This is a genomic window from Aliihoeflea sp., assembly GCF_052435475.1.
Taxonomy (GTDB): Bacteria; Pseudomonadota; Alphaproteobacteria; order Rhizobiales; family Rhizobiaceae; genus Aliihoeflea.
Genome location: NZ_JBQVMV010000020.1, coordinates 1 through 42,521, shown reverse-complemented (window position 1 = coordinate 42,521; position 42,521 = coordinate 1). Strand labels below are relative to the sequence as shown.

At 65.6% G+C, this 42,521-nt stretch carries 34 protein-coding genes; 25 read left to right on the top strand and 9 right to left on the bottom strand.

Features of this window, described 5'->3' with window-relative positions; all coding sequences use genetic code 11:
* Window positions 1–253 precede the first annotated feature (253 nt).
* Window positions 254–970 (bottom strand): sulfate transporter family protein, encoded by a 717-nt coding sequence (locus ACT6QU_RS17510; RefSeq protein ID WP_444565542.1) that lies wholly within the window; start codon window positions 968–970, stop codon window positions 254–256.
* 140 nt (window positions 971–1,110) lie between these two features.
* Here ACT6QU_RS17510 and ACT6QU_RS17505 point away from each other — a divergent pair, with 140 nt between their 5' ends.
* The gene (locus tag ACT6QU_RS17505) at window positions 1,111–2,103 is read left to right on the top strand and encodes an adenosine kinase (protein ID WP_444565541.1); all 993 of its coding nucleotides are present in this window, start codon (window positions 1,111–1,113) and stop codon (window positions 2,101–2,103) included.
* Window positions 2,104–2,133: 30 nt separating this feature from the next.
* Here ACT6QU_RS17505 and ACT6QU_RS17500 read toward each other — a convergent pair whose 3' ends face one another.
* Window positions 2,134–3,207, bottom strand: coding sequence for an endonuclease/exonuclease/phosphatase family protein (locus ACT6QU_RS17500; protein WP_444565544.1), 1,074 nt, complete (start codon window positions 3,205–3,207; stop codon window positions 2,134–2,136).
* A 79-nt stretch (window positions 3,208–3,286) separates the two neighbouring features.
* Window positions 3,287–5,569 (bottom strand): NADP-dependent malic enzyme, encoded by a 2,283-nt coding sequence (locus ACT6QU_RS17495; protein WP_444565540.1) that lies wholly within the window; start codon window positions 5,567–5,569, stop codon window positions 3,287–3,289.
* A gap of 282 nt (window positions 5,570–5,851) precedes the next feature.
* Between ACT6QU_RS17495 and mutS the strand changes: the two genes are divergently transcribed.
* From mutS to ACT6QU_RS17465, 6 genes are all read left to right on the top strand, one after another.
* Window positions 5,852–8,500, top strand: a complete 2,649-nt coding sequence (gene mutS, locus ACT6QU_RS17490) for a DNA mismatch repair protein MutS (protein ID WP_444565543.1) — start codon at window positions 5,852–5,854, stop codon at window positions 8,498–8,500.
* A 54-nt stretch (window positions 8,501–8,554) separates the two neighbouring features.
* The gene (locus tag ACT6QU_RS17485; protein ID WP_444565539.1) at window positions 8,555–11,329 is read left to right on the top strand and encodes a [protein-PII] uridylyltransferase; all 2,775 of its coding nucleotides are present in this window, start codon (window positions 8,555–8,557) and stop codon (window positions 11,327–11,329) included.
* A gap of 214 nt (window positions 11,330–11,543) precedes the next feature.
* The gene (gene murJ, locus ACT6QU_RS17480) at window positions 11,544–13,142 is read left to right on the top strand and encodes a murein biosynthesis integral membrane protein MurJ (RefSeq protein WP_444565538.1); all 1,599 of its coding nucleotides are present in this window, start codon (window positions 11,544–11,546) and stop codon (window positions 13,140–13,142) included.
* A 210-nt stretch (window positions 13,143–13,352) separates the two neighbouring features.
* Window positions 13,353–14,420: a tryptophan--tRNA ligase gene (gene trpS / locus ACT6QU_RS17475; RefSeq protein WP_444565537.1), complete on the top strand. Its 1,068-nt coding sequence runs from the start codon at window positions 13,353–13,355 to the stop codon at window positions 14,418–14,420.
* A 66-nt stretch (window positions 14,421–14,486) separates the two neighbouring features.
* The gene (locus ACT6QU_RS17470; protein WP_444565536.1) at window positions 14,487–14,978 is read left to right on the top strand and encodes a universal stress protein; all 492 of its coding nucleotides are present in this window, start codon (window positions 14,487–14,489) and stop codon (window positions 14,976–14,978) included.
* Between the two features lie 229 nt (window positions 14,979–15,207).
* Complete coding sequence (locus tag ACT6QU_RS17465; RefSeq protein WP_444565535.1) at window positions 15,208–15,783, top strand: NifU family protein; 576 nt, start codon at window positions 15,208–15,210, stop codon at window positions 15,781–15,783.
* 78 nt (window positions 15,784–15,861) lie between these two features.
* Here ACT6QU_RS17465 and ACT6QU_RS17460 read toward each other — a convergent pair whose 3' ends face one another.
* Entirely contained in the window at window positions 15,862–16,311 is a 450-nt protein-coding gene (locus ACT6QU_RS17460; protein WP_444565534.1) for a baeRF12 domain-containing protein, read from the bottom strand.
* Window positions 16,312–16,493: 182 nt separating this feature from the next.
* On the opposite strand from ACT6QU_RS17460, the gene cysG reads away from it, so the two are divergent.
* The 4 genes from cysG to ACT6QU_RS17440 are packed head-to-tail and all read left to right on the top strand — an operon-like array spanning window position 16,494 to window position 20,454.
* Window positions 16,494–17,942: a siroheme synthase CysG gene (gene cysG, locus ACT6QU_RS17455; protein ID WP_444565533.1), complete on the top strand. Its 1,449-nt coding sequence runs from the start codon at window positions 16,494–16,496 to the stop codon at window positions 17,940–17,942.
* Entirely contained in the window at window positions 17,939–18,247 is a 309-nt protein-coding gene (locus ACT6QU_RS17450) for a DUF2849 domain-containing protein (RefSeq protein ID WP_444565532.1), read from the top strand. Before cysG ends, ACT6QU_RS17450 begins: the two co-directional genes overlap by 4 nt.
* A 15-nt stretch (window positions 18,248–18,262) precedes the next feature.
* Window positions 18,263–19,933 (top strand): nitrite/sulfite reductase, encoded by a 1,671-nt coding sequence (locus ACT6QU_RS17445; protein WP_444565531.1) that lies wholly within the window; start codon window positions 18,263–18,265, stop codon window positions 19,931–19,933.
* Entirely contained in the window at window positions 19,933–20,454 is a 522-nt protein-coding gene (locus ACT6QU_RS17440; protein ID WP_444565530.1) for a DUF934 domain-containing protein, read from the top strand. Before ACT6QU_RS17445 ends, ACT6QU_RS17440 begins: the two co-directional genes overlap by 1 nt.
* Here the strand turns inward: ACT6QU_RS17440 and ACT6QU_RS17435 are convergent.
* Both ACT6QU_RS17435 and ACT6QU_RS17430 read right to left on the bottom strand, forming a co-directional pair.
* Window positions 20,451–21,146, bottom strand: a complete 696-nt coding sequence (locus tag ACT6QU_RS17435) for a GntR family transcriptional regulator (RefSeq protein WP_444565529.1) — start codon at window positions 21,144–21,146, stop codon at window positions 20,451–20,453. The two genes, ACT6QU_RS17440 and ACT6QU_RS17435, sit on opposite strands and share 4 nt — an antisense overlap.
* Window positions 21,143–22,513 (bottom strand): formimidoylglutamate deiminase, encoded by a 1,371-nt coding sequence (locus tag ACT6QU_RS17430; RefSeq protein WP_444565528.1) that lies wholly within the window; start codon window positions 22,511–22,513, stop codon window positions 21,143–21,145. Before ACT6QU_RS17430 ends, ACT6QU_RS17435 begins: the two co-directional genes overlap by 4 nt.
* A gap of 76 nt (window positions 22,514–22,589) precedes the next feature.
* Between ACT6QU_RS17430 and hutI the strand changes: the two genes are divergently transcribed.
* From hutI to hutU, 4 genes are all read left to right on the top strand, one after another.
* Entirely contained in the window at window positions 22,590–23,786 is a 1,197-nt protein-coding gene (gene hutI / locus ACT6QU_RS17425) for an imidazolonepropionase (protein ID WP_444565527.1), read from the top strand.
* A 175-nt stretch (window positions 23,787–23,961) separates the two neighbouring features.
* Entirely contained in the window at window positions 23,962–25,494 is a 1,533-nt protein-coding gene (gene hutH, locus ACT6QU_RS17420) for a histidine ammonia-lyase (protein WP_444565526.1), read from the top strand.
* Window positions 25,495–25,612: 118 nt separating this feature from the next.
* Window positions 25,613–26,404: an N-formylglutamate deformylase gene (gene hutG, locus ACT6QU_RS17415; RefSeq protein ID WP_444565525.1), complete on the top strand. Its 792-nt coding sequence runs from the start codon at window positions 25,613–25,615 to the stop codon at window positions 26,402–26,404.
* Complete coding sequence (gene hutU, locus ACT6QU_RS17410) at window positions 26,401–28,074, top strand: urocanate hydratase (RefSeq protein WP_444565524.1); 1,674 nt, start codon at window positions 26,401–26,403, stop codon at window positions 28,072–28,074. The genes hutG and hutU overlap by 4 nt, the downstream gene beginning before the upstream one ends.
* 49 nt (window positions 28,075–28,123) lie before the next feature.
* On the opposite strand, the gene ACT6QU_RS17405 is transcribed toward hutU, so the two are convergent.
* Together ACT6QU_RS17405 and gndA are read right to left on the bottom strand one after the other, a co-directional pair.
* Window positions 28,124–29,695, bottom strand: coding sequence for a pilus assembly protein TadG-related protein (locus ACT6QU_RS17405; RefSeq protein ID WP_444565523.1), 1,572 nt, complete (start codon window positions 29,693–29,695; stop codon window positions 28,124–28,126).
* Window positions 29,696–29,821: 126 nt separating this feature from the next.
* Window positions 29,822–31,237 (bottom strand): NADP-dependent phosphogluconate dehydrogenase, encoded by a 1,416-nt coding sequence (gene gndA, locus ACT6QU_RS17400; RefSeq protein ID WP_444565522.1) that lies wholly within the window; start codon window positions 31,235–31,237, stop codon window positions 29,822–29,824.
* Window positions 31,238–31,441: 204 nt separating this feature from the next.
* Here gndA and ACT6QU_RS17395 point away from each other — a divergent pair, with 204 nt between their 5' ends.
* From ACT6QU_RS17395 to ACT6QU_RS17380, 4 genes are all read left to right on the top strand, one after another.
* Complete coding sequence (locus ACT6QU_RS17395) at window positions 31,442–32,416, top strand: complex I NDUFA9 subunit family protein (RefSeq protein WP_444565521.1); 975 nt, start codon at window positions 31,442–31,444, stop codon at window positions 32,414–32,416.
* Window positions 32,417–32,420: 4 nt separating this feature from the next.
* Entirely contained in the window at window positions 32,421–33,188 is a 768-nt protein-coding gene (locus tag ACT6QU_RS17390; RefSeq protein WP_444836713.1) for a sulfite exporter TauE/SafE family protein, read from the top strand.
* A 128-nt stretch (window positions 33,189–33,316) separates the two neighbouring features.
* The gene (locus ACT6QU_RS17385; RefSeq protein WP_444565519.1) at window positions 33,317–34,561 is read left to right on the top strand and encodes an MFS transporter; all 1,245 of its coding nucleotides are present in this window, start codon (window positions 33,317–33,319) and stop codon (window positions 34,559–34,561) included.
* Between the two features lie 113 nt (window positions 34,562–34,674).
* A complete protein-coding gene (locus ACT6QU_RS17380) occupies window positions 34,675–35,409 on the top strand; it encodes an SDR family NAD(P)-dependent oxidoreductase (protein WP_444565518.1) in 735 nt (244 codons plus the stop codon).
* A 3-nt stretch (window positions 35,410–35,412) separates the two neighbouring features.
* Here the strand turns inward: ACT6QU_RS17380 and ACT6QU_RS17375 are convergent, their stop codons facing one another.
* Entirely contained in the window at window positions 35,413–35,973 is a 561-nt protein-coding gene (locus ACT6QU_RS17375; protein WP_029660538.1) for a PAS and helix-turn-helix domain-containing protein, read from the bottom strand.
* A 203-nt stretch (window positions 35,974–36,176) separates the two neighbouring features.
* Between ACT6QU_RS17375 and ACT6QU_RS17370 the strand changes: the two genes are divergently transcribed.
* The 6 genes from ACT6QU_RS17370 (at window position 36,177) to ACT6QU_RS17345 (ending at window position 42,382) form a co-directional block, all read left to right on the top strand.
* The gene (locus ACT6QU_RS17370) at window positions 36,177–37,370 is read left to right on the top strand and encodes a substrate-binding domain-containing protein (protein ID WP_444565517.1); all 1,194 of its coding nucleotides are present in this window, start codon (window positions 36,177–36,179) and stop codon (window positions 37,368–37,370) included.
* Window positions 37,371–37,562: 192 nt separating this feature from the next.
* A complete protein-coding gene (locus tag ACT6QU_RS17365) occupies window positions 37,563–38,339 on the top strand; it encodes an ABC transporter ATP-binding protein (RefSeq protein ID WP_444565516.1) in 777 nt (258 codons plus the stop codon).
* Complete coding sequence (locus ACT6QU_RS17360) at window positions 38,336–39,055, top strand: ABC transporter ATP-binding protein (RefSeq protein ID WP_444565515.1); 720 nt, start codon at window positions 38,336–38,338, stop codon at window positions 39,053–39,055. The genes ACT6QU_RS17365 and ACT6QU_RS17360 overlap by 4 nt, the downstream gene beginning before the upstream one ends.
* Window positions 39,056–39,239: 184 nt before the next feature.
* Window positions 39,240–40,235 (top strand): branched-chain amino acid ABC transporter permease, encoded by a 996-nt coding sequence (locus tag ACT6QU_RS17355; RefSeq protein ID WP_444565514.1) that lies wholly within the window; start codon window positions 39,240–39,242, stop codon window positions 40,233–40,235.
* 201 nt (window positions 40,236–40,436) lie between these two features.
* Window positions 40,437–41,549: a branched-chain amino acid ABC transporter permease gene (locus ACT6QU_RS17350; RefSeq protein WP_444565513.1), complete on the top strand. Its 1,113-nt coding sequence runs from the start codon at window positions 40,437–40,439 to the stop codon at window positions 41,547–41,549.
* Window positions 41,546–42,382 (top strand): alpha/beta fold hydrolase, encoded by an 837-nt coding sequence (locus ACT6QU_RS17345; RefSeq protein ID WP_444565512.1) that lies wholly within the window; start codon window positions 41,546–41,548, stop codon window positions 42,380–42,382. Before ACT6QU_RS17350 ends, ACT6QU_RS17345 begins: the two co-directional genes overlap by 4 nt.
* Window positions 42,383–42,521 lie beyond the last annotated feature (139 nt).

The following is a 42,521-nucleotide window of genomic DNA, read 5'->3' as shown; positions in this document are numbered from 1 at the left end:
CCACCGCCTACAACATGAAGCGCGCGCTCAAGCTCGCCTGAGGGCGCCGAAGCGCCAAAAGCAGGGCGCCGCGCCCCAGGCCACAGGCCAACCGGGTCGGGCCAAGCTGCGAAAACCGCAGACAAAACGCCTTCGTGCAGCATCAAAATGCTCGCTACACCGATTTTGCAACGATCCCCACAAGGGGGAGGGAGGGCATCCACGTAGCGCTCGACGTTCAGGCCTGGAGCCTGGTTCCCCCCTTCGCGAAAAGCTACATCTGCTCCCTCACCGAAACTGCCTTGTGCAGATGGATCATCAGTGCCGCGGCGAAGAGCGGCGTCGCCAGGTTCACGACCGGGATCGCCAAGAAGGCGGCGATCACGAGGCCGGCCATCAGCACTGTGCCGGAATGGCGGCGGCGGAGGGCTTTTGCGTCTTCCTCGGAGCGGAACCGCATGGCGGCGAATTCGAAGAATTCGCGGCCGAGCAGATAGCCGTTGACGGCGAAGAAGGCGATCAGGTTGACGCCCGGCACCAGGAGCAGCATCAGCGCCAAAAGGTTGCCGAGGATGACGATGCCGAAGAATTTCAGCGACAGGACGGCCGCGCGCACCAGCGGTACGGCGGTTCCGGGCCGGTCCTGCGGATAGTCGCGGGTCTCGACGATCTCGGCGACATCGTCGAGGAACATGCCGGCGATGATCGCCGTGATAGGGGCGATCAGCAGGGCCAAGCCGGCCGCAAGCCCGATGCCGGCGGCAACCCCTGCGAATATGCCGAACCACGACGCCCAGGCGTCGGCCCAGCCCGGCAGGTCCGGCGCCATCATCACCAGCCACGGCCAGAACAGCCATTCGAACAGGTAGCGCAGGGCGAACCAGAGCCCGATCAGGAACAGGACCGTGAGGCCGATCGATTTCCAGAAGGTCGAGCGGAATTCCGGCTCGGTCAGATTTGCGGCGGCGCGCCGCGCGGCGGTGAAGATCATGATGGCGGCGCCCCTATGCTGTTATCCGCCAAGTAGGTGGCGGACGGGCCGGCGGCAAGGCGGCAAGGCGTTTGCACTTTGGCGGCGATGCCGCTAAACGGAGCCCGTTCCCCCGACATGACGAGCGACCGGAGACCTCGATGACGCAGTATGACGTGCTTTGCATCGGCAACGCGATCGTTGACATCATTGCCCGCTGCGACGACGCCTTCCTGCGCGACAACGAGATCATCAAAGGCGCGATGAACCTGATCGACGCCGAGCGCGCCGAGCATCTTTATGCGCGCATGGGGCCGGCCATCGAGGCGTCAGGCGGCAGCGCCGGCAACACGGCGGCGGGCATCGCCAGCTTCGGCGGGCGCGCGGCCTTTTTCGGCAAGGTTTCGGCCGATCATCTCGGCACGATCTACACACACGACATTCGTGCGCAGGGCGTTGCCTTCGACACCGCGCCGCTGGCCGGCACGCCGCCGACCGCGCGGTCGATGATCTTCGTGACGCCGGATGGCGAGCGCTCGATGAACACCTATCTGGGCGCCTGCGTCGAGCTTGGGCCTGAAGACGTCGAGGCCGACAAGGCGGCGGGCGCCAAGGTCACCTATTTCGAAGGCTATCTGTGGGACCCGCCGCGCGCCAAGGAGGCAATCCGCCTGACCGCCGAGCACGCGCACAAGGCGGGCCGCGAGGTCGCGATGACGCTGTCGGATTCCTTCTGCGTCGACCGCTACCGCGACGAGTTCCTCGACCTGATGCGCTCGGGCACGGTCGACATCGTCTTTTCGAACGAGAGCGAACTGAAATCGCTCTATCAGACATCGTCCTTCGAGGCGGGGCTCGAGGCCATCGCGCAGGATTGCAAGCTTGCCATCGTCACCCGGTCGGAAAAGGGCTCGGTGGTGCTGCGCGGCGGCGAGCGGGAGATGGTCGAGGCGATCGAGATCGCCGAACTGGTGGACACGACGGGCGCCGGCGATCTCTATGCCGCCGGTTTCCTGCACGGCTACACGACGGGGCGTTCGCTTGCCGATTGCGGCAAGCTCGGCTCGCTCGCAGCGGGGCTCGTCATCCAGCAGATCGGGCCGCGGCCGATGCTGAGCCTGAAGCAGGCCGCCACAGAACGCGGACTGGCCTGACGCGCCTTGCCGGCGCGAACGGGCCGCCGGTCACTTTTCCCAATCCGTGCCGATCGCCTCCTCGTCGCGCGCACGCGCTTCCTCGACCACTTCGCGCGCCTCGGCGATGTCGTCGCCATCGGCCGCGTCCGGCTCCGATTCGGCCTTTTCCGAGCGGCAGAAGAGAAGTTCGAAACAGACTGGAAAATGGTCCGAGCCGCAGGGCTTCAGCCGCTTCATGTCGATCAGCCGGAATTCGGCCGAGTGGAACAGATGGTCGAGCGGCCAGCGAAGGAGCGGGAAGCGGGCGTCGAAGGTGGAGAAGATGCGCCGTCCGATGCGCGGGTCGAGGAGGCCCGAGATCTTGCGGAAGCGCTCGGTCGTCACCGACCAGGCGACGTCGTTGAGATCGCCGGTCACCATCACCGGCAGCTTCTCGTCCTTGACCTTGAGCGCGACCAGCGCCGTCTCGCCATCACGCCCCTCGGTGCCGCGATGGGGAACCGGCGGCTCGGGATGGATGAAATAGGCCCGAAAGCGATTGCCCTTCGGCGTGCGGATCGTCGCGATGACGGACGGCACGCCTTCGGTCAGGAGTTCGTCGATCTCGTGGCTTTCGAACGGGAATTTCGAGGCGACGATCATGCCGTAGGAATTGTCTCGGGCGGCGTCCGCGACATGGTCGTAGCGGGCGAGGAGATCGGCGACGCCCGCGCGCCAATTGTCATCGACCTCCATCAGGACGAGGATGTCCGGATCGACCGACGCGATCTCGTCGGAGAGTTCGCGATAATGCGTGTTCGACATCTTGACGTTGGAGGAGACCAAGCGAACGCGCTCGCCCTCGTCCGAGGATTGCGCGTCGGCCGTCTGCCTGCGCCAGAGGGGGGTGAAGCGGAGGATGTGCGGCGCCTGGATCGCGACGACGGCGGCGAGCGCCATCTGGATGACGCGCCAGCCCGTCTCGTCGCCGCCTACGAAGACCGAGGCGAGAAGCAGCGCTGCCGCCAGCGCCAGGAATTGCTGGCGCGGAAAATCCCCGACCCGCACGATGCCGTGCGAGAAGGGGAAAAACGGCAGGACGCTCGCCACGACGAGGAAGAGCGTCAGCGCGGCGAAGATCACGAACAAGGCGGGTCTCCCGGTCGGCGGCGTGAATTAGCAAACGACAATGCACGCCCGTCCGCCATGTTCCGCGACGCAGTCAACTTTGCGACGAATAGGCGGCGATGGCCGCCATGTTGACGATGTCGGAATCCTTGGCGTTGAGCGAGACGATCTGGACCGGCTTGTTAAGCCCGACAAGCAACGGTCCGATGACGGTGCAGCCGCCCAGCTCCTGCAGCATCTTGGTGGAGATGGAGGCGGAGTGGAAGGCCGGCATGACGAGAACGTTGGCCGGGCCCGACAGGCGGCAGAACGGATACTGCGCCATTAGCTTGGGATTGAGCGCCACGTCTGCGGCCATCTCGCCGTCATATTCAAAATCAACGCGGCGCTTGTCGAGGATCTTGACCGCCTCCTGGACGCGCTCCGAGCGCTCGCCGGGCGGATGGCCGAAGGTGGAGTAGGCCAGCATGGCGACGCGCGGCTCATAGCCCATGCGCCGCGCGAAACCGGCCGCTTCCTCGGCGATGTCGGCAAGCTCGATGGCGTTCGGCATGTCGTGGACGGCGGTGTCGGCGACGATGACGGTGCGGCCGCGGCAAAGGGCGATGGAGACGCCGATGACCCGGTGGCCCGGCCGCGCATCCATGGTCTTCTTGACGTCGTCGAGCACGGTGGAATAGTTGCGCGTGACGCCCGTCACCATGCCGTCGGCATCGCCCAGCGCGACCATGGCGGCGGCGAAATGGTTGCGGTCGTTGTTGATCATGCGCTGCGCGTCGCGGAAGAGGTAGCCCTTCCGCTGCAGGCGCTCGTAGAGATAATCGGCGTAGATGCCGTTGCGGCGCGACAGGCGCGCATTGATGATCTCGATGCCGGGCCGGTTCAGATCGACGCCGGCATTGCGCGCGGTCTCCTGCATCCGCTCCTCGCGGCCAAGCAGGATCGCGGTGCCGAGCTTCTGGTTGGCGTAGGAGACGGCGGCGCGCATGACCTGCTCCTCCTCGCCCTCGGCGAAGACGATGCGCTTGGGCTGGCGGCGCACGCGGTCGTAGATGCGCTGAAGCGTCGAGGCAATGGGGTCGCGCCGGGCGGAAAGCTCCTGCTGGTATTTTTCGAGGTTGAGGATCGGCTTGCGGGCGACGCCCGAATCCATCGCCGCGCGGGCGACGGCGGCGGGGATGGCCGAGATCAGGCGTGGGTCGAACGGCACCGGGATGATGTAGTTCGGGCCGAATTTCGGCCGCATGCCCTGATAGGCGGCGGCGACGTCGTCGGGTACGTCCTGGCGGGCGAGGTCGGCGAGCGCCTGCGCGGCTGCGACCTTCATGTCGTCATTGATGGTGGTCGCGCGGACATCCAATGCACCCCGGAAAATATAGGGGAAGCCGAGGACGTTGTTGACCTGGTTCGGATAGTCCGACCGCCCGGTCGCCATGATCGCGTCGGTGCGAATTTCGGCGACCTCCTCCGGCGTGATCTCCGGATCGGGATTGGCCATCGCGAAGATGATCGGGTTCTTCGCCATCGACTGGACCATGGCCGGCGTCAGCGCGCCCTTGGCCGAAAGGCCGAAAAAGACGTCGGCGCCATCGAGCGCCTGGGCGAGCGAGCGGGCGTCGGTCTTGACCGCATGGGCCGACTTCCATTGGTTCATGCCCTCCTCGCGCCCCTGGTAGACGACACCCTTGGTGTCGCACAGGATGACGTTCTGCGGCGCGAAGCCCATCGACTTGACGAGCTCGATGCAGGCAATGCCGGCTGCGCCCGCACCGTTGCAGACCAGCCTGGTGTTAGCCATGTCGCGGCCGGTCAGATGCAGCGCGTTGATGAGGCCGGCGACGGCGATGATGGCGGTGCCGTGCTGATCGTCATGGAAGACGGGAATGTCCATCAGTTCGCGCAGGCGCTGTTCGATGATGAAGCATTCCGGCGCCTTGATGTCTTCCAGGTTGATGCCGCCGAAGGAGGGGCCGAGGAGCTTGACGCAGTTGATGAAGGCGTCGGCGTCCTCGGTGTCGACCTCGAGGTCGATGGAATCGACATCGGCGAAGCGCTTGAAGAGGACGGCCTTGCCTTCCATGACCGGCTTGGAGGCGAGCGCGCCCAGATTGCCGAGGCCGAGGATGGCGGTGCCGTTGGAGATGACGGCGACCATGTTGCCGCGCGTCGTATAGTCGAAGGCGCGGGAGGGGTCCTCGGCGATGGCCTTGACCGGCACCGCGACGCCCGGCGAATAGGCGAGCGACAGGTCGCGCTGCGTCGCCATCGGCTTGGTCGGATTGATCTCCAGCTTGCCGGGCCGGCCCTGCGCATGGAAGTCGAGCGCTTCCTGCGGGCTGACGGAGGGACCGGACTCGGATTTCTGGTTCTTGGGCATGATGCGGAATTTCCCCCCGGGCGCGTCTTTTTGTGGAGCGTTTCGGATTAAGGCTACACTCCGCAAGCGTAAAGCGCCAAGCAGGATGAAACGGAAAAAGAGCGGGCACGGACAAGCAATGCTAATCACGCCAGGCGGCGCCCCGTCGCGCCCCCCTCTGTCCTGCCGGACATCTCCCCCGCAAGGGGGGAGATCAGTCTCGTCATTGCCGCGCGTGTTCTGCTGCCTCGCGGGGGCTCGGCCGTGTTGAGCCAGGTGCCGCAGGCCGGCGGTGGGACGCCGATGATCGAGCAGTTCATCGAGATCAAGGCGGCGAACCCGGATGCGCTCCTGTTCTATCGGATGGGCGATTTCTACGAATTGTTCTTCCACGATGCGGAGATCGCCGCGCGGGCGCTCGGCATCACGCTGACCAAGCGCGGCAAGCATCAGGGCGAGGACATTCCGATGTGCGGCGTGCCGGTGCATGCCGCCGACGACTATCTGCAGAAGCTGATCGGACAGGGCTACCGCGTCGCGGTTTGCGAGCAGGTCGAGGACCCGGCCGAGGCGAAGAAGCGCGGCTCGAAATCGGTGGTGAAGCGCGACGTGGTGCGGCTCGTCACGCCCGGCACGATCACCGAGGAAAAGCTGCTCGCGCCGAGCGAGGCGAGCTATCTGATGGCGCTGGGACGCACCAAAGGTGTCGATGAGCTGGCGCTGGCCTGGATCGACATTTCGACCGGTTCGTTCCGCGTCTGCCGCACGAATGCCGAACGGCTTTTGACCGACATCCTGCGGGTCGATCCGCGCGAACTTATCCTCGCCGACGCGGTTTTCCACGAGCCCGAACTGCGCCCGACCTTCGACGTCATCGGACGGCTCGCCAATCCGCAGCCGGCGATCCTGTTCGATTCGTCCGCCGCGACGGGGCGCATCGCGCGCTTCTACGAGGTCGCGACGCCGGACAGTTTCGGCGAGTTCAGCCGAGCCGAACTCTCGGCCATCGCAGGCGCGATCGCCTATGTGGAGAAGACGCAGATTTCCGAGCGCCCGCCGCTCGGCTTTCCCGAGCGCGAGGAAGAAGGGACGAGCCTCTTCATCGACGCGGCGACGCGGGCGAATCTCGAACTCCTGAAGACGCTGTCCGGTAGCCGCGAGGGCTCGCTCCTGAAGGCGATCGACCGGACGGTGACGGGCGGCGGCGCGCGGCTCCTCGCGGACCGGCTGATGTCGCCGCTGACCGATCCGGCGGCGATCAACGCCCGGCTCGACGGAATTTCGTTCCTGATTGCCGAGCCGCGACTTTGCGAAGGTTTGCGGACGGTGCTGAAAGGCGTGCCGGACATGCCGCGCGCGCTCTCGCGCCTTGCGCTCAACCGGGGCGGACCGCGCGACATGGGCGCGCTGCGCGCCGGGCTGGACGCCGCGCGGCAGGCGGCGGAGCTGCTGCAATCGGCGATGCTGCCGGCTGAACTGGTGGAGGCCTGCGAGGCGCTCTCCTCGCTGCCGCTGTCGCTCGCCTCGCATCTTGGCGCGGCGCTTTCCGAGGAGCTGCCGCTTTTGAAGCGCGACGGCGGTTTTGTCGCCATGGCCTATGACGGCGAACTCGACCAGATGCGGGGCTTGCGCGACGACACGCGCCGGGTGATCGCCGGCATGGAGCGCGATCTGGTCGAGGAGACCGGCATTCGTGCGCTGAAAATCCGCCACAACAACGTGCTCGGCTACTATATCGAGGTGACGGCGCAAAACAGCGGCGCGCTGACCGAGGGCGATGCGGCCAAGGCGCGCTTCATCCATCGCCAGACGATGGCGAACGCGATGCGGTTCACGACGACCGAGCTCGCCGAACTCGAAACCAAGATCGCCAATGCCGCCGACCGGGCGCTGCAGATCGAGCTTGAAATCTTCGACCGGCTGCTCGAAGAGATCGTCGGTCACGCGGATGCGCTGCGCAAGGGCGCAGGCGCGCTGGCGGCGCTCGATGTCGCGACGTCGCTCGCCGTGCTGGCAGAGCAGGAGAATTATGCGCGACCGCAGGTCGATGACGGCCTGGCCTTCGCGATCGAGGGTGGGCGGCATCCGGTGGTCGAGCAGGCGCTGCGGCGGCAGATCGCCGATCCGTTCGTGGCGAACGACTGCGATCTTTCGCCCGTCGATGGCGAGAAGCGTGGCGCGATCTGGCTCCTGACCGGGCCGAACATGGGCGGTAAATCGACCTTCCTGCGCCAGAACGCGCTGATCGCGATCCTGGCCCAGATGGGATCGTTCGTGCCGGCGCGAAAGGCGCATATCGGCGTCGTCGACCGGCTCTTTTCCCGTGTCGGTGCATCGGACGATCTTGCGCGGGGGCGCTCGACCTTTATGGTCGAGATGGTCGAGACGGCGGCGATACTCAACCAGGCGGGCGAGCGGGCGCTGGTGATCCTCGACGAGATCGGGCGCGGCACCTCGACCTTCGACGGCCTGTCGATCGCCTGGGCGGCGGTCGAGTATCTGCACGAGAAGAACGGCTGCCGGGCGATCTTCGCCACCCACTTCCACGAAATGACGGCGCTGTCGGGAAAGCTGGCGCGCCTCGCCAACGTCACCATGAAGGTGAAGGAGTGGGAGGGCGACGTGGTCTTCCTGCACGAGGTCGGCAAGGGCGCGGCGGACCGCTCCTATGGCGTTCAGGTGGCAAAGCTCGCCGGCCTGCCGGATGCGGTCGTCGCGCGGGCGCGGGCGGTGCTCGGACAACTCGAGGAAGGCGAGACGAGCGGCAAGGCGGCCAAGCTCGTCGACGATCTGCCGCTGTTTTCCGTCGCTGCAAGGCGCGCCGAGCCGAAGCCGTTGGCGAGTGACGGACTGGCGGAGGAACTGGCCGCGATCCGGCCCGACGATTTGACCCCGCGCGAGGCGCTGGAAGCGCTCTACCGGCTGAAGGAGCGGGCGGGCAAGCGGCTGTAGCGGGGTCGCGCGAAACGGGGTAGAAGTGCACCGCACAATGAACGAGCCTGCCCGATGGCCAAGATTCCCCTGAGACTGGACGAGATCGTCGACGCCGCGAAACTGCGCCGCGACATGGCCGCGCTCGTAGGGGCGGACGGCGTCGAGCGCGCGCGCAAGGACGTCGTCCAGCTTTTCAAGGACCGGATGGCGCAAGGGCGCGCGGCGGCCGAGGCGATGCTGATGGAGGATGGCGGCGGGACCGCCTGCGCCGAGCGCCTGTCGCACCTCATGGACGAGATCATCCGCGCCCTCTACGATTTCGCGGTCGCCCATGTGCATCGCCCGAAGAACGCGGCCGAGCGCATGGCGGTGATCGCCGTCGGCGGCTACGGGCGCGGCACGCTGGCGCCTGGATCGGACATCGACCTTCTCTTCCTGCTGCCGGCCAAGCAGACGCCGTGGGCCGAGAAGGTGGCGGAATACATTCTCTACATGCTCTGGGATCTCGGCCTGAAGGTCGGCCACGCGACGCGCAACACCGACGAGTGCATGCGTCTTTCGCGCACCGACGTGACGATCAGGACCTCGATCCTCGAGGCGCGGTATGTGTGGGGCGACGAGGCGCTTTTCGACGGGCTGGTGGAGCGCTTCGACGAGGAGGTCGTCAAGGATACCGGCGCCGAATATGTGCAGGCCAAGCTTGCCGAACGCGATGAGCGCCACGCCAAGGGCGGCGACACGCGCTATCTCGTCGAGCCCAACGTCAAGGAAGGCAAGGGCGGCTTGCGCGACCTTCACACGCTGTTCTGGATCGGCAAGTATTTCTACCGCGTGCGCACCGCCGAGGAACTGGTCGGCAAGGGCGTCTTCACGCGGCGCGAATATCTGGAATTCCGCAAGGCGGAGGATTTCCTCTGGGCCGTGCGCTGCCACATGCATTTCCTGACCGGGCGGGCCGAGGAGCGGCTGCATTTCGACATCCTGCGCGAGATCGCCGAGCGGCTCGGCTACACCAGCCATCCGGGGCTTTCGGCCGTCGAGCGCTTCATGAAGCACTACTTCCTGATGGCGAAGACGGTGGGCGATCTGACGCGCATCTTCTGCGCCGCGCTGGAAGAGGAACAGGCCAAGCACGTTCCCGGCTTCAACCGGATCTTCCTCAACTTCTCGCGCCGGCGCCGAAAGCTTGCGGGAACGAGCGATTTCGTCACCGACAACCACCGCATCAACGTCATCGACCCGGACGTGTTCGTGCGCGATCCGGTGAACCTGATCCGCCTGTTCTGGCTCGCCGACAGGCACGGACTGGAGTATCACCCCGAGGCGCTGAAGCTCGTCACGCGCTCGCTCAAGCTGATCGACCGGAATTTGCGCCGCGACGAGGAGGCGAACCGCCTCTTCATGGACATCCTGACGTCGAGCCGAAATCCGGAGCTGAATTTGCGCCGGATGAACGAGGCCGGCGTGCTCGGCAAGCTCATCCCCGAATTCCGCAAGATCGTGGCGATGATGCAGTTCAACATGTACCACCACTACACGGTCGACGAGCATCTGATCCGTTGCATCGGCGTGTTGTCGGAGATCGAGCGCGGCGACGGGGCGGACATTCATCCGCTGTCGCACGCGCTCATCCCCGACCTGAAGCGCCGGCGCGAAGTGCTCTATGCCGCGGTGCTGCTGCACGACATTGCCAAGGGCCGGCCGGAGGACCATTCGACGGCAGGCGCGCGCATTGCGCGGCGGCTCTGCCCGCATATGGGCTTTTCCGCCGCCGATACCGAGACGATCGCCTGGCTGGTGGAGAACCACCTCGTCATGTCGATGACGGCGCAGACGCGCGATCTGAACGACCGCAAAACCATCCAGGATTTCGGCGACGTGGTGCAGTCGGTCGAAAGGCTGAAGCTGCTGTTGATCCTGACCGTCTGCGACATTCGCGGCGTCGGGCCGGGCGTGTGGAACGGCTGGAAGGGCCAGCTTCTGCGCACGCTCTACTACGAGACCGAGCTTTTGCTGACCGGCGGCTTCTCCGAGGTCTCACGGGCCAAGCGGGCCGAGATCGCGCGCGGGCAATTGGCCGATGCGCTCACCGACTGGTCGCCGGAGGAAGGGCGCCGCTACGTGGCGCTTCACTATGACAACTACCTCTTGACGGTCGACCTGAAGGATCAGCTCCGCCACGCCGCCTTCCTGCGCGAGATCGACATTGACGGGCGCAAGCTGGCGACTGCGGTGAAGACGCATGAATTCGAGGCGGTGACGGAGATTACCATCCTGTCGCCCGATCATCCGCGCCTGCTGTCCGTGATCGCGGGTGCCTGCGCGGCGGCGGGCGCGAATATCGTCGACGCGCAGATCTTCACGACGACGGACGGGCGCGCGCTCGACACGATCCTGATCTCACGCGAATTCGACCGCGACGAGGACGAGCTGCGCCGCGCAAAGCGCGTCGGCGGGCTGATCGAGGACGTTTTGTCGGGCAAGAGCTGGCTGCCGGAAATCATCGAGAAACGAGCCAAGGCAAAGAGGGGGTCGAAGACCTTCCGGCTGGAGCCGCGCGCCGACGTGCGCAACACCTTGTCCAATCGCTTCTCGGTCATCGAGGTGAAGTGCCTCGACCGGCCCGGCCTCCTGTCGGGCATTACAGGTGCGATTTCGGATCTGTCGCTCGACATCGCCTCGGCGCACATCACCACCTTCGGCGAGAAGGTGATCGATACGTTCTACGTCACCGATTTGACCGGCGCGAAGATCGAGAACCCGACGCGGCTCGCGACGATCCGCAAACGGCTGATCGAGACGCTCGGCGGCGAGACAGCGGATCATCCGAAACAGGCGGCCGAATAGTGGGCGTGGGGCGGGTCGAGATGGTACGGAAGGGTGTCGGGGGTCTTGCGACGTCACGGCATGGGTCCCTGATAGCCTGTCCCCGCTGCGCAGGGACAGGCTTCCGGGATGACGCCAAGCTGGATGACGGCGTCATCCCGGAAGGCAAATGCCGCGCAGCGGCGCTTGCCTATCCGGGACCCATTCCGTTCTCCCCCCCGAAAGCACTCCCCGTATGAGTCTCGTGCGCAAATTCGCGACTGTCGCGTCGGGAACGATGGCGAGCCGGGTGCTCGGCTTTACGCGCGAGATGCTGATGGCGGCGGCGCTTGGGACGGGGCCGATCGCCGACGCCTTTTATGCCGCTTTCCAGTTTCCGAACACGTTTCGCCGGCTTTTTGCCGAGGGCGCGTTCAACGCCGCCTTCGTGCCGCTCTTCGCCAAGGAGATCGAGGCGAACGGCATGAACGGCGCGCGGCGCTTTGCGGAGGAAGTTTTCGGCGTCCTCTTTTCGGCGCTGATCGTGCTGACGATCTTGATGCAGCTTTCGATGCCGCTCCTGGTCTCGACGATCATCGCGCCGGGTTTCACCGGCGATCCGGAAAAGTTCGACCTGACGGTGAACCTCGCCTGGATCATGTTCCCCTATCTGATGTGCATGTCGCTCGGGGCGATGATGGCGGGGATGCTGAACTCGCTGCGCCGCTATTTCGCGGCGGCGATCGCGCCCGTCTTTCTGAACATCATCCTGATCGGGGTGCTCGCCTTTGCCTGGTGGCAGGGTCATGACGGGCGCGAGGTCGGGTACGGGCTTGCCTGGGGCGTGCTGGCGTCGGGCCTCGTGCAGCTCGCCATCGTCTGGGCGGCGGTGCGCCATGCCGGCATTTCGGTCGGCTTCAAGCGGCCGCGCATGACGCCCAACGTCAAGCGCCTGCTCTGGCTCGCCTTTCCGGCGGCGATCACCGGCGGCATCACGCAGATCAACACGCTGGTCGGCACGGCCATCGCATCGACCCAGGCCTCGGCCGTCGCCTCGCTTGCCATGGCCGACCGGGTCTACCAATTGCCGCTTGGCGTCGTCGGCATCGCGGTCGCGATCGTTCTCCTGCCCGAGCTCGCGCGCGCGCTGAAGGCCGGCAACGACCGGGAGGCGGCGAATTTGCAGAACCGCTCGGTCGAGTTCTCCCTGTTCCTGACGCTGCCGGCAGCGGTTGCGCTCTTCGTCATCGCCGAGCCGATCATCCGCGTCCTTTACGAGCGCGGGCAGTTCGCCGAGATGAACGCGACGCCGATGGTCGCCGCCATCCTCGCCATCTTCGGGCTGGGGCTGCCAGCCTACGTGCTGATCCAGGCGTTCCGGCCGGGCTTCTTCGCTCGCGAGGACACGCGCACGCCGATGATCTTTGCCGCGGTCTCGGTGGTGACCAACATTTCGCTGGCGCTCTATCTCCTGCCGCGCATGGGCGCGCCGGGCATCGCCGTGGCCTCGGCCGTCTCGGCCTGGATCAACGCGGCGCTGCTTTTGGGAACGCTGGTGAAACGCGGCCATTGGGGCACCGATCGGACGCTGGTGAAACGCTTGCCGCGTCTGGTGGCGGCGGCGGTTCTCATGGGCGTCGCGCTCTGGTTCGCCGCCGACTGGCTGTCGCCCTGGCTGCAGCCCTCGTCTTCGCTCGTCGAGCAAATTCTGGCGCTGGGCGCGCTATGCGGCGGTGGCGGGGCGCTCTATTTCGCGCTCGCCTTCGCCACCGGCGGCGCCGATATCGCGACCGTGAAGCGCGCGATATGGCGCGGGCCGAGGACGCCCGAGCCCGACACCTTGAACCCGAAGTAACGCCGGGCTATCAGCCCGCCCAGGGTGCATTGATATTCAGGCCTGAGCGGCCTGCAAATGCCAGCTTTCTGCGCTTCCGGTGCTCATGTACCAAATGTACATTCCGCTCCGGTTCTCGAAATCTGCCATTTTCGGCTCGCGCAGACCTGAATATCAATGCACCCTAATTCTTTCCTGCCAGATCGGCCCTCCACCAGCCTTGGAAAATCCATGACCGACTTCAAGCCTCTCGTCTTTTCCGGCGTTCAGCCGACCGGCAATCTGCATCTCGGCAACTATCTCGGCGCACTGACGAAATTCGTCGCGCTGCAGGACAGCCATGACTGCATCTATTGCGTGGTCGACATGCACTCGATCACGGCGCAGCTCGTCCATGCCGACCTTGCCGAGCAGACGCGCTCGATCACGGCGGCGTTTCTCGCCTCGGGCATCGATCCGAAGAAGCACATCGTCTTCAATCAGAGCCGGGTCATGCAGCATGCCGAACTCGCCTGGGTGTTCAACTGCGTTGCGCGCATCGGCTGGATGAACCGGATGACGCAGTTCAAGGACAAGGCCGGCAAGGACCGCGAGAACGCCTCGCTCGGCCTCCTCGCCTATCCGAGCCTGATGGCGGCCGACATTCTCGTCTATCGCGCGACGCATGTGCCCGTGGGCGACGACCAGAAGCAGCATCTGGAACTGACGCGCGACATCGCGACCAAGTTCAACAACGACTTTTCCGCGCGGATTGCCGATCTGGGCGTCGGCGTGGAGATGATGAGCGGCGACGAGAAGGTCAACTGCTTTTTCCCGCTGACCGAGCCGCTGATCGAGGGCCCGGCGACGCGCGTCATGAGCCTTCGCGACGGTACCAAGAAGATGTCGAAATCCGACCCGTCGGACCTCTCGCGCATCAATCTGACCGACGATGCCGACACGATCTCGAAGAAGATCCGCAAGGCGAAGACCGACCCGGATGCGCTGCCGGGCGAGGTGGAAGGACTGAAGGGACGGCCGGAAGCCGAAAACCTCGTCGGCATCTATGCCGCGCTCGCCGGAACGACGCGCGAGACGGTGATCGCCGATTTCGGCGGCCAGCAATTCTCGGCCTTCAAGCCAGCGCTCGCCGATCTCGCGGTCGAGAAGCTGGCGCCGATCTCGGCCGAGATGCGCCGCATTTCGGACGATCGCGCCTATGTCGACGGTGTGCTGCGCGACGGCGGCGAACGGGCCGGTGCGCTCGCCGAGGCCACGATGAAGGATGTGCGCAAGATCATCGGCTTTCTCGATAGCTGACGCATCCAGCTTGCCGGTGCTGCGGCCGGCTGGCAGATTGCACGCGACTCACACCCGGGAGCCGACATGGTATCCAAACGCCTCAGCCGCGAAGCCGGCCACCGCCGCAAGTTCCTGGCGATCGTCGACGACACGCCCGAATGCGAGCGGGCGATCGCCTATGCCGCGCGGCGCGCGCAGACGACCGGGGGGGCATTGCTGCTGCTGTTCGTCATCGAGCCCGGCGAAGTCCAGCACTGGCTCGGCGTCGAGCAGATCATGCGCGAGGAAGCGCAGGCAACCGCCAGTTCGGCCCTCGACACGCAGGCGAACAAGGTGCGCCAAGACCTCGGGCTTGAGCCCGAACTCGTCATCCGCGAAGGCAAGGCGGCCGACGAAATCCACGCATTGATCGAGGAAGACCAGGATATCGCGATTCTCGTACTGGCCGCCTCCAACGCGAAGGAGGGGCCGGGCCCGCTGGTCGCCTCGATCGCCGGCAAGGGCGCGGCCTTCCCGATCCCCGTCACGGTCGTCCCGAGTTCACTCTCCGATGAAGACATCGAGGCCATAGCTTGATTTTCGCACCAGAGCGGCCTGCAAATGGCGGCTCTGTGCGCTTCCGGTGCTCACGTACTGATGTACGCTCCGCTCCGGTTCTCCAGAGCCATCATTTTCGGCACGCTCTGGCCCGAAAATGCGCTACCCTGCGCCGCAAAATTTGCCAGCGCAGACGATGTTGCAATCGCCTGTGTGAACCTCTATTTTTAGAATAATTCCAGAATTATGCGATAGCGGAGACCCGGTCATGTTCATCCAGACGGAAGCCACACCCAATCCGGCGACCCTGAAATTCCTGCCGGGCAAGGTCGTGCTCGAAGAGGGCACCGCCGATTTCCGCGATGCGGGCAGCGCCGCCGAGGCTTCGCCGCTTGCCGGCCGGCTGTTCGAGGTGCCGGGAGTTACCGGCGTCTTCTTCGGCTACGACTTCATCACCGTCTCCAAGGACGGCGCCGACTGGCAGCATCTGAAGCCCGCCATCCTCGGCACGATCATGGAGCACTTCATGTCCGGCCAGCCGGTCATGGCGACGGGCTCGCAGGCGCGCGCCGACGAGGCGGCCGAGGGCGAGGAATTCTACGATGCGGCCGACGAGGAAATCGTCGTCACCATCAAGGAACTGCTCGACACCCGCGTGCGGCCTGCCGTCGCGCAGGACGGCGGCGACATCACCTTCCGCGGCTACGAGAACGGCACCGTCTTCCTTCACATGAAAGGCGCCTGCGCCGGCTGCCCTTCTTCGACGGCGACGCTGAAGCACGGCATCCAGAACCTGCTTCGCCATTTCGTGCCGGAAGTGCAGCAGGTCGAACAGGTCGTCTGAACGGACTTCCCGAGCGCCGACACCACGATACAGAAAGCCCGCGACACGAACGTGCCGCGGGCTTTTTCGCGAGGCGGGTCAGGCCGCCGCGAGGTGCTTTTCGATTTCGTCGACCGGATGGTTGGTCAGCGTCTTGGGCACTTCGGCGATGATGCGGTCCGACACTTCCTTGTGGAATTCCTTGCGCATGTCGCCCAGAACCGTCGGCGGGGCGACGACGATCAGCTTCTTGAACTGCTGGCGATGGGCGAGCTTGTAGAGACGTTCGGCAATCTCCGCCGCGAACCGCTCCTTTTCGATGCGATGCCAGTCCGTCTCCTGAACGGCAGAGCGGTGGTTGGGGCCCGCGTCGGGCATGCGGCCCGGGCGGTCGGTGCCCTGCTCGCGGGTCGGCGGGTTGTCGTCGTTCATCTGCCGGAAGACCTGCAGATTGGGATAGAGCGCATCGCCCTCGTTGCGCAGAAACAGGGCCTTTTCGCCATCGGCGACGATGACCCAGGCGTCGTGTTCGATCTTGAGACCGGTCATGAAACTCTCCTTTCGGGCTGGTTTCATCAACCGAACGCGACACGGCGACCCGACGTTCCTGCCCATGTCATGGGAATAATTTTCTCCTCACCCGCCTATCTGCCGAAAAGCGATTGTTTCTGCAGCAGGCACGCACGACGCGATTCCTTACCCGCGACGGAGCCTTCGGCGACAATGCGAACATGTCGACATTCAATCCCAGCATCGCGCCCGCACGCCTGAACGCCTTCCCGATCTTCGCCAAGGTCGAGGGGCGCGTCGTCGTGATCGTCGGCGATGGCGACGAGGCGCTGGCCAAGACGCGGCTGATGGCGCAGTCGAGCGCCGAGCTGCGCGTGATTTCGGCGGCGCCCGAGGCAGAGCTTGCCGACTGGGCAGAGGCGAACGGCGTCGCGATCGTGCGGCAGGCCTATGAGCCGGCGCTGCTCACGGATGCCGCGCTCGTGTTTGCCGCGACCGGCGAACTGGACCGCGATGCGGCCGTGGTTGCCGATGCGCGGTCGCTGAAGATCGCCGTCAATGCCGTCGACCGCCCGGAGCTTTGCGACTTCTTCACCCCGGCGCTGGTCAACCGCGCGCCGGTCGCGGTCGCGATTGGCACGGAAGGCGCTGGGCCGGTTCTGGCGCAGATGATCCGCGCGCGGATCGACCAGATGCTGAGCCCGCAGCTCGGCGTTCTGGCGCAGCTTGCCGCGAGCTATCGCGATGCCGTTGAAAAGCTCTTGCCGAAGGGCGTCGCGCGGCGACGGTTCTGGAAGGAATTCTTCACCGGCGAAACCGCGCGCAATGTCGATGCAGGCGATCTCTCGTCGGCGCGGCGGACGGCTTCGCGGCTTCTGCGCGAGCGCGGCGCGGTGCCGGGTCATGTGGCGCTGGTCGGCGCCGGACCGGGCGCGGAAGACTTGCTGACGCTGCGCGCGCATCGCCTTTTGATGGAAGCCGACGTGATCGTCCACGACGCGCTGGTGCCGGAAGCCGTGATCGCCATGGGCCGGCGCGACGCCGAGAGGATTGCGGCCGGCAAGCGCAAGGGCTGCCATTCGAAGACGCAGAGCGAGATCAACGCGCTGCTGGTGGAACTTGGACATGCCGGCAAGCGCGTCGTGAGGCTCAAATCCGGCGATCCGCTGGTGTTCGGACGCGCGGGCGAGGAGATGGCGGCGCTGCGTGATGCCGGGATTTCCTACGAGGTGGTGCCGGGCGTGACTGCCGCGTTCGCGGCGGCCGCCGATTTCGAACTGCCGCTGACCCTGCGCGGCGTCTCTTCCTCGATGGTGTTCACCACCGGGCACGATCTGAAGGGCGCGACGCTGCCCGACTGGGCGCGGCTTGCGATCGATGGCGCGACTGTCGCCGTCTATATGGGCCGCTCGATCGCGGCCGAAGTCGCAGAGCGGCTGATTGCGGCAGGCCTTTCGCCCGACACCGCCGTCGCCGTCGTCGAGAATGCCAGCCTCAAGAGCAAGCGCCTTTTCCACGGGACGCTCGCCGACCTGCCCTCGCTGCAGGAGCGGACCGATCTGACCGGGCCGGTCATGACCATCATCGGCGACGCCGTCGCCGGCGCCAATTTCGACCGTTCGACCGCGCTCTACCGGGCGCTGGCATTCCAAGAGGAGATTTCGCGATGAAGATCCTGACCGCAAACCGCCTGACCGACGGCGAGGCCGTGTGGCTGTGTGCCGACCATAGCTGGGCCGAGACGATCGACGTGGCCGAGATCGCGCGCGACGCGGCGACCGAGGAGAAGCTGGAGCGCGCCGGCAAGGCAGCGCTCTGCAAGAACGAGGTCGTCGACCTCGCGCTCGTCGACATCGACCTCGTCGACGGCCGCATCTGGCCGAAGCGCCTGCGCGAGCGCATCCGCGCCGCCGGCCCCACCAACCGGACCGATCTGGGCAAGCAGGCACGCCCCGGCGTTCGCATCGCCGCCTGATCGAACGAGGATTTCATGTACCGCTACGACGAGTTCGACCACCAGTTCGTGAAGGCCCGCACCACCGAGTTCGCCGACCAAGTGGACCGGCGGCTTTCCGGTGAATTGACCGAAGACCAGTTCAAGCCGCTGCGGCTGATGAACGGCGTCTATCTCCAGCTTCACGCCTATATGCTGCGGATCGCCATTCCCTACGGCACGCTGTCGTCGAAGCAGTTGCGCATGCTGGCGCATATCGCGCGCACCTATGACAAGGGCTACGGCCATTTCACGACACGGCAGAATTTGCAGTTCAACTGGCCGGCGCTCTCCGACATTCCGCAGATTCTCGCCGATCTGGCATCGGTCGAGATGCACGCGCTGCAGACGTCGGGCAACTGCATTCGCAACGTGACGGCGGACCATTTTGCCGGCGCTGCATCAGATGAAGTGGCCGACCCGCGGCCCTATGCCGAGATCTTGCGGCAGTGGTCGTCGGTGCATCCGGAATTCTCGTTCCTGCCGCGAAAATTCAAGATCGCGGTGACGGGCGCGGAGCGTGATCGCGCGGCGATCCAGGTTCACGACATTGGGCTGCATTTGAAGAAGAACGCGGCCGGCGAACTGGGTTTCGCCGTCTATGTCGGCGGCGGACAGGGGCGCACGCCGCTGGTTGCCAAGAAGGTGCGCGACTTCCTGCCCGAAGAGGATTTGCTGACCTACACGACCGCGATTTTGCGGGTCTACAATCTCAACGGCCGGCGCGACAACAGGTACAAGGCGCGGATCAAGATCCTCGTCCACGAGACGGGAACGGAAGAGCTGACGCGCCAGATCGAGGCTGAGTTCGCTGCGATCCGCGAGGGCGAGTTGAAGCTGCCGCAAGCCGACATCGACGCGATCGAGCGGTACTTCGCGCCGCCGGCGCTGCCCGACCGGCCGGAAGGGACGATCGTCGAGGCGAGCGCGAAGCTCGCCAACCCGGCTTTCGCAAGCTGGGTGAAGCGCAACGTCAACCCGCACAAGAACCCCGATTATGCCTCGGTGACGATTTCGCTGAAGGGCATCGGCGAGGTGCCGGGCGACGCGACCGACGAGCAGATGGATGCGGTGGCCGACCTCGCCGAGGAACTGGCCTTCGACGAAATCCGCGTCAGCCACGAGCAGAACCTGATCCTGCCGCATGTCGCGCGGGCGGATCTGAAGATCGTCTACCGGCGGCTGGAAGCGATCGGGCTCGCGACCGCCAATGCGGGTCTCGTCACCGACATCATCGCCTGCCCCGGGCTCGACTATTGCGCGCTCGCCAATGCGCGCTCGATCTCGGTTGCGCAGGAGATTTCGAACCGCTTCGGCAGCCAGGCGCGGCAGGAGGAAATCGGCGAGCTGAAGCTGAAGATTTCCGGCTGCATCAATGCCTGCGGCCACCACCATGTCGGCCATATCGGCATTCTGGGCGTCGAGAAGAAGGGCACCGAGCTCTACCAGATCACGCTCGGCGGCTCGGGCGACGAGAACACGTCGATCGGCGAGATCGTCGGTCGCGGCTTCACCGCCGAGGAAATCACCGATGCGATCGAGACCGTGGTCGAGACCTATCTGGCGCTGCGTACCGACAAGGCGGAAGACTTCCTCGGTGCCTATCGCCGCGTCGGCGCGGCTCCGTTCAAGCAGGCGCTCTACGGCGCGGAAGCGAAGGCTGCCTGATGAGCGAGGAAAACGTGACGCGCCTGTGGACGCAGGCGGGCTTTGTCGAGGACGCCTGGGCTCGCGGAGACGCGGAGACGCCGGCGGGCGACCATGTGATCCTGCCGCTCGACGCGTTTCTGGCGGCGATCGAGGCAGGGACGAATGCGGGCCCACTCGGCGTGCATCTGGCGCCGGGCGAGAGCATCGAGGCGATCGTGCCGCATCTCGACCGGCTGTCGCTGATTTCGCTCGGCTTTCCGGCCTATAATGACGGGCGGTCGTTTTCGAAGGCGGAGCTCCTGCGCAGCCGGCATGGGTTCGCGGGCACGATCCGAGCACATGGCGACGTCTTGATCGATCTCGTCAACCACATGCTGCGCACCGGCTTCGACGAACTCGAAGTGACCAACGGGCCGACGCTGGCACGGCTCGAAGCCGGACGGCCGGGTGGGCTGGGTGTTTACTATCAGCCGGCGGCGAAGGCGTCCGACAAGCCGGTCGATGCGCCCGCCTATGCCTGGCGGCGGGTGCCGGCCTAAAGCTTCGTCACCATCCGATAGGTCGAGGGGTGAATCATGCGGACCAGCGTGATCGGCCTTTCGCCGAGCCAGGTGATGCGCTCGCCGACGAAGACAGGGGCGCCTTTTTCCACGTTCAGAAGTTCAGATTCCGCGCCGGCGCTGTCGGCGTGGAAGGTGAATTCGGCATGGGTGAAGGGCGCGGATTCGACCAGCCATTCATTCGGGCCGATGGCGGTAAAATCGGCGTCTTTCGCGGCGGGTACGGTTTCGAGAACGATATAGCGATCCTCGAACTGATAGGGGCGGCGGTCGGCAAGATGTAGCGCGCGGACATGGCGAAGCTGGGCTTCCGCGGCCAGGCCGAGACGGGCGCGGATGAGCGCGGGTGCCTTGATGGTTTCGCTGGAGAGGAGCCGGTACTGATAGGCCGCGCCGCGCGCCTCGATCTCCTGACGCACCAACGGAATGACGAAGCGCGCCTCGCGGACGGGATGGAGCGCGACGCGGGTGCCGGCCTTGCGGCGGCGCTCGATGAGGCCGGCTTCGGCCAGTTCACGCAGCGCCCGGTTGACCGTCGCGCGGGCCGCGCCGAATTCCACCGACAGCGCTTCCTCGCCTGGAATGAGCGCGCCGGGCAGCCAGACGCGGCTGGCGATGCGGCGCGAAATCTCTTCGCGGATGGCGCGGTAGGAGGAGCGGGCGGGGGTCACAGACGGTCCATGATCGAGGTCAGGCAGGTTTTGTAGCGGGCGGCGACCGCGTCGCGCGCGACGTGCCGGCCCTGCCTTATCATATGTCGGCCAGCCGACCAGAGATCGGTGACGCAGGCTTGCGAGCCGGCGAAGACGTAGGCGTCAAGCATGATGTCACTGGTGAGGCCATGGAGGCCGGCGCGGGCCGGATCGATGGCGACGAGATCGGCCCATTTTCCGGTTTCAATGCTGCCTGCACGACGGCCGAGCCCCTGTGCACCCCCCGCCGATGCGAGGTCGTAAAGCTTGCGGCCGGCCGAGCCGCCGGGCTCGGCGAGGACAACGCGCGCGCGGTCGCGCAGGCGCTGCGAATAGTCGAGCTGGCGCAACTCGCCGATGGTCGAGATCGCGATGTTGGAATCCGAGCCGATGCCGAATTGGCCGCCGTTCTCGACATATCGGTCGCCGTCGAAGATGCCGTCGCCAAGATTGGCTTCGGTAACCGGACAGAGGCCCGCGATGGCGCGCGTGCGGGCGAGCGCCGTCGTCTCTTCCGGGTTCATGTGCGTGCAGTGGATGAGGCACCAGCGCTGCGTCACGTCGTGGTTGGCGAGAAGCCATTCCATAGGGCGCGCGCCCAGGATTTCCTGCGTCTCGGCAAGCTCGGCCTCCTGCTCGGCGATGTGCATGTGGAGCGGAAGGTTCGGCTTCCACCCGGCGAGTTCGGCGAGATCGGAGACCGGGACGGCGCGGAGCGAATGTGGTGCAAGGCCGATATGGGCGTCGGCGGATGCCGCGCCGACGATGCTTTCGCAGCGGGCGACCAATGCGCCGAAGCTGTCGATATCGTTGGCAAAGCGCAGCTGGCCGCCCTTCAGCGGCCGGCCGTCGACGCCGCCCTGGGCATAATGGACAGGAAGAAGCGTCAGGCCGATGCCGGTCGCGTCTGCGGCCGCCGCGATGCGGGCCGCGAGTTCGCCCCGATCTGCGTAGGGTGCACCGCCGGGTCGGTTGTGCAGGTAGTGGAACTCGGCGACGGCCGAGAAGCCGGCCTCCTGCATTTCCATGAAAGCGAAGGCGGCGATGGCCTCGATGTCGTCGGGATCGAGGAGGTCGAGAAAGCGATACATGATCTCGCGCCATGTCCAGAAACTGTCGCGGCCCGTCGGCCCGCGGCGCTCGGCAAGGCCGGCCATGGCGCGCTGGAAAGTGTGGCTGTGGAGGTTCGACAGCGCCGGAAGGAGCACCGGCACGACCATGTCGCCCGCGCCGCGCGCCGCTCCCTGCTCGACGCCTTCGATCCGCCCGCCGGCATCGATCGCGACCCGGACATCGGGGCTCCAGCCTGAGGGAAGGAGCGCAGTTTCGGCGAAAATGGCGACCATGGCAAATCCCGATTGACATATTATGTCTATACATAATAGCGTAAACGCGGATTTGAATTTGCGCAAGCGGATAGCTATGACCCGGACGCTTCTCACCAATCTGCGGCTCGCCGCCATGACGGCCGATCGACCCTATGGACTGGTCGAGGACGGCGCTGTGGCCATTGCCGACGGGCGGATCGCCTATGCGGGGCCGGTCGAGGATTTCGAGGAAGCGTTCGACGAATACGAGGCGCGCGACATGGGCGGGCGGCTCGTCACGCCGGCGCTGATCGACTGCCACACCCATCTGGTCTTCGGCGGCAACCGCGCGCGCGAATTCGAGATGCGGCTGGAAGGCGCAAGCTATGAGGAGATCGCGCGGGCGGGCGGCGGCATCGTTTCGACCGTGGCTGCGACGCGGGAGCTGACGCCGGACGAACTGGTGGAGGCGGCCCTGCCCCGGCTCGATGCGATGCTGGCAGAGGGAGTCGGCACAGTGGAGATCAAGTCCGGCTACGGGCTGACGATCGAGGACGAGTTGAAGATGCTGCGCGCCGCGCGCGAGCTTGGTCGGATGCGCGACGTGCGGGTGAAGACGAGCTGGCTCGCCGCCCATGCCGTGCCCGCGGAATACAAGGGTCGTGCTGATGCCTATATCGACGAAGTCGTGCTGCCGGGCATGGAAGTCGGTGCGGAGGAAAGCCTGATCGACGCGGTCGACGGGTTTTGTGAGGGCATCGCCTTCAGCCCCGCGCAGATCGCGCGCGTGTTCGGCAAGGCGAAGGCGCTCGGCTTGCCCGTGAAACTCCACGCCGAGCAATTGTCGGACCTCGGCGGCGCGAAGCTGGCCGCACGGCACGGCGCGCTGTCGGCCGATCATCTCGAATATCTGAGCGCGGACGGTGTGGCGGCGATGGCGGCTGCCGGGACGGTGGCAGTGCTGTTGCCGGGGGCGTTCTACACGTTGCGCGAGACACGGATGCCGCCGGTGGATGCGCTGCGGGCGGCCGGCGTGCCGATCGCGGTTGCGACGGACTGCAATCCGGGCTCGTCGCCGCTCGCCTCGCCGCTTCTGGCAATGAACATGGCGGCGACGCTGTTTCGGCTGACGCCGGAGGAGGCGCTGGCGGGGATGACGCGCAATGCGGCGCAGGCGCTGGGGCTGAGTGGCGAGGTCGGGACGGTCGAGGTCGGCAAGCGGGCGGAGCTGGCGGTGTGGGATGTCGAGGAGCCGGCTGAGCTGGTTTATCGGATCGGGTTCAATGCGTTGGTGGAGAGGGTGTGGGCGTGAGCATGTTCGAAAGTCGGTTCTCTACGTTGTCCCCCTCTGTCCTGCCGGACATCTCCCCTGCATGGGGGGAGATTAGTCTCGTCCCCGCCGTGCATGATCTCCCCCCTCGCGGGGGAGATGCCCGGCAGGGCAGAGGGGGGCGCGACGGGGCGCATTACATTCCGGGAGCCCGTCCATGACCCTCACCCTGACCCCCGGTCATGTCACGCTTGACCAGCTCCAAGCGATCTACTGGGATGGACAAGCGGCCAAGCTCGATGCGGCGTGCCGGCCCGCCATCCTGCGCGCTTCCGAAATCATCGACCGGATCGCCCAAGGCGAGGCGGCGGTTTATGGGATCAATACCGGCTTCGGAAAGCTAGCTTCGGTGAAGATCGCGGCGGGGGACGTGGCGACGCTGCAGCGCAATCTCATCTTGTCGCATTGCTGCGGCGTCGGTGCGCCGCTTGCGCCCGAGATCGTGCGGCTGGTGATGGCGCTGAAGCTGGCTTCGCTGGGGCGTGGGGCTTCGGGGGTGAAGCCGTCGACCGTGCAATTGATCGAAGCCATGCTGGAAAAGGGCGTCGTGCCGGTGATCCCCGAAAAGGGCTCCGTTGGAGCGTCGGGTGACCTGGCGCCGCTGGCGCATATGACGGCGGTGATGATCGGCGAGGGCGAGGCATTATTTGCCGGCGAACGAATGGCCGGACGGGCGGCGCTGGAGCGCGCGGGGCTGACGCCGATCACGCTCGCCGCCAAGGAAGGGCTGGCGCTGATCAACGGCACGCAGGTTTCGACCGCGCTGGCGCTGGCGGGGCTGTTCAAGGCGCATCGGGCGGCGAATGCGGCGCTGGTGACCGGGGCGCTTTCGACCGACGCTGCGATGGGCTCGTCGGCGCCGTTCCATCCCGAAATCCATACGCTGCGCGGGCATCAGGGACAGATCGACACGGCGGCGGCGCTGTGGGCGCTGCTCGACGGCTCGGAAATCCGCGAAAGCCATCGCGACGGCGACGAGCGGGTGCAGGACCCCTATTGCATCCGCTGCCAGCCGCAGGTGGACGGCGCCTGCCTCGACATTCTGCGGCAGGCGGCGCGGACGCTGGTGATCGAGGCGAATGCGGTGACCGACAACCCGCTGGTGCTCTCCGACGGGCAGGTGCTTTCGGGCGGGAATTTCCATGCCGAGCCGGTGGCCTTCGCCGCTGACCAGATCGCGCTCGCCATCTGCGAGATCGGTGCGATCGCGCAGCGGCGGATCGCGCTGCTGGTCGACCCGGCGCTGTCGTTCGGCCTGCCGGCGTTCCTGGCGGCCAAGCCGGGGCTGAATTCCGGCCTGATGATCGCCGAGGTGACCTCGGCCGCGCTGATGAGCGAGAACAAGCAGATGGCGCATCCGGCCTCGGTGGATTCGACGCCGACCTCGGCCAACCAGGAAGACCATGTGTCGATGGCCTGCCACGGCGCGAGGCGGCTGCTCGCGATGACCGACAATCTCGCAGCGATCGTCGGCATCGAGGCGGTGACGGCGGCGCAGGGGCTGGATTTTCGCGCGCCGCTGAAGACGAGCGCGGCACTGCAGGCGGCGCATGGGGCGGTGCGCGGGGCTGTCGCGGGGCTGGAGGTGGATCGGTATATGGCGGGGGATCTGGAGTCGGCGGCGGGGCTGGTTGCTTCGGGGGCGCTGAATGCGAGTGTGGAGGATGTGCTGCCGGGGTTGGGGTGGTGACGGGTTTTGTGACAGGGACGTTCGGTTATTCGAAGGGGACCCCCACCCTTTATCCCTCCGCACAAGGGGGAGGGAGGGATAGAGGGTGGGGATCCTCTTCGACAAAATGGGGGTCTCGATGAAACCCGTATCCGTCATCCAGGGCACCTCGCCGGTCATTCTCGGAATGCCGCATGTCGGCACCTATGTGCCCGATGCGGTTGCGGTGAAGCTCAACGCCGAAGGGCGCAGGTTGCGCGATACGGACTGGCACATCGACAGGCTTTATGACGGGCTGCTGCCCGGTGCGTCGGTGGTGAAGGCGAATTTTCATCGGTATGTGATCGACGCCAATCGCGATCCGTCGGGGGTCAGCCTCTATCCGGGGCAGAACACGACCGGGCTGGTGCCGCAGACGGATTTCGACAACCGGCCGCTCTGGGCGACCGCGCCGGATGCAATGGAGAGCGAGCGACGGCTGGCGGAATGGCATGCGCCTTATCATGCAGCGCTGGCGGCCGAGGTCGCGCGGGTGAAGGCGGTGCATGGGATTGCGCTCGTCTATGACTGCCATTCGATCCGGTCGCACTGCCCGTTTCTGTTCGAGGGGGAGTTGCCGGTGCTCAACATCGGCACGAATGACGGGCTCACCTGCGATGCGAAGTTTTCGCGGATCGCGACGGAGATTGCCGGCAGTTCGGGATTCTCGTGGGTCGCGAACGGACGATTCAAGGGCGGGTGGACGACGCGGCATTATGGGCAGCCGGAGACCTGCGTCCATGCGATCCAGATGGAGATTGCGCAGTCGGCCTATCTCGCCGCCGAGGAAGAACCCTGGACGTTCGACGCGGCCAAGGCCGCGCCGCTGCGCAAGACGCTCGCCACATCGCTCGCCGCGCTGGAAGACGCGGCCATCGGAGGAATCTCATGACCAATCCACGCCACAACATCCGCGAAATCCGTTCGCCGCGCGGGGCCGAGATCACCGCGAAGCAGTGGACGACCGAGGCGGCAATGCGGATGCTGATGAACAATCTCGATCCCGACGTCGCGGAGAACCCGAACGAACTCGTCGTCTATGGCGGTATCGGTCGCGCGGCGCGGACTTGGGCCGATTTCGACCGGATCGTCGCGAGCCTCAAGAGCCTGAGCGAGGAGGAGACGCTGCTGGTGCAGTCGGGCAAGCCGGTGGGCGTGTTCCGCACGCACAAGGATGCGCCGCGGGTGCTGATCGCCAATTCCAACCTCGTGCCGCACTGGGCGAACTGGGGTCATTTCAACGAACTCGATAAGAAGGGGCTGATGATGTACGGCCAGATGACGGCCGGGTCGTGGATCTATATCGGCACGCAGGGCATCGTGCAGGGCACGTATGAAACGTTCGTGGAGGCCGGGCGGCAGCATTATGGCGGCGACTTAAAAGGTAAGTGGATACTTACGGCCGGGCTCGGCGGCATGGGCGGCGCGCAGCCGCTGGCGGCGGTGATGGCGGGCGCGTGCTGCCTCGCCATCGAATGCGACGAGACGCGGATCGATTTTCGCAAGCGCACCCGCTACGTCGACGAGAAGGCGACGAGCCTCGACGAGGCGCTCGAGATGATCGCGCGCTGGACGAAGGCCGGCGAGGCGAAGTCGGTCGGGCTTCTGGGCAATGCAGCCGAAATACTGCCCGAACTCGTCAGGCGCGGGATCAAGCCGGACATGGTGACCGACCAGACCTCGGCGCATGATCCGCTCAACGGCTATCTGCCGAAGGGCTGGTCGCTGGCCGAATGGAAGGCCAAGCGCGAGAGCGACCCGCAGGCGGTGGAAAAGGCGGCGCGGGCGTCGATGCGCGAACATGTCGAGGCGATGGTGGCGTTCTGGAACGACGGCGTGCCGACGCTCGACTACGGCAACAACATCCGTCAGGTGGCGAAGGAAGAAGGGTTGGAGAATGCGTTCGCGTTTCCGGGCTTCGTGCCGGCCTATATCCGGCCGCTGTTCTGCCGCGGCGTCGGGCCGTTCCGCTGGGCGGCGCTTTCGGGCGACCCGGAGGACATCTACAGGACCGATGCGAAGGTAAAGGAACTGACGCCGGGCAACGATCATCTCCATCGCTGGCTCGACATGGCGCGGGATCGCATCGCGTTTCAGGGCCTGCCGGCGCGCATCTGCTGGGTCGGCCTCGGCGACCGGCATCGGCTGGGGCTCGCCTTCAACGAGATGGTGGCGAGCGGGGAGTTGAAGGCGCCGGTGGTGATCGGCCGCGACCATCTCGATTCGGGCTCCGTCGCCTCGCCCAATCGCGAGACGGAGGCGATGAAGGACGGGTCGGACGCAGTGTCCGACTGGCCGCTGCTCAATGCGCTCCTGAACACCGCTTCGGGCGCGACCTGGGTGTCGCTGCATCATGGCGGCGGTGTCGGCATGGGGTTTTCGCAGCATGCCGGCATGGTGATCGTCGCCGACGGCACCGAGGATGCGGCGCGGCGACTGGAGCGGGTGCTTTGGAACGACCCGGCGACAGGCGTCATGCGCCACGCCGACGCCGGCTACGACATCGCGCTCGAATGCGCGCGGGACAAGGGGCTCAACCTGCCGGGAATTTTGGGGGACTGACATGCAGATGGGGCCGAAACGGCCCCATCTGCATCGTCCATGACGTAGGTCATCGTGCCAGGCGCACGACCTGCAGCGATTGAGCGATACCGGAGAAGGCTGCGGACAGGATAGAAGCGTTGGCAGCCTCGAAATAGTGATCAGCGGACGAGGCACACACCTTGAGCATGTCCCGCGCGACCGGATCATCGACCATGAAGGCGACGGTGAAAATCTCGATGTTGCGGGCCTTCATGTTGGCACAAATCGCGACGGTGTCTTCGTTCGTCTGCGAATAGGTGCCGGTGCCCGTCGGGTTCAACTCGCAGCTCCAGTGATCATTGCCTTCGATGCCGTCGGTGCAGGTCGGGTCCTTTACATATTTGGAGCGCTCGCCGTCATTCAGCTTGGTAGCCGAAGCGGCGGACTTGCCGTCAGTCTTGCGGTACAGCATCGTGTTCGATCCGTCGGTCATCAAGACGGCAACCTTGCGCGGACGCAGATTGTCGGCATCGTAGTCGAGGCCGTCACCGAACGGGCCTGTGGGCGCCAGCGTATGAAGGCCCCACACGAGACCGGCAGGGATGAAGGTCTTGGGCTTGTGATTGCCGACCTTCGTCACCATCCCGCCGATCCCCGCGTTCAGCGTGTTCTTATCGCTCGTCAGGCGCACGATGGGGTTGACGCAGTTTTGCACCGTTTCGACGTGACCGGAGTAACGGACGGAGCTGTTGCCATCGTTCAAACGGTTGGTCCCGCTTGTGCGCGATCCCACGCAGCCGAACCACTTGTAATTGGTGGTCGAGGTCGATGCCGGCTTGGCCTTGGTGCATCGCTCGATCGGCGGTTGATAGGTTTTCTTTTCCTGGTTCCAGCCGCCGCCGCAGGTCGTCTCGAACTCGGCGCCGTCGCGGATCTGCGTGCACGAATAGGTCGGCTTGCGCGTCGTATTGACCATCTCTTCGGAAACGTATGTGCAGGTCTCTTCCGTCGCTGGGTTTTCCTTGACGACACTGTAGTCGGACGGGACGCTCAGCCATGCGAGGTTGCGATTGGCGACGCCGACATTGACGTTCTCGCCATAGGGCACCAGCGCGATGCGGACCGAGCCGCCGCTGTTCTTCAAGAGTGCATCGACAAGCTGCGTCGCCGCCGTCTTCAATGCGGCGATACGGGTCGTGCCGGACCCGGCTGTCGCGTCCATCGATTCCGTATTGTCCAGAATGAGCGACACCTCGACCGTGCCGCGCGTTGCGCGTTCGGCGAGGGCGGAGGCGCCGACGTCGAGCGTCTGGTAGCCGGCGATGCCCATGAAGGTCGTCGGGATCGAGCCGACCAGCTCTACATCCACGCTTTCCGTCGTCGCGACGACGCTCGCGACCGAGACGTGCTGGACGCGGGAGCTGGTTCGATTGGCGGCGAGATAGTCGTTTGCGACCTGTTCGAGCCGCGCCTGATTCTGCTCCTTGGAGGCGGCAAGCGCGAGCGAGGTCGCGTCGGCCATTTCCTGAAGATGGCGCTGCGCCGATTGGTGACGCGAGTAATCCACGGCGAGGCCGGCCGCGAGGCAAAGCGGGACCATCGTGACCCCGGACAGGATCGCGAAATTCCCCGAGCGCGATTGCAGAAATTTTCTCAACATGGCAGGCCCCCGCCTTGGACGCATGAACGACGCATGCCACAAGACTTGGACCCTGCCAGTAAAGGAGAGATTACCGGCACTCTTCTGCTTGCCGACTGGGTAAAGAGACGGTTTAGGCTTTTCGGCTCATTTCGACCAAGCGCCGTGATGGTCGCCTTGCGCGTCGACCCGCTCGAACCCGTGGGCGCCGAAGAAATCGCGCTGGCCCTGGATGAGGTTGGCGGTGCCGCGGCCCTGACGGAAGGCATCGAACCATGTGAGCGCGGCGGCGAGCGCGGGGACCGGCAGTCCGGCCTCGACGCCCCGGGCGACGACGCGTCGCAGGGCGGGGCTCGCCATGGTCATCGTGTCGACGAAGGCCGGCATCAGGAGAAGGTGGGCCGGCTCCCTCGCCTGATCATAGGCGGCGGCGATCTCGCTGAGAAACTGCGAACGGATGATGCAGCCGGCACGCCAGATGCGCGCCACCGTGCCGAGCGGCAGGTCCCACCTGAATTCCGTCGACGCCTCTTCCATGACGGCGAAGCCCTGCGCATAGGCGGCGAGCTTGGCGGCGAGGAGGGCATGTTCCAGGTCGCGGATGAACGCCTCGTCGGCGACGAGGCGGCCGGTCGGTAAGGCGTCGGCGTAGGCGCCTTGCGCCTTGAGCCGCAGGTCCCGCTCCGCCGAAAGGCTGCGCGCGGCGACCGCGGTCTCGATCGTGGTGGCGGGTATGCCCATCAACTGGGCCTCGACCGCCGCCCAACGGCCGGTGCCCTTCTGGCCGGCGCGATCGAGAATGGCGTCGACAAGCGGGCCGCCAGTGGCACCGTCCGACGCGCGCAGCACTTCGGCTGTGATCTCGACGAGGTAGGATTCGAGCGGGCCGGAATTCCAGCGCTGGAAAATCGTCGCCATCTCGCCGGCCGACAGGCCCGCGCCGTCGCGCAGGAGGCCGTAAATCTCGGCGATCATCTGCATGTCGGCATATTCGATGCCGTTGTGGATGGTCTTGACGAAGTGGCCGGCACCGCCCTCGCCCAGCCACGCGGCGCAGGGCTCGCCCTGAAAGCGCGCGGCGATGTCGGTGAGGATCGGTTCGATCTGCCGCCATGCCTCTTGCGCGCCGCCGACCATGATGGACGGGCCGTGGCGCGCGCCTTCCTCACCGCCTGAAACGCCCATGCCGACGAAGGTGAGGCCGGAGCCTTCGAGTTCGCCAAAGCGGCGGATCGTGTCGCGGAAATTGGCGTTGCCGGCGTCGATGATCATGTCGCCGGCCTCCAGATGCTCACGCAGCGCGGCGATCTGCTCGTCCACCGCCTTGCCGGCCTGGACCATGAGGACGACCGGACGCGGGGGGCGGATTTGGGCGACGAATTCGGCCAGCGTCGCGCAGGGCACGATACGCTCGCGCAGGTCTGCGGCGTTCTCGAAGAAAGCACCCGTCTTCGACGCCGTGCGGTTGTAGACGGCGACGGCGTGGCCCTTCTCGGCAATGTTCAAGGCGAGATTGGAGCCCATCGTTCCAAGCCCGATGAGGCCGATTTGCGCTTTGGTCATGTCCATCCCTAGAAATATTCTTGATTGTTGCCGCCATTCACGCAGCGGAAGCGAAGGTGTCGCGCCGCAGCCACGGACGGTCAACAGACGAGACGGAATGCCTGCCATGCGCGGGGAACATTGTTGGCGCCGCCGTTCTTGACCCTTTGCGTTTCAATCCAAAGTGATTAAGACAGCCGCGAAGGCTTCAAAGAGCAGGACGCGATGACCCCCGTCACCCAGATTCCTCCCCTCGTCACCATCATCGGCGGCTCCGGTTTCGTCGGCCGCTACGTGGTGCGCGCGCTGGCAAAGCGCGGCTATCGCATCCGCGTCGTCAGCCGCAACCCGAACACGGCGCATCATTTGCAGCCGCTCGGCAATGTCGGCCAGATCCTTGCCGTACGCGGCAATTTGCGCAACCGCGCCTCGCTCGACAAGGCCGTCGAGGGCGCGGGCTGGGTGATCAACCTCGTCGGCATCCTGTCGGAAAGCGGCGCGCAGACCTTCGACGCGGTGCAGGCCGCCGGTGCGCGCATGGCTGCGGAGGCCGCGCGCGACGCGGGCGCGCGGTTCATCCAGATGTCGGCGATCGGCGCGGATGCGTCGTCGCAATCCGACTACGGCCGCACCAAGGCCGAAGGCGAAGCGGCGGTGTTCGAGACGCTGCCGGACGCCATCGTCTTCCGGCCCTCGATCGTGTTCGGGCCAGAGGACGGGTTCTTCAACCGCTTCGCCGCGATGGCGCGCATTTCGCCCGCGCTGCCGATGATCGGCGGCGGCGAGACGATGTTCCAGCCGGTCTATGTCGGCGACGTCGCCGAAGCCTTCGCGCGCGCAGTTGACGGCCAGGTCGCGGGCGGCAAGGTGTATGAGCTCGGCGGGCCCGAGGCTCTTTCGTTCCGCGACTGCATGAAGCTGATGCTGAAGATCGTCGACCGCAAGCGGCTGTTCGTGCCGATCCCGTGGAAGATCGCCGAACTGCAGGGCGCGATCCTCGGGCGCATGCCGAAGCCGCTGTTGACGCGCGATCAGGTGGAGATGCTGAGGAGCGACAACATCGTCTCGCCGGCAGCCGAAGCGGATGGCCGCACGCTGGAAGGCCTCGGCATCCGGCCGCAGGCGATGGAGGCGATCCTGCCGACGTATCTCTGGACCTATCGCGCGGCCGGCCAGTTCACGCGCCCGCAGGGCATGTAGGCAATTGGAGGCGATTGCCGGCCTTCTTCCCGATGGATTGGCAATCTGGGCGGCGGCGCTGCTCGTCGTCGCGAGCTTCTTCACCTCGGCGCTGACGGCCGCATTCGGCGTCGGCGGCGGGGTCGCGATGCTGGCGCTGATGGGGCTGTTCCTGCCGGTCGCGGCGCTGATCTCGGTTCACGGCGCGGTGCAGCTCGGCTCCAATACGGGCCGGGCATGGCACCAGCGGCCGTTCATCCGGCACGACGTCTTCGCGCCCTTCCTGATCGGATCGCTGATCGGCGCTGTGGCCGGGGCCTTCGTCGTGGTCCAGTTGCCGGATGCGCTCCTGAAACTCGTCCTCGGCGGCTTCATCCTGATCATCACTTGGGGAAAGATCCCCGGCTTCGACCGGCTGGGGCGGATCGGGTTGGCGGTGGGAAGCGCGGCGACGGCGCTTCTGACCATGATGGTGGGCGCGACGGGACCGCTACTCTCCAGCGTCTTCGCGCAGATCATTCCCGACGACCGCAAGGCGCTGGTGGCCACCCACGCCGCAGGCATGACGATCCAGCACGCGCTCAAGATCGTCGTCTTCGGGCTGGCGGGTTTCGCGTTTGCCGCCTGGGTGCCGCTCGTCGCGGTGATGATCGCGTCGGGCTATCTTGGAACCGTGTATGGCTCGCGGTGGCTGGAGCGGCTGCCCGAAGCGCAGTTCCGCCGCTGGTTCAGGATCGGCATCTCGCTCCTGGCGCTCGACCTGTTGCGGCAGGGCGTCGCGCAGATTTTCTGACGCATCGGATTCATCCGAAAACCGGCTTCCACTTTTCGGTCCGATGCTTGAACTGGCTTGGTGGTTGGCGCGCTCTGGCGCTGACGGGACGGACGGCTGGCCGCTAACGAAGGGTCGAGGAGAACCCGATGGAACCCATTCCCGCGCCCAGCGCCGGTCTTGACCGCATCAGCCAGATCGACGGTCGCTACGCGTGGACGCGGCTCGTGATGTCGGTGCTGATCGCCACGATCGGCTCGGTCGGCATGTGGTCGGTCGTCGTCGTCATGCCGGCGATCGAGGCCGAGTTCGGCACGATGCGCGCGGCATCCTCCCTGCCCTACACGATGACCATGGTCGGGTTCGCGATCGGCAACGTCTATATGGGTCGGTTCGTCGACAGAGCCGGCATATTGCTGCCCGTCATCGGCTCTGCATTCGCGCTCGGCATCGGCTATGCGGCCGCGGCGCTCGCGCCCTCGATCTGGGTGTTCGCGGTCGTCCAGACGCTGATCGGCTTCGGCGCGGCGGCGACGTTCGGCCCGCTGATCGCCGACATCTCGCACTGGTTCGTCAAGCGCCGCGGCGTCGCGGTGGCGGCGGCGGCGAGCGGCAATTACTTCGCCGGCGCGATCTGGCCGCTGGTGATCCAGGCCGTGCTGCCGGACTGGGGCTGGCGGACGACCTATTTCGGCATCGGCCTGTTCGCCCTCGTCACCATGGTTCCGCTGGCGCTGATGTTCCTGAAGGCGCGTGCGCCCGACCTCGGCTCCGGCGCCCATGCCGTGGCGCCGAAGCCAGTGCGATCGATCGACCTGTCGCCGCGCCAGCTCCAGATCCTGCTTTCGATCGCCGGGCTCGGCTGCTGCGTCGCCATGTCGATGCCTCAGGTGCACATCGTCGCTTACTGCGTCGATCTCGGCTTCGGCATGTCGACCGGCGCGGAGATGCTGTCGCTGATGCTGATCGGCGGCGTCGTCAGCCGGCTTGCTTCGGGCTTCCTCGCCGACCATATCGGCGGGGTGAAGACGCTGCTCATCGGATCGGTCTTCCAGATGCTAGCGCTCGCCGCCTACATTCCGTTCGACGGGCTCGCGTCGCTCTATGTCGTGTCGCTCGTCTTCGGCCTGTCGCAGGGCGGCATCGTGCCGAGCTACGCCATCATCGTGCGCGAATATCTTCCGGCGCACGAGGCGGGCCAGCGCGTCGGCCTCGTCATCATGGCGACGATCATCGGCATGGCGCTCGGCGGCTGGCTGTCCGGACTGATCTACGACATTACCGGCTCGTATCAGGCGGCGTTCCTGAACGGGATCGCGTGGAACATGATGAATGTCGTGATCATGGCGATGATCCTGTTTCGAACACGCATGCGCGGCGCGCGGACGGCGTAGGGCCAGCCGTTCGGCACTGACGCGACACATGCGACAACACGCATTGTTGCACTCGCATCCGCCGCGCAAACTCTCTACATAGCGTCAGGTTTACCTATCCGGCCGGAGAGATGATGCAAAAGACACTGGTTTTGACCGGCGCCAGCCGGGGCATCGGGCACGCGACGGTCAAGCGCTTCTCGCGCGAGGGCTGGCGCGTCATCACCTGTTCGCGCAATGCCTTCGCCGAGGATTGTCCGTGGCCGCAGGGCCCGGAAGACCACATCAAGATCGATCTTTCGGACCCAGAGGATGTCGGATCGGCGGTGGCGAACATTCGCCACAGGCTCGAGGAAACCGGCGGGCAGCTCCATGCGCTGATCAACAACGCCGCCATTTCGCCCAAGCTCGACAAGGGCGGGCGGATGAACTCGATCGAGACGCCGATGCATGTCTGGCGCGATGTGTTCCAGGTGAACTTCTTCGCCCCGATCATGCTCGCACGCGGCCTCTTCAAGGAACTGGCGGCCGCCAAGGGCTCGATCGTCAACGTCACCTCGATCGTCGGAAGCCGCGTCCACCCCTTCGCCGGCACGGCCTATGCGACCTCGAAGGCGGCGCTGTCCTCGCTCTCGCGCGAGATGGCCGCCGATTTCGGCCCGCATGGCATCCGCGTCAACTCGATAGCACCGGGCGAGATCGACACGGCGATCTTGTCGCCGGGAACCGAGAAGATCGTCGAGACCATCCCGCTGCGCCGCCTCGGCTCGACGGCGGAAGTCGCCGACACGATCTTTTTCCTGTGCTCGGACCAGTCCTCCTACGTCACCGGCGCCGAAATCCACATCAATGGCGGCCAGCACGTCTAGGCACTAGTGCGGCATCGAGCTCAGATGTGACAAGAGTTCGGCCACGTTGGCCGCGCCGCACTTCTTCAACAACCTTGCGCGATAGGCCTCCACCGTGCGCGGTGAGACGTCGAGCATGCGGGCGATTTCCTTTGAGGTGCGTCCTTCGCCCAGATGCATCACGATCTGCCGCTCGCGGGTCGACAGCGCGAGCACCTGGCGCACCTGCGACAGGTCCGCGAAGCTCCAGACGGCGCGGCCGAGGGGGTCGTCGTCGCGCGTCAGCGAATGGCCGCGTACGCGACACCAGAACAGCGTGCCGTCCTTTCGCGCCATGATGCGCTCATCGGAATAGCGGTTGTCCTTCTTGAGCGGTTCCACGCCGACATCGCGGATACGCACGAACTCCTCCTGGCTCGGATAGAGGAAGGCGAAGGACTGGTCGACGAGCTCGTCGATCCGGTAGCCGAACATCGCCGAAAAGGCCGGATTGCAGGCGCGAATGACCCGGCTTTCCGTGACGACGAGGCCTACGGGCGCGTGGTCGAAAGCGAGTTTTGCGTAGTCGGGAATGGCGTCTGTCATGCGTATTTCTACGATATTGCGGAAAAACCGGGCTTTCGCCGATAGTTTGGGCAGGATTGCGAGATGTCGGCCGACCACGGCCTGCGGCACCGTGATCCGGGAGGACAGTCGCGAGTGCCGGGCCAAAAATCAACCGTGATCGGCGGTTGCGGTCGCGCTTTGCCGAATTTCGACACGGTCAATCGCTTTCGGGAGGAAGTCACATGAAGAAATGGTTCGCCGCGCTGGCACTGTCCTGCGCCGTCATCTTGCCGGCCGGGGCGCAGGAAGACCCCGTCAAGATCGCGCTTCTGCACGGCCTGTCAGGCTCGCCGCTCGAAGCCTATTCGAAGCAGACCCAGACCGGGTTCGAGATGGGCCTCGAATATGCGACCGACGGCACGATGGAGGTCAAGGGCCGCAAGATCGAGATCATCAAGAAGGATACGCAGTTCAAGCCGGACGTCGCGCGCGCGCTGCTCGCGGAAGCCTATGGCGACGACGACGCGCTGATCGCGGTCGGCGACACGTCGTCGGGCGTCGCGATGGCGCTTCTGCCGGTCGCGGCCGAATATGAGCGCATCCTCGTCGTCGAGCCTGCCGTCGCCGACGGGCTGACGGGCGCGGATTCCAACCGCTACGTCTTCAAGACCTCGCGCAACTCGTCGATGGACATGCAGGCGCAGGCGCTGGCGCTCCAACCCGACGAGGATCTCTACGTCGCCACGCTCGCGCAGGACTACGCCTTCGGCCGCGACGGCGTCGCCGCCTTCAAGGCCGCGCTCGAGGGCACCGGCGCCAATCTCGTCGCCGAGGAATACGTTCCGCAGCAGACGACCGACTTCACCGCGACCATCGAACGCCTGACGGCGGCGCTGCGCGACCAGCCGGGCCGCAAGGTCATCATGATCTATGTCGCCGGCATCGACGCCATGACGCCGCTCGCCTCCGCCAATCTCGACCGCTACGACATCGAGCTGTCGACCGGCGGCAACATCCTGCCCGCGCTCGTCTCCTACAAGCAGGTGCCGGGCATGGAAGGCGCGATCTACTATTACTACGAACTGCCGGAGAACCCGGTGAACGACTGGCTGGTCGAGCAGCACATGGAGCGCTTCAACACGCCGCCGGACTTCTTCACCGCTGGCGGCATGGCCTCGGCGATGGCCATCGTCAAGGCGCTCCAGACGGCCGAGGACTGGGACACCGAGACGCTGATCGCGACCATGGAAGGCATGTCGTTCGACACGCCGAAGGGCGAGATGACCTTCCGCCCGGAAGACCACCAGGCCTTGCAGTCCATGTACCACTTCAAGATCAAGGTCGAGGACGGCGTCGAATGGGCCGTGCCGGAACTGGTTCGCGAAATCCCGGCGTCGGATATGGATATTCCGGTCGGGCGGAATAACCAGGAGTAGCCTGTTCGATCGTTCCCGCCTCGGCCGGAAACGCATCACCCCCACTCCGGCCCTTCGGGCCACCTCTCCCCCTGCCCGGGGGAGAGGAAAGCGCTGCCGCAGCCGAAGCGCGTTTCCAGCGAGCGTTCCTCTCCCCCGGGCAGGGGGAGAGGTGGCGCGCGAAGCGCGACGGAGTGGGGGTGCTTCTTACAGATGGGAAAGACATTGACCCCTTCCATCCGCACCGAAAACCTGACGATCCGCTTCGGCGGCCACGCTGCGGTGAATGACGTCACCTGCGCGTTCCAGCCGGGCGAACTGACCGTCATCGTCGGGCCCAACGGCGCCGGCAAGACGACGTGGTTCAACCTTGTCTCCGGCCAGTTGAAGCCTACCGAGGGCCGCATCTTCAAGGGCGAGACGGAGATCACGCGGCTGTCGGCCTCGGCCCGCGCCAAGGCCGGCATCGGCCGCGCCTTCCAGTTGACCAATCTGTTTCCCAAGCTGACCGTGCTCGAGAACGTGCGCCTCGCGGTGCAGGCGAAGGCAGGGCAAGGGCCCTCGGCGCTGCGCAATGCAACGAGCCTCACCGACCTTGCGGAAAAGGCAGCGCGCGTTCTCGAGCAAACGCGCCTTTCCTCGGTCGCGCATCTGCCCGCCTCCGCCCTGCCGCATGGCGACCAGCGCAAGCTGGAAGTGGCGATGCTGGCGGCGATGGAGCCGGACATCTTCATGTTCGACGAACCGACCGCCGGCATGTCGGTGGACGAAGCGCCGGTGATCCTCGAACTCATTGCCGATTTGAAGAAGGACCGGTCGAAGACCATCCTCCTCGTCGAGCACAAGATGGACGTGGTGCGCGCGCTCGCCGACCGCATCGTGGTGCTCCACAATGGCGAGCTCGTCGCCGACGGCAAGCCGGCAGAAGTGATGGCGCTGCCGATCGTGCGCGAGATCTATCTCGGCGTCGGCGCGGAGGAAGTGGCATGACGGACGCCATTCTGCGGCTCGACGACGTCCACACGGACATCGCGCAATATCACATCCTGCACGGCATCTCGCTCGACGTGCCGGAAGGCGGCGTCCATGTCCTTCTCGGCCGCAACGGCGCCGGCAAGACGACGACGCTTCGCACCATAATGGGGCTGTGGAAGGCGAAGGCGGGCGCGATCGTCTTTCGCGGCCGCGACATCACGGCGATGCACACGTCCGACATCGCCCGGCTGGGCATCGCCTTCGTGCCGGAGAACATGGGCATCTTCGGCGGACTGACGGTCGAGGAGAACATGCGCCTTGCCGCCACGCATGGCCGATTCGACAAGGCGAGGCTCGACCGTGTCTTCGCGATCTTTCCGGCGATGGAAAAGTTCTGGGACCGCCAGGCGCACGCGCTCTCCGGCGGCCAGAAGCAGATGCTCGCCATCTCCCGCGCCATCATCGAGCGCCGCGACCTGATCCTGATCGACGAGCCCACCAAGGGCCTCGCCCCGGCGATCATCCGCAACATGATCGATGCGTTTCGCGAGATCGGCGAGGAGACGACCATTTTGCTGGTCGAGCAGAATTTCCTGTTTGCGAAGGCGCTGGGGCGGACGGTGGCCGTGATCGACGACGGGCGCATCGTGCATCGAGGCGAGATGGCGGCGCTTGCGGCGGATGCGGGGTTGCAGGCGCGGTTGTTGAGTTTGTCGCTGGAGGCGCATTGATGGAAGCGTACTCGCCCTACGTTGCCCCCCTTTGTCCTGCCGGACATCTCCCCCGCATGGGGGGAGATCAAGCGCTCCGATCTTTGCGACTAGCCAATCTCCCCCCTCGCGGGGGAGATGTCCGGCAGGACAGAGGGGGGCGCGACGGAATGCCGACATCGCAGAATTCGCGGAGCCCCCTCCAATGAAATCCCTCTCCGCCACCTTCACCCGCTTCGGCGGCGTCATGCTGCTGCCGGTCATCCTCGCGCTTGTCGCCTTCGTCTTGATCGGCCGACCCTCCTCTTGGCTCACCCTCACCATCGCAGGCCTTGCCATGGGGATGATGATCTTCCTGATGGCGTCGGGGCTGTCGCTGATTTTCGGGCTGATGGACGTGCTCAATTTCGGCCACTCCGCCTTCGTCTCCTTTGGCGCCTTCATCGGCGCGACGGTGCTGGCGGCGCTCGGCATATGGGTGCGGGGCGACAGCGCGTTTCTCAACATCGCCGCCCTCGTCGCCGCCATCGGCGCGGCGACAGCCTTCGGGGCGCTTGCGGGCTGGTTCTTCGAGCGCGTCATCATCAAGCCGGTCTATGCCGACCATCTGCGCCAGATCCTCATCACGGTCGGCGCGCTGATCGTCGCGGAGGAGATCCTGCTGGTCATCTGGGGTGGCACGCCGATGCCCGTCCCGCGTCCAGCGATCCTCACCGGCTCCTTCCTGATCGGCGACGTGGCGGTCGAGATCTACCGCATCTTCGCCTTCCTGCTCGGCCTCGCCGTCTACGTCATCTTGCACCTGACGCTGAACCGCACGCGCATCGGCCTGTTGATCCGTGCCGGCGTGGAAAACCGCGAGATGGTCGAGGCGTTGGGCTTTCGGATCGACCGGCTGTTCATCGGCGTCTTCATGGCGGGCTCGGCGCTCGCGGCCATGGGCGGCGCGATGTGGGCGGGCTATCAGGGGCTGATCACGCCTGCGCTCGGCTCCGAACTGATGGTGATGGTCTTCATCGTCGTCATCATCGGCGGCCTCGGCTCCATCCAGGGCTCGCTTCTCGGCGCGCTGATGGTGGGGCTGACCACCAATTACGTCGCCTTCCTGTTCCCCAAGCTGGCGCTCGCCTCGACCATGATCCTGATGATGATCGTGCTCCTGTGGCGTCCCTGGGGCCTCAAGCCTGCCGTGAAGGGGTGAGGACATGACTTCTACGGTAAAGCACCCCCACTCCGTCCCTTCGGGCCACCTCTCCCCCTGCCCGGGGGAGAGGAACCGCTGCCGCGGCGGCGGCGCGTCTCCAGCTTGGGTTCCTCGCCCCCCATCGGGGGGAGAGGTGGCGAGGGCGAAGCCCGAGACGGAGTGGCGGGATCGCGCTCTCCAAGCAAGGAGCGCCGCCCGATGACCGCATCGACCATCGCAACTCCCGCCCCCATGCGCACAACTTCCACCCGCGTCACGGTCGGCCGTGTCATCGTCTATGGCTTTGCCGCCATTGTCGGCCTGTGCCTGCTCTTCGCGCCGTTCCTCTTTCCCGACGTGCGGGCGCAGGAAGTCGCTGCGCGCATCTGCGTCTTCATCGTTCTGGTGGCGAGCTACGATCTCTTGATCGGCTATACCGGCATCGTTTCCTTCGCCCACACCATGTTCTTCGGTCTCGGCGCCTATGGCACGGCGATCGCGCTCAAGACGATGGGCCGCGGCTTCGACGCCATCCTCGTCGGCGGGTCGCTCGGCGTTCTGGCGGCGTTCGCGCTCGCGGTGCTGATCGGCCTGTTGTCGCTGCGCGTGAAGGCGATCTTCTTTGCCATGGTCACGCTTGCCGCCGCCTCGGTGATGATGGTGCTCGCCAGCCAGTTGTCGAACCTGACCGGCGGCGAGGACGGCATCACCTACGAAATCCCGCGCTTCTTCTCGCCGGCGAACCGGCTGGAAGATGCCAATGGCGACCAGATCCGGCTGTTCGGCGTGCCGGTCAACGGCCGGCTCTATCTCTATTACTTCGTCTTCCTGTCCTCGCTCGCCCTGTTATATCTGTTGGTTCGCATCGTGCGCTCGCCGCTCGGCACGGTCCTGCAGGCGATCCGGGAGAACGAGATGCGGGCCGAAGCGATCGGCTACCGCGTCGTTTCCTACCGCACCTCGGTGTTCTGCATCGCCGCCGTCATTGCCGCGCTGGCCGGCGTCCTGCGCGCCGTCTGGCTGCGTTACACGGGCCCGGACGTGACGCTCTCCTTCGACATCATGATCGACGTTCTCCTGATGGTCGTCATCGGCGGCATGGGCACGATGGTCGGCGCGATCGTCGGGGTCGTCATCATGACGCTGGCGCAGTTCTACCTGAAGGACCTGATGGGCGCGGGCGCGCAGGCGACGGCAGACATGCCGATCCTGCCGGACCTTCTCAACCCGGATCGCTGGCTCCTCTGGCTCGGCGTCCTCTTCATCCTCCTCGTCTATTTCTTTCCGTCGGGCATAGCGGGAACGCTGCTCGGCAAGGGTGGCCGCAAATGAAGCCTACATCGACCTATGTTCCGGCTGCCGGATTCGAGCTCCACGTCACCGAATGGGGCGATCGGGAAAAGCCGGCCCTCGTCATGTGGCACGGGCTCGCGCGCACGGGGCGCGATTTCGACGAGGTGGCCGAGGCGCTCGCCGACACCTATTTCGTGATGTGCCCGGATACGCTCGGCCGCGGCCTGTCGAGCTGGGCGCGCGATCCGGCGACCGACTATTCCTACGCCACCTTCGGCGCGACCGCGAAGGCGATGCTCGACCATTACGGCGTCGAGACGACCCGATGGATCGGGACGTCGATGGGCGGGCTGGTCGGCGTCACGCTCGCCGCGGGCATGCTCGAAGGCCGCATTAGCCATCTGGTCATCAACGATGTCGGACCGGATATTCCCAAGGCCGGCACCGGCCGCATTGTCGACTATGTCGGCAACCCGCCGGTCTATGACACCGTCGGCGAACTCGAAGCCTGGTTTCGCAAGAACTACGCGCCGTTCGGCGAGAACACGCCGGCCTTCTGGCGCCGCATGGTCGATACGTCGATGCGCCGCACGGATGATGGCCGCGTCACGGTCCACTACGATCCGCAGATCGTCGCCCAGTTCACCCATCACGCTGGCGACCTCGACATCTGGTCGTCCTATGACCGGCTGGCGATCCCGACGCTTCTGTTGCGAGGCAGGACATCCGACGTGCTCTCCGCCGAAACCGCCGAGGAAATGACGACGCGCGGGCCGAAGCCGCGTCTCGTCACCTTGGACGAGTATGGCCATGCGCCTACACTGGCGAGCGAGCGCGAGATCGGGTTGTTGCGGGAGTTTCTTGCGAGCTAGATGGCTTGCGTGATCGTCTGTTTCGTACGCGTGGGTTTTGTGAAGGGGACCCCCACCCTTTATCCCTCCCCACAAGGGGGATCGTTGCAAAATTGGTTGTTTGTGATTCAGTCGTCTTGGTTTGGAGGCGGTTTGATGA

Bases quoted from the DNA above. Each gene is read 5' to 3' on its own strand.
- ACT6QU_RS17465 (WP_444565535.1), top strand. From the start codon at position 15,208: ATGTTCATCCAGACGGAAGCCACACCCAATCCGGCGACCCTGAAATTC.
- cysG (WP_444565533.1), top strand. From the start codon at position 16,494: ATGTCGACATTCAATCCCAGCATCGCGCCCGCACGCCTGAACGCCTTC.
- ACT6QU_RS17510 (WP_444565542.1), bottom strand. From the start codon at position 970: ATGATCTTCACCGCCGCGCGGCGCGCCGCCGCAAATCTGACCGAGCCG.
- ACT6QU_RS17395 (WP_444565521.1), top strand. From the start codon at position 31,442: ATGACCCCCGTCACCCAGATTCCTCCCCTCGTCACCATCATCGGCGGC.
- ACT6QU_RS17470 (WP_444565536.1), top strand. From the start codon at position 14,487: ATGGTATCCAAACGCCTCAGCCGCGAAGCCGGCCACCGCCGCAAGTTC.
- ACT6QU_RS17405 (WP_444565523.1), bottom strand. From the start codon at position 29,695: ATGTTGAGAAAATTTCTGCAATCGCGCTCGGGGAATTTCGCGATCCTG.
- hutH (WP_444565526.1), top strand. From the start codon at position 23,962: ATGACCCTCACCCTGACCCCCGGTCATGTCACGCTTGACCAGCTCCAA.
- ACT6QU_RS17360 (WP_444565515.1), top strand. From the start codon at position 38,336: ATGACGGACGCCATTCTGCGGCTCGACGACGTCCACACGGACATCGCG.
- ACT6QU_RS17385 (WP_444565519.1), top strand. From the start codon at position 33,317: ATGGAACCCATTCCCGCGCCCAGCGCCGGTCTTGACCGCATCAGCCAG.
- ACT6QU_RS17380 (WP_444565518.1), top strand. From the start codon at position 34,675: ATGCAAAAGACACTGGTTTTGACCGGCGCCAGCCGGGGCATCGGGCAC.
- ACT6QU_RS17440 (WP_444565530.1), top strand. From the start codon at position 19,933: ATGAGCGAGGAAAACGTGACGCGCCTGTGGACGCAGGCGGGCTTTGTC.
- ACT6QU_RS17355 (WP_444565514.1), top strand. From the start codon at position 39,240: ATGAAATCCCTCTCCGCCACCTTCACCCGCTTCGGCGGCGTCATGCTG.
- ACT6QU_RS17350 (WP_444565513.1), top strand. From the start codon at position 40,437: ATGACCGCATCGACCATCGCAACTCCCGCCCCCATGCGCACAACTTCC.
- ACT6QU_RS17365 (WP_444565516.1), top strand. From the start codon at position 37,563: ATGGGAAAGACATTGACCCCTTCCATCCGCACCGAAAACCTGACGATC.
- ACT6QU_RS17345 (WP_444565512.1), top strand. From the start codon at position 41,546: ATGAAGCCTACATCGACCTATGTTCCGGCTGCCGGATTCGAGCTCCAC.
- hutG (WP_444565525.1), top strand. From the start codon at position 25,613: ATGAAACCCGTATCCGTCATCCAGGGCACCTCGCCGGTCATTCTCGGA.
- mutS (WP_444565543.1), top strand. From the start codon at position 5,852: ATGATCGAGCAGTTCATCGAGATCAAGGCGGCGAACCCGGATGCGCTC.
- ACT6QU_RS17460 (WP_444565534.1), bottom strand. From the start codon at position 16,311: ATGACCGGTCTCAAGATCGAACACGACGCCTGGGTCATCGTCGCCGAT.
- ACT6QU_RS17450 (WP_444565532.1), top strand. From the start codon at position 17,939: ATGAAGATCCTGACCGCAAACCGCCTGACCGACGGCGAGGCCGTGTGG.
- hutU (WP_444565524.1), top strand. From the start codon at position 26,401: ATGACCAATCCACGCCACAACATCCGCGAAATCCGTTCGCCGCGCGGG.
- ACT6QU_RS17495 (WP_444565540.1), bottom strand. From the start codon at position 5,569: ATGCCCAAGAACCAGAAATCCGAGTCCGGTCCCTCCGTCAGCCCGCAG.
- ACT6QU_RS17430 (WP_444565528.1), bottom strand. From the start codon at position 22,513: ATGGTCGCCATTTTCGCCGAAACTGCGCTCCTTCCCTCAGGCTGGAGC.
- trpS (WP_444565537.1), top strand. From the start codon at position 13,353: ATGACCGACTTCAAGCCTCTCGTCTTTTCCGGCGTTCAGCCGACCGGC.
- ACT6QU_RS17445 (WP_444565531.1), top strand. From the start codon at position 18,263: ATGTACCGCTACGACGAGTTCGACCACCAGTTCGTGAAGGCCCGCACC.
- ACT6QU_RS17505 (WP_444565541.1), top strand. From the start codon at position 1,111: ATGACGCAGTATGACGTGCTTTGCATCGGCAACGCGATCGTTGACATC.
- hutI (WP_444565527.1), top strand. From the start codon at position 22,590: ATGACCCGGACGCTTCTCACCAATCTGCGGCTCGCCGCCATGACGGCC.
- ACT6QU_RS17485 (WP_444565539.1), top strand. From the start codon at position 8,555: ATGGCCAAGATTCCCCTGAGACTGGACGAGATCGTCGACGCCGCGAAA.
- ACT6QU_RS17375 (WP_029660538.1), bottom strand. From the start codon at position 35,973: ATGACAGACGCCATTCCCGACTACGCAAAACTCGCTTTCGACCACGCG.
- murJ (WP_444565538.1), top strand. From the start codon at position 11,544: ATGAGTCTCGTGCGCAAATTCGCGACTGTCGCGTCGGGAACGATGGCG.
- ACT6QU_RS17370 (WP_444565517.1), top strand. From the start codon at position 36,177: ATGAAGAAATGGTTCGCCGCGCTGGCACTGTCCTGCGCCGTCATCTTG.
- gndA (WP_444565522.1), bottom strand. From the start codon at position 31,237: ATGACCAAAGCGCAAATCGGCCTCATCGGGCTTGGAACGATGGGCTCC.